47 protein-coding genes and 1 pseudogene (1 of these 48 running past the window's edge) are annotated in these 56,075 nt (G+C 71.4%); 22 read left to right on the top strand and 26 right to left on the bottom strand.

The genetic code is table 11. The features are described 5' to 3' along the window. Window positions 1–423: the 5' portion of a hypothetical protein gene (locus tag PPSIR1_RS06525; RefSeq protein ID WP_006970211.1), read on the bottom strand. It extends 279 nt beyond the left edge of the window; 423 of the gene's 702 nt are visible here — the first part of the coding sequence; the start codon lies at window positions 421–423; the stop codon falls past the left edge of the window. A gap of 155 nt (window positions 424–578) precedes the next feature. Here PPSIR1_RS06525 and PPSIR1_RS06520 point away from each other — a divergent pair, with 155 nt between their 5' ends. Continuing rightward, window positions 579–971: a hypothetical protein gene (locus PPSIR1_RS06520; protein ID WP_006970210.1), complete on the top strand. Its 393-nt coding sequence runs from the start codon at window positions 579–581 to the stop codon at window positions 969–971. Between the two features lie 13 nt (window positions 972–984). Here PPSIR1_RS06520 and hutI read toward each other — a convergent pair whose 3' ends face one another. Both hutI and hutU read right to left on the bottom strand, forming a co-directional pair. Further along, entirely contained in the window at window positions 985–2,235 is a 1,251-nt protein-coding gene (gene hutI, locus PPSIR1_RS06515) for an imidazolonepropionase (protein WP_006970209.1), read from the bottom strand. A gap of 2 nt (window positions 2,236–2,237) precedes the next feature. Further along, on the bottom strand, window positions 2,238–3,953 hold the full coding sequence (gene hutU / locus PPSIR1_RS06510; protein WP_006970208.1) for a urocanate hydratase: 1,716 nt from the start codon (window positions 3,951–3,953) through the stop codon (window positions 2,238–2,240). Window positions 3,954–4,067: 114 nt separating this feature from the next. Here hutU and PPSIR1_RS06505 point away from each other — a divergent pair, with 114 nt between their 5' ends. Further along, entirely contained in the window at window positions 4,068–4,916 is an 849-nt protein-coding gene (locus PPSIR1_RS06505; RefSeq protein ID WP_006970207.1) for a fatty acid desaturase, read from the top strand. A gap of 563 nt (window positions 4,917–5,479) precedes the next feature. Here PPSIR1_RS06505 and PPSIR1_RS06500 read toward each other — a convergent pair. The 3 genes from PPSIR1_RS06500 to PPSIR1_RS06490 are packed head-to-tail and all read right to left on the bottom strand — an operon-like array spanning window position 5,480 to window position 8,692. Beyond that, entirely contained in the window at window positions 5,480–6,940 is a 1,461-nt protein-coding gene (locus tag PPSIR1_RS06500) for a hypothetical protein (RefSeq protein ID WP_232296440.1), read from the bottom strand. Window positions 6,941–6,945: 5 nt separating this feature from the next. Next, a complete protein-coding gene (locus PPSIR1_RS41970) occupies window positions 6,946–8,457 on the bottom strand; it encodes a sensor histidine kinase (protein ID WP_006970205.1) in 1,512 nt (503 codons plus the stop codon). Window positions 8,458–8,476: 19 nt separating this feature from the next. Further along, window positions 8,477–8,692, bottom strand: a complete 216-nt coding sequence (locus PPSIR1_RS06490; protein WP_006970204.1) for a hypothetical protein — start codon at window positions 8,690–8,692, stop codon at window positions 8,477–8,479. Between the two features lie 245 nt (window positions 8,693–8,937). Here PPSIR1_RS06490 and PPSIR1_RS06485 point away from each other — a divergent pair, with 245 nt between their 5' ends. Both PPSIR1_RS06485 and PPSIR1_RS06480 read left to right on the top strand, forming a co-directional pair. After that, window positions 8,938–9,561 carry a class I SAM-dependent methyltransferase gene (locus PPSIR1_RS06485; protein ID WP_006970203.1) on the top strand — a complete coding sequence of 208 codons (624 nt, stop codon included), beginning with the start codon at window positions 8,938–8,940 and terminating at the stop codon, window positions 9,559–9,561. Continuing rightward, window positions 9,561–11,189, top strand: coding sequence for a hypothetical protein (locus PPSIR1_RS06480; protein WP_006970202.1), 1,629 nt, complete (start codon window positions 9,561–9,563; stop codon window positions 11,187–11,189). Before PPSIR1_RS06485 ends, PPSIR1_RS06480 begins: the two co-directional genes overlap by 1 nt. 442 nt (window positions 11,190–11,631) lie before the next feature. Here the strand turns inward: PPSIR1_RS06480 and PPSIR1_RS49170 are convergent, their stop codons facing one another. Beyond that, entirely contained in the window at window positions 11,632–12,774 is a 1,143-nt protein-coding gene (locus PPSIR1_RS49170; protein WP_006970201.1) for a hypothetical protein, read from the bottom strand. Between the two features lie 108 nt (window positions 12,775–12,882). Next, window positions 12,883–13,473, bottom strand: coding sequence for a 5' nucleotidase, NT5C type (locus PPSIR1_RS06470; protein WP_006970200.1), 591 nt, complete (start codon window positions 13,471–13,473; stop codon window positions 12,883–12,885). A gap of 103 nt (window positions 13,474–13,576) precedes the next feature. Here PPSIR1_RS06470 and PPSIR1_RS06465 point away from each other — a divergent pair, with 103 nt between their 5' ends. Together PPSIR1_RS06465 and PPSIR1_RS06460 are read left to right on the top strand one after the other, a co-directional pair. Next, complete coding sequence (locus PPSIR1_RS06465) at window positions 13,577–14,680, top strand: penicillin-insensitive murein endopeptidase (protein WP_198154472.1); 1,104 nt, start codon at window positions 13,577–13,579, stop codon at window positions 14,678–14,680. Window positions 14,681–14,755: 75 nt separating this feature from the next. Continuing rightward, window positions 14,756–15,439: a CDP-alcohol phosphatidyltransferase family protein gene (locus PPSIR1_RS06460; protein ID WP_006970198.1), complete on the top strand. Its 684-nt coding sequence runs from the start codon at window positions 14,756–14,758 to the stop codon at window positions 15,437–15,439. A gap of 322 nt (window positions 15,440–15,761) precedes the next feature. On the opposite strand, the gene PPSIR1_RS06455 is transcribed toward PPSIR1_RS06460, so the two are convergent. Further along, a complete protein-coding gene (locus PPSIR1_RS06455) occupies window positions 15,762–16,556 on the bottom strand; it encodes a BtpA family protein (RefSeq protein ID WP_006970197.1) in 795 nt (264 codons plus the stop codon). Between the two features lie 372 nt (window positions 16,557–16,928). On the opposite strand from PPSIR1_RS06455, the gene PPSIR1_RS06450 reads away from it, so the two are divergent. Together PPSIR1_RS06450 and PPSIR1_RS06445 are read left to right on the top strand one after the other, a co-directional pair. Beyond that, window positions 16,929–17,396 (top strand): hypothetical protein, encoded by a 468-nt coding sequence (locus PPSIR1_RS06450; RefSeq protein WP_006970196.1) that lies wholly within the window; start codon window positions 16,929–16,931, stop codon window positions 17,394–17,396. After that, window positions 17,377–18,426: an HTTM domain-containing protein gene (locus tag PPSIR1_RS06445; RefSeq protein WP_006970195.1), complete on the top strand. Its 1,050-nt coding sequence runs from the start codon at window positions 17,377–17,379 to the stop codon at window positions 18,424–18,426. Before PPSIR1_RS06450 ends, PPSIR1_RS06445 begins: the two co-directional genes overlap by 20 nt. On the opposite strand, the gene PPSIR1_RS06440 is transcribed toward PPSIR1_RS06445, so the two are convergent. Then, window positions 18,419–20,686, bottom strand: coding sequence for a bifunctional SulP family inorganic anion transporter/carbonic anhydrase (locus PPSIR1_RS06440; protein WP_006970194.1), 2,268 nt, complete (start codon window positions 20,684–20,686; stop codon window positions 18,419–18,421). The two genes, PPSIR1_RS06445 and PPSIR1_RS06440, sit on opposite strands and share 8 nt — an antisense overlap. A 450-nt stretch (window positions 20,687–21,136) precedes the next feature. Here PPSIR1_RS06440 and PPSIR1_RS06435 point away from each other — a divergent pair, with 450 nt between their 5' ends. Next, window positions 21,137–22,534 (top strand): cytochrome P450, encoded by a 1,398-nt coding sequence (locus PPSIR1_RS06435; protein ID WP_006970193.1) that lies wholly within the window; start codon window positions 21,137–21,139, stop codon window positions 22,532–22,534. Between the two features lie 66 nt (window positions 22,535–22,600). On the opposite strand, the gene PPSIR1_RS06430 is transcribed toward PPSIR1_RS06435, so the two are convergent. Both PPSIR1_RS06430 and PPSIR1_RS06425 read right to left on the bottom strand, forming a co-directional pair. Beyond that, entirely contained in the window at window positions 22,601–23,920 is a 1,320-nt protein-coding gene (locus PPSIR1_RS06430) for a trypsin-like serine protease (protein ID WP_006970192.1), read from the bottom strand. 194 nt (window positions 23,921–24,114) lie between these two features. Then, window positions 24,115–25,227, bottom strand: a complete 1,113-nt coding sequence (locus tag PPSIR1_RS06425) for an aspartate/ornithine carbamoyltransferase family protein (protein WP_006970191.1) — start codon at window positions 25,225–25,227, stop codon at window positions 24,115–24,117. A gap of 300 nt (window positions 25,228–25,527) precedes the next feature. Here PPSIR1_RS06425 and PPSIR1_RS06420 point away from each other — a divergent pair, with 300 nt between their 5' ends. The 3 genes from PPSIR1_RS06420 to PPSIR1_RS06410 all read left to right on the top strand — a co-directional run bounded on the left by PPSIR1_RS06420 (window position 25,528) and on the right by PPSIR1_RS06410 (window position 30,474). Then, complete coding sequence (locus PPSIR1_RS06420) at window positions 25,528–27,717, top strand: putative bifunctional diguanylate cyclase/phosphodiesterase (RefSeq protein WP_157595256.1); 2,190 nt, start codon at window positions 25,528–25,530, stop codon at window positions 27,715–27,717. A 47-nt stretch (window positions 27,718–27,764) separates the two neighbouring features. Beyond that, window positions 27,765–28,445: a M14 family metallopeptidase gene (locus tag PPSIR1_RS06415; RefSeq protein ID WP_006970189.1), complete on the top strand. Its 681-nt coding sequence runs from the start codon at window positions 27,765–27,767 to the stop codon at window positions 28,443–28,445. A gap of 193 nt (window positions 28,446–28,638) precedes the next feature. Then, the gene (locus tag PPSIR1_RS06410; protein WP_006970188.1) at window positions 28,639–30,474 is read left to right on the top strand and encodes a hypothetical protein; all 1,836 of its coding nucleotides are present in this window, start codon (window positions 28,639–28,641) and stop codon (window positions 30,472–30,474) included. A gap of 72 nt (window positions 30,475–30,546) precedes the next feature. Here PPSIR1_RS06410 and PPSIR1_RS06405 read toward each other — a convergent pair whose 3' ends face one another. The 3 genes from PPSIR1_RS06405 to PPSIR1_RS06395 all read right to left on the bottom strand — a co-directional run bounded on the left by PPSIR1_RS06405 (window position 30,547) and on the right by PPSIR1_RS06395 (window position 33,931). After that, the gene (locus PPSIR1_RS06405; protein ID WP_157595255.1) at window positions 30,547–32,217 is read right to left on the bottom strand and encodes a hypothetical protein; all 1,671 of its coding nucleotides are present in this window, start codon (window positions 32,215–32,217) and stop codon (window positions 30,547–30,549) included. A 29-nt stretch (window positions 32,218–32,246) separates the two neighbouring features. After that, a complete protein-coding gene (locus tag PPSIR1_RS06400) occupies window positions 32,247–33,152 on the bottom strand; it encodes a hypothetical protein (protein ID WP_006970186.1) in 906 nt (301 codons plus the stop codon). Between the two features lie 326 nt (window positions 33,153–33,478). Then, window positions 33,479–33,931, bottom strand: a complete 453-nt coding sequence (locus PPSIR1_RS06395; protein ID WP_157595254.1) for a hypothetical protein — start codon at window positions 33,929–33,931, stop codon at window positions 33,479–33,481. Between the two features lie 248 nt (window positions 33,932–34,179). On the opposite strand from PPSIR1_RS06395, the gene PPSIR1_RS06390 reads away from it, so the two are divergent. From PPSIR1_RS06390 to PPSIR1_RS06380, 3 genes are read left to right on the top strand one after another with little or no spacing between them, the layout of a single operon-like run. After that, window positions 34,180–34,872, top strand: coding sequence for an Ig-like domain-containing protein (locus PPSIR1_RS06390; protein WP_006970184.1), 693 nt, complete (start codon window positions 34,180–34,182; stop codon window positions 34,870–34,872). A gap of 31 nt (window positions 34,873–34,903) precedes the next feature. After that, window positions 34,904–36,511, top strand: coding sequence for a DUF1592 domain-containing protein (locus PPSIR1_RS06385; RefSeq protein ID WP_006970183.1), 1,608 nt, complete (start codon window positions 34,904–34,906; stop codon window positions 36,509–36,511). Beyond that, window positions 36,508–37,878, top strand: a complete 1,371-nt coding sequence (locus PPSIR1_RS06380; protein WP_006970182.1) for a DUF1552 domain-containing protein — start codon at window positions 36,508–36,510, stop codon at window positions 37,876–37,878. Before PPSIR1_RS06385 ends, PPSIR1_RS06380 begins: the two co-directional genes overlap by 4 nt. Here the strand turns inward: PPSIR1_RS06380 and PPSIR1_RS06375 are convergent. Then, entirely contained in the window at window positions 37,867–38,511 is a 645-nt protein-coding gene (locus tag PPSIR1_RS06375) for an RNA polymerase sigma factor (protein WP_006970181.1), read from the bottom strand. The two genes, PPSIR1_RS06380 and PPSIR1_RS06375, sit on opposite strands and share 12 nt — an antisense overlap. A gap of 119 nt (window positions 38,512–38,630) precedes the next feature. Here PPSIR1_RS06375 and PPSIR1_RS06370 point away from each other — a divergent pair, with 119 nt between their 5' ends. From PPSIR1_RS06370 to PPSIR1_RS06360, 3 genes are all read left to right on the top strand, one after another. Beyond that, window positions 38,631–39,236 (top strand): hypothetical protein, encoded by a 606-nt coding sequence (locus PPSIR1_RS06370; RefSeq protein ID WP_006970180.1) that lies wholly within the window; start codon window positions 38,631–38,633, stop codon window positions 39,234–39,236. A 132-nt stretch (window positions 39,237–39,368) separates the two neighbouring features. Beyond that, window positions 39,369–42,404 (top strand): serine/threonine-protein kinase, encoded by a 3,036-nt coding sequence (locus PPSIR1_RS06365; protein ID WP_157595253.1) that lies wholly within the window; start codon window positions 39,369–39,371, stop codon window positions 42,402–42,404. Window positions 42,405–42,469: 65 nt separating this feature from the next. After that, a complete protein-coding gene (locus PPSIR1_RS06360; protein WP_006970178.1) occupies window positions 42,470–43,114 on the top strand; it encodes an RNA polymerase sigma factor in 645 nt (214 codons plus the stop codon). Here the strand turns inward: PPSIR1_RS06360 and PPSIR1_RS06355 are convergent. After that, window positions 43,111–43,401, bottom strand: coding sequence for an acyl carrier protein (locus PPSIR1_RS06355; protein WP_006970177.1), 291 nt, complete (start codon window positions 43,399–43,401; stop codon window positions 43,111–43,113). The two genes, PPSIR1_RS06360 and PPSIR1_RS06355, sit on opposite strands and share 4 nt — an antisense overlap. Window positions 43,402–43,533: 132 nt before the next feature. On the opposite strand from PPSIR1_RS06355, the gene PPSIR1_RS06350 reads away from it, so the two are divergent. Continuing rightward, window positions 43,534–44,652 carry a hypothetical protein gene (locus tag PPSIR1_RS06350; RefSeq protein WP_006970176.1) on the top strand — a complete coding sequence of 373 codons (1,119 nt, stop codon included), beginning with the start codon at window positions 43,534–43,536 and terminating at the stop codon, window positions 44,650–44,652. Between the two features lie 21 nt (window positions 44,653–44,673). Continuing rightward, window positions 44,674–45,549 carry a S1C family serine protease gene (locus PPSIR1_RS41965; protein WP_006970175.1) on the top strand — a complete coding sequence of 292 codons (876 nt, stop codon included), beginning with the start codon at window positions 44,674–44,676 and terminating at the stop codon, window positions 45,547–45,549. Window positions 45,550–45,559: 10 nt separating this feature from the next. Here PPSIR1_RS41965 and PPSIR1_RS41960 read toward each other — a convergent pair whose 3' ends face one another. The 3 genes from PPSIR1_RS41960 to PPSIR1_RS06330 all read right to left on the bottom strand — a co-directional run bounded on the left by PPSIR1_RS41960 (window position 45,560) and on the right by PPSIR1_RS06330 (window position 48,081). Next, window positions 45,560–45,892, bottom strand: coding sequence for a hypothetical protein (locus PPSIR1_RS41960; RefSeq protein WP_157595252.1), 333 nt, complete (start codon window positions 45,890–45,892; stop codon window positions 45,560–45,562). A 100-nt stretch (window positions 45,893–45,992) separates the two neighbouring features. After that, window positions 45,993–47,213, bottom strand: coding sequence for an acyl-CoA dehydrogenase family protein (locus PPSIR1_RS06335; RefSeq protein WP_006970173.1), 1,221 nt, complete (start codon window positions 47,211–47,213; stop codon window positions 45,993–45,995). 7 nt (window positions 47,214–47,220) lie between these two features. Continuing rightward, the gene (locus PPSIR1_RS06330) at window positions 47,221–48,081 is read right to left on the bottom strand and encodes an enoyl-CoA hydratase family protein (protein WP_006970172.1); all 861 of its coding nucleotides are present in this window, start codon (window positions 48,079–48,081) and stop codon (window positions 47,221–47,223) included. A gap of 111 nt (window positions 48,082–48,192) precedes the next feature. Between PPSIR1_RS06330 and PPSIR1_RS06325 the strand changes: the two genes are divergently transcribed. Next, window positions 48,193–48,786 carry an RNA polymerase sigma factor gene (locus PPSIR1_RS06325; protein ID WP_006970171.1) on the top strand — a complete coding sequence of 198 codons (594 nt, stop codon included), beginning with the start codon at window positions 48,193–48,195 and terminating at the stop codon, window positions 48,784–48,786. Window positions 48,787–48,979: 193 nt separating this feature from the next. On the opposite strand, the gene PPSIR1_RS06320 is transcribed toward PPSIR1_RS06325, so the two are convergent. Then, window positions 48,980–49,462 carry a hypothetical protein gene (locus PPSIR1_RS06320; RefSeq protein ID WP_157595251.1) on the bottom strand — a complete coding sequence of 161 codons (483 nt, stop codon included), beginning with the start codon at window positions 49,460–49,462 and terminating at the stop codon, window positions 48,980–48,982. A 14-nt stretch (window positions 49,463–49,476) separates the two neighbouring features. Next, window positions 49,477–52,350: a serine/threonine-protein kinase gene (locus PPSIR1_RS06315; RefSeq protein WP_006970169.1), complete on the bottom strand. Its 2,874-nt coding sequence runs from the start codon at window positions 52,348–52,350 to the stop codon at window positions 49,477–49,479. Window positions 52,351–52,569: 219 nt separating this feature from the next. On the opposite strand from PPSIR1_RS06315, the gene PPSIR1_RS06310 reads away from it, so the two are divergent. Then, on the top strand, window positions 52,570–53,475 hold the full coding sequence (locus PPSIR1_RS06310) for a right-handed parallel beta-helix repeat-containing protein (RefSeq protein WP_006970168.1): 906 nt from the start codon (window positions 52,570–52,572) through the stop codon (window positions 53,473–53,475). Here PPSIR1_RS06310 and PPSIR1_RS06305 read toward each other — a convergent pair. The 4 genes and pseudogenes from PPSIR1_RS06305 to metG form a co-directional block, all read right to left on the bottom strand. Beyond that, the gene (locus PPSIR1_RS06305; protein ID WP_006970167.1) at window positions 53,468–53,875 is read right to left on the bottom strand and encodes a RidA family protein; all 408 of its coding nucleotides are present in this window, start codon (window positions 53,873–53,875) and stop codon (window positions 53,468–53,470) included. The two genes, PPSIR1_RS06310 and PPSIR1_RS06305, sit on opposite strands and share 8 nt — an antisense overlap. 56 nt (window positions 53,876–53,931) lie before the next feature. Further along, window positions 53,932–54,792 carry a hypothetical protein gene (locus PPSIR1_RS06300; protein WP_006970166.1) on the bottom strand — a complete coding sequence of 287 codons (861 nt, stop codon included), beginning with the start codon at window positions 54,790–54,792 and terminating at the stop codon, window positions 53,932–53,934. Window positions 54,793–54,823: 31 nt separating this feature from the next. Next, the gene (locus PPSIR1_RS06295) at window positions 54,824–55,729 is read right to left on the bottom strand and encodes a class I SAM-dependent methyltransferase (RefSeq protein ID WP_157595250.1); all 906 of its coding nucleotides are present in this window, start codon (window positions 55,727–55,729) and stop codon (window positions 54,824–54,826) included. Between the two features lie 106 nt (window positions 55,730–55,835). After that, window positions 55,836–56,075 (bottom strand): annotated as a pseudogene (gene metG / locus PPSIR1_RS06290) (methionine--tRNA ligase); the annotation flags it as partial.

The raw sequence follows: 56,075 nt of genomic DNA, 5'->3' as shown, positions 1-56,075 counted from the left end.
CACCAGCTCGAGCTCGACGGATCCGTCCGCGTCTTCCACCGCCCCCGGCACCGGCATGACCGAGACGCTCACGTGGCGCCCAAACCAGCTCAGGCCGACGCCGCCGTGGACCTCTCCGACGCAGCCCACGCTGCGGTTGACGAGGACCGCGGCGTGCTCGATGCGGCCTGCGTCGAGGAAGCCGCGAAAGCGCCAGCGCCGAAAGGCGAGCACGCGCAGGCCCAGGCTCCGGGCCTCGGCGCGCCGGTTCGCGTCGAGGTCGACGAGGGCCCGGCTGACCAGGGCAGGATCGAGGCCCGCCTCGCGGACGACCTGGCTCAGCTCGGCCTGGGTCAGCCCGTCGCCTTCGGCGACCGAGAGCTCCGCGACCCGGCTCAGGACCAGGGCGACTTCCTCGCTCGAGTAGCGGCGCTCGTCGGCCATGGGGGAGTCAGTATGGTCCACCTCGGCGGCGTCGGGGGACGGGTCGTGCGCGAGTTCGAGGGCGCGGCTGGGCACGGGCCTGCCAACTCGGGCAGCTCGGCTTCATTCCAGGTCGGAGGATGGACAGGTCCCGGGTCGAGAGGCACGCTGCAGGGGTGAGCGATCCAAAACACGCCGCCAGCCGGCTGTGGCCTGCGCTCGAGGGCCTGGCCCGCGGCATCCCGCCCGAGCGCGCGACCCTTCCGGTCGTCCGGATCCGCCTCGACGGCGGGACGGTCTTCGAGGTGTTCCGCGCCGACCCCGTGGAGGCGGCGATGGTCGCCTGGCGCGTGCGGGGCTTTTGCGAGGGTGAAGGCGCGAGCGATCGCCTCGCGGTGATCCTCGGGACCCTCGACGGGCGCGCCATGGTCACCGAGCGCGTGAGCGGCGAGTCCGACCAGCCGGCGGTCGCCGGGCTGGTCGTGGGGGTCGAGCCCGGCGAGCGCAGCCTCGCGGATCTCTCGACGGTGATCGCCGAGGCGATTCGAGCGCAGATGGACGAGAGCTGACTATTCTCAGCCGTTAGCCGACCACGCGCTCGCCGCGAGAGTAGACCGCCCCGATGAGGGGTGAGCCCGCGTGGTAGACGAGATCGCGGTAGTCGTCGGTCTCGAGCACGAGCAGGTCCGCGCTCATGCCCTCGACCAGGCGCCCGACCTCGCCGGCCAGGCCCAGGGAGGCCGCGGCGTTGTGCGTCGCCGCGACCACGGCCTCGGCGGGGGCGAGCTTGTTGCCGTAGCAGGCCAGGGCCAGGACCATCGAGAGGTTCTCGAAGGCGCACGAGCCCGGGTTGCAGTCGGTCGCGATGGCCACGGGCACGCCGTCCTCGACGAGGGCCCGGCCGTCGGCGAAGGGCTTGCCCAGGACCATGGAGGTCCCGGGCAGCATGGTCGCGACCACGCCGGCCTCGCGCAGCATCGCCCGCTCCTCGCCGCTCAGGTAGAGCAGGTGATCGGCCGAGGCCGCGCCGAACTCCGCGGCCAGCTCGGCCCCGCCGGTGTGCCCGAACTCGTTGGCGTGCACGCGCAGCGACAGGCCCAGGCCGTGGGCGGCGTCGAGGACCATGGCCCCCTCGGTCTTGGTGAAGGCCCCGCGATCGCAAAACACGTCGGCGTAGTCGGCCAGGCCGGCCTCGACCACGGCGGGGAGGATGACGGTGCAGACCTCGTCGATGAATTTCGCCCGCGCGGCTCGGGAGCCCCGGGCCTCCTGGGGGATGGCGTGGGCGGCCAGGCAGGTCGCCTTGACGCGAAAGCCGGCCTCGTCGCGCAGGCGCCGGGCGACCCGCAGCTGGCGCAGCTCGGACTCGAGGTCCAGGCCGTAGCCGCTCTTGATCTCGAAGGTCGTGGCCCCGCACGCGCGCATCCGGGTGATCCGGCGCAGGCTCTGGGCGTAGAGCTCGTCCTCGCTGGTCGCCCGGGTCTGGCGGACGCTCGACAGGATGCCCCCGCCGGCGGCGAAGATGGCCTCGTAGTCGGCCCCGCCCAGGCGCAGCTCGAGCTCGTCGCGGCGGTGCCCGGCCCACACCAGGTGGGTGTGCGGGTCGACGAGGGCCGGCATCAACACCTTGCCGGCGCAGTCGAGGGTCTCGACGCCGGGAAAGCGCGCGGCGTCGAACTCGGCGTGGGGGCCGACCCAGGCGATGCGCTCGCCCTCGACGACCACGGTGGCGTGCTCGAGCATGGCCAGCTCGGCCATGGCGGCCCCGGCCCGCGGGGCCTGGTCGCCGGCGAGGGTCAGCACCTGCGCGGCCTTGGTCAGCGCGACGGCCATGGTCAACCCGCGTCTCCGGACGGCGCGGGCGGCCCGTCGGGCACGGCCGCGGTGTGCACGGTGACCCCGGGGATCTTCACGTCCGTGCCCTGGACGAAGCGGTTCGCCTCCTCGTAGCCCGCGTCGACGTGGCGGACCACGCCCATGCCCGGGTCCGAGGTCAGCACCCGCTCGAGCCGGCGCTGGGCGGCCTCGCTGCCGTCGGCGACCACGACCATGCCGGCGTGGATGCTGTAGCCCATGCCCACGCCGCCGCCGTGGTGGACCGAGACCCAGCTGGCCCCGCACGCGGTGTTGATCATCGCGTTGAGGATCGGCCAGTCGGCGATGGCGTCGGAGCCGTCCTTCATGGCCTCGGTCTCGCGGTTGGGCGAGGCCACGGAGCCGCAGTCGAGGTGATCGCGGCCGATGACCACCGGGGCTTTGAGCTCGCCGCTCTTGACCATCTCGTTGAAGCGCAGCCCGGCCTTGACCCGCTCGCCGTAGCCGAGCCAGCAGATCCGCGCGGGCAGGCCCTGCCACGCGACCTGCTCCCCGGCCATGGTGATCCACTTGCGCAGGTGCTCGTTGTCGGGGAAGAGCTCGAGGATCGCCCTGTCCGTGGCGTAGATGTCCTCGGGGTCGCCGGACAGCGCCGCCCAGCGGAACGGGCCCTTGCCCTCGCAAAACAGCGGGCGGATGTACTCGGGGATGAAGCCCTTGATCTCGAAGGCGTCCTCGACCCCGGCCTCGACGGCGAAGGCCCGGATGTTGTTGCCGTAGTCGAAGGCGACGGCGCCCGCTTTTTGCATCGCGCGCATGGCCGCGACGTGCTTGGCCATGGCGGCCTTGGACCGCTGGATGTAGCCCTCGGGGTCGGACTCGCGCAGGGCCGCGGCCTCGGCGAGGTCGAGCCCGTCGGGCACGTAGCCGACCAGGGGGTCGTGGGCGCTGGTCTGATCCGTGACCACGTCGGGGGTGACACCGCGACGCACGAGCTCGGGCAGGACCTCGGCGCAGTTGCCCTCGAGCCCGACGCTGAGCGCCTCGCCCTTGGCCGTGGCCGCCTCGATCCACGCGAGGGCCTCGTCGAGGTCCCTGGTCGCCTTCATCAGGTAGCGGTGGTCGAGGCGCCGCTGGATGCGGTCCGGGTCGACCTCGACGCACAAGATCGCGCCGCCGGCCATGGTCGCGGCCAGGGGCTGGGCGCCGCCCATGCCCCCGAGGCCGCCGGTGAGCACGAACTTGCCCGACAGGTCGCCGCCGAAGTGGGTGCGCCCGCAGGCCGCGAAGGTCTCGTAGGTGCCCTGCAAGATCCCCTGGGTGCCGATGTAGATCCAGCTGCCCGCGGTCATCTGCCCGAACATGGTCAGGCCCATGGCCTCGAGGCGGTGGTGCTCCTCCCAGGTCGCCCACTTGGGGACCAGCAGCGAGTTCGCCAGCAGCACCCGGGGGGCGTCGGCGTGGCTGCGGAAGATGCCCACGGGGCGACCGGACTGGACCAGCAGGGTCTCGTCGTCGCCCAGATCGCGGAGCGAGGCGACGATGCGGTGGTAGTCGGGCCACGAGCGCGCGGCCTTGCCCGTGCCGCCGTAGACCACCAGCTTCTCCGGGGCTTCGGCCACCTCGTTGTCGAGGTTGTTCATCAGCATGCGCAGGGCGGCCTCCTGGACCCAGCCCTTGCACGAGATCTCGGTGCCGCGGGGGGCACGAATGTTCGGGCGCGCGTCGGTCGACATTGGCGAGACGCTACCAAAATAAAACCCGGCTGCTCACCTGGTCTCGGGGCCGCCCCGGGTGTCCAAACCCCGTGAAAAAGCGCGCGCAGCCCCCTTGCTACTCTCCGTGGTCCGATGCGTCTGCGCCCATCGATCGACGCGCTCTTGCGCCGCCATGGCTCGCCGGCCCTGACCCACGGCCTGCTGCTCGGCATGCTCGCCGCCCACTTCGCGCTGCTCGTCTACGCGCCGCTTTGGCTCGCCTTTGTGCCCGGGGTCTTGCTCGTCCACCGCGTCGGCATCCTCGGCCACGAGTACATCCACGGGATCCCCCTGAAGCAGACCCGCCACTGTCTCGCCGTGGTGACGGCGCTCGACGGCGTGATGACGCTGTTCGGCGTCTACGAGCTCTACCGCGGCATGCACCTGGCCCACCACCGCTGGCTCAACCAAGCGGGCGACCCGGCCATGGAGCACACCGAGCGCGAGCGCGCCCGCGGCCTCCGGGCCTTGCTCGGCGCGGGCGAGGTCGGCAAGACCCTCGGCCAGCTCTCGCTGGCGTTGCGTGGTCAGCACTCGCACGCCCGCGCGCGCCGAATTGTCTTTGGCGCGCTGGCCTCGCTGGCCTGGATCGGCGCGTGGGCCTACCTCGGCCGCCTCGACGTCCCGCTGCACAACGCGCTCATCGTGGTCGTCACGGCCGCCGTGCCCTCGAGCTTGCGCGCGGCGATCGAGCACAACGCGGAGCCCACCAGCCCCGCCTTCGCCAACGAGTACGAGGTGCTGATCTCGCTGCTCAACCTCAACCGGCACGTCCACCACCACCTCGAGCCCGGCCGCCCCTGGTACGCGCTCGAGTTCAAGACCGACCGACCCCTCCCGTGGACGTGCTACTTCACGCACTGGTACCGCGTGCACGTCACCCGCGAGTTCACCACGATGCAGCCGCCGCGCCGCTCCGAGCCTCGCAGCCTCGACGAGTGACACCACGGGGCTCGGCGGTCGAGCAGCGCGTGCGTGGCCTCGACGCCTTGCCCCCGAGCGAGGCGCCGCCCGCCCTCAGATCAGATCAGCGCCTGTGCATGAATCCACAGCCCCTGACTATTCTAGCCGTCGTGGACGACGCCACGCCCTCCCTGCCCCACGTCCTCGACTCAGGGGCTGTCAACGAACCCACGGCCCCTGACTATTTTAGCCGTCGTGGACGACGCCACGCCCTCCCTGCCCCACGTCCTCGACTCAGGGGCTGTCAACGAACCCACGCCCCCGCTCGCGGGGGCGACCACATGCCCTCTCAATGGCACGAACTCCATTGCCCACCAAGCCAAAGCGGAGGAGCGGACAGCGACGAAGCGCCCCCGGTCCTCAGATGCCCGTGGGGGCAAAGTAGAACTCAGGGGCTGTCAAGGAATCCACGCCCCCCCTCGCGGGGGCGACCACATGCCCTCTCAATGGCACGAACTCCATTGCCCACCAAGCCAAAGCGGAGGAGCGGACAGCGACGAAGCGCCCCCGGTCCTCAGATGCCCGTGGGGGCAAAGTAGAACTCAGCCCAGGAACATCCGCAGCACCGCGCCGCGGGTCAGGATGTTCGACATCAGCAGCGCCTTGCCGTCCGGCGCCTGGAACATGTCGAGGTTGCTCGTGAACGGGTCGTCCTCGTCGACCATGCCGCCGTCGAGCATGCGCCGGGCCAGGCTCAGGACCAGCCAGCCCTTGACCGAGTCGTCCGTGGGCACGCGGATGAAAAAGCCCGCGTAGTCGTAGACCACCGCGGCCATCATCATGCCCTCGGGGTCGGGCAGCAGCTTGGCCATGGCGCCCAGGCTGCCCATCATGTCCTCCATCGCCGAGGGCGCGACCACGGTCATGAACGCGACGTCGGCGGGGACCTGCATCAGCAGCGCGCGCATCGCCTCGCTGACCCGGTCCTGGCCGTGGGCGCGGGCGTGGAGCAGGCCGGGGACGAGGGCCTCGGGGGCGAGGATGAGCTCGTTGCGATCGAAGCTGACGATCTGGACCTTGGCGCCCTCGTACTCGGCGCCCGCGAGGGTCCACAGGCGCAGCTTGTCGCGCATGATCGAGGTCATCGCCGCCGGATCCCGGCCGGGGATCTCGGGGGTCGGCTCGAGGATCAGCCGGCCGGCCTCGGTGGACGCGGCGAGCTTGGCCTCGAGCTCGTCGACGCGGAGCACGGCGACGGACTGGGTCGCGTCCTCGTGGTGACGCGCGCCGAGGAAGGCCGAGAAGCCGCGCAGGTCGGTGACGTCGAGGGCCGCGGCGAGCTGGCAAAAGCCCGCGTCGTAGATCGAGGGCGCCTCGTCCTCGTCGCCGTCCTCGTCGTTGCCCCGAGAAAAGCGCTGCTCCCGGCGGGCCTTGGCCTTCTCGTAGGCCTCGCGCTCCTCCTCGCTCATCGCCGCGAGCTTGGCCGCGCGCCGCTCCTCCCGGCGGGCCTTGGCCGCCTCCGAGAGCTGCTCGCGCCGGGCCTCGTCGCAGGTGAACATCATGTCCTTGGCGTCCGCGGGCAGGTCCGCGTGCAGGCGGCTGGCCTCGAGGCGGGTGACGTCGACCATGAACATCGAGGTCACCGACTCGGGCACGAAGCGGCTGCCGTAGGGCACGACCCCCGCGCTGCCGAAGTCCATGCCCACGTCCCAAAACTCGCGCAGCAGCAAGGTCGCGCGCTCTTGCTGGTCGTCGCGGCGGTAGAGCTCGACGAGGCGGAAGATGGCGTCGCCGACCAGGTCGCGGCGCGGCTCGGCCATGGCGCTCTTGGTGCTCAGCTCGACGAGCTGCTCGAAGTAGTCGATGGCGCACTCGTCCCGCTCGACCACGTCCATGCAGTCGCGCCCGTGGCGATAGAGGCGCTCGGCCTCGCTCTCCCCCGGCCGGACCACGGAGGCGCGCTGGACCTCGTCGGCCTGCCAGCGCGCTTGCTGGGTCCAACAACCGCCGAGTGACAGCGAAGCGACCGCCAGGGCCGCCAGAGAGAGTCGGGGTCGCGGCATGGAGCTCATGTAGCAGCTTCGGCGGGCAGGCGCAGGCGAAAGCGGGCCCCGGGCAGAGAGGCGGGGCGGGGGGCCCCCTCGACATGACTCAGGCTCCCGCCCATGCGCTCGGCGAGGCCCTGGGAGATCGCCAGACCCAGGCCCGTGCCCTGCCCGGCGCTGCGGGTGGTGAAGAAGGGCTCGAACAGGCGCTCGACGACCTCGGGGGGGACGCCGGGGCCGTTGTCGACGACCTCGATGTCGACCCAGCGCCGCGCCTCGCCGTCATGCTCGGTCTCGGCCTTCCGGACCTCGATGCGCACCTCGGGGGCGTCGGCGTGCTCGCGCACCGCGTGGGCGCCGTTGAGCACGAGGTTGATCAAGATCTGCTCGACGAGGCTCGGATCGGCGAACACCGCCAGCTCCGCGTCGCCCTCGTCGAGCGCGAGGCGGACCCCGGCGCAGCGCGGGTCGGCGCGCAGCAGGGCGAACACCTCGCGGGCCTGGGTCCACGGCGAGAAGCGCTGGGACTCGACCGCCGCGGGCTTCGAGTAGTCGAGGAGCTGGGCGACGATGCCCTGGATGCGCTGGGTCTGGGCGCCGACGCGCGTGAGCAGGTCGCGGGCCTCCTCGGACAGCTCGGGCTCGCCGAGCAGCAGCTCGGTGTAGCCGACCACCGCCGCCAGCGGGTTGCCGACCTCGTGGGCCACGCCCGCGGCCAGGCGCCCGACCGCGGCCATCCGCTCGGAGCGCTGGAGCTCGCGGCTCTGCTCGGCCAGCGCCCGCTCCTTGGTGCGCAGCGAGGCGGTCATGACGTTGAAGCGCTCGGCCAGCTCGCGCAGCTCGGCGGGGCCGTCGGTCGGGGCCTCGACCTCGAGGGAGCCGCCCGCGACCTCGGCCACCGCCCGCTCCAGGCTGCGCATCGGCCGGAGCACCTGGACCTCGAGCAGCAGCCCGCCGAGGACCAGCAGCAGGCAGCCGACCCCGCCCGCGACGATCAGGGTGTTGCGCCAGTCCAGGGTCCGCGTCCACGGGGAGTGCTCGGCGACCATGCGCAGCACCACCCGCTCGCCGCCGAGGGTCGGCACGGGCTCGTCGAGGACCAGCAGGTTCCACTTGCCCAGCAGGCTGTCGTCGACCTGCGGCGCCGACAAGCTCGGGTCGAGGGGCGGCAGCGCGTCGAAGTCGGTGTGCACGCCCACGCCGACGATGCGCTCGAACTCCCCGTCGCCGCGCTCGCGGTGGAGCACGTAGCTGACCCCGAGCAGCCCGGCCGAGTTGCCCAGCAGCTCCTCGACCTCGCCGCGCTCGAAGTCCCCGCCCCGGAAGTTGCGACCGGTGAGCACGGCGAGCTGGCGGGCGTGGCTCTGGAGGCGCTCGACCTCCTGCTGGTCGTGGCGGCGGCCGCCGAGGAGCTCCGCCGCGAAGGACAGCGAGACCGCGGCCATGACCAGGATGATCGCGAGCACGGCGATGAGCTCGACGCGGAGGCTCGAGCGCGGGGGATTCGTGCCTGCCTTCGCCTTCGACCGCGCCATGTCCAACCAGTCGAGCCCGTCAGCGCTGGAGGATCTTCAGCTTCGCCGAGCGCACGCCTCGGGTCGGCCCCTGGGGCGCGCTGCGGACCAGCGCCGGCGCCTGCTCGCAGCTCGAGCAGCCCGAGACCTCCCGCTGCTTCCCGATCCGCAGCCAGCCGAACACCAGCCAGGCCGCCGCGCCCGCGAGGGTCAGCGCGGTCGCGAATTCGTGGAACCACTCGGGCAGCGCGAGCACGAAGGCGAGCCTAGCAGGACCCGACGGCCGAGCTCGTCAACTCGCTGATTTTGGCAGACAGCGCGCATGCTCGGCGACTTGCGGCGTGTTCGCTAGAGGCGAGGTTCCACGGCCGTGCCCCTCGCCAGCCGACCCTCCCCCATCCTGGGGGCTCGCGGGAGCCGGCGCGCCCCGGGCCCAAGTCCAAGTACACTCCCCGCCATGGCCGCCCGCCGGTTTGGCGGGAGCCCGAGGCAACGCCAGCCATGGGCCTGTACGAACGCCGCATCTGCCCCCACGTGACCGAGCTCGCCCTGCGCGGCGGCTGGGCCCACAAATTGCGCCGCCAGCTGCTCGCCCCCGTCGCCGGCCGCGTGCTCGAGATCGGCTTCGGGACCGGGCTCAACCTCCAGCACTACACCGACGCGGTCACCGAGCTGGCCATCCTCGACCCCGGCGAAGGCATGCACCGCCTCGCCCGCGAGCGCATCGCCGCCAGCCCCCTCGCCATCGAGGCCCACCGCCTCGGCGCCGAGTCCCTGCCCTTCCCCGACGCGCGCTTCGACGCCGTGGTCTGCACCTTCACGCTGTGCACCGTGGCCGATCCGAGCGCCGTCGCCCGCGAGCTCCACCGCGTGCTCGTGCCCTCGGGCAGCCTCCACCTCGTCGAGCACGTCGGCTCCTCGAGCCCGAGGCTGCGCCGCTGGCAAGACCGCCTCAACCCCGTGCAAAAGCTCGTCGCCTGCGGCTGCAACCTCAACCGCGAGGTCGAGCCGCTCCTCGAGGCGGCCGGCTTCGGTTCGCTCGCGCTCGAGCGCCTGAGCGAGCCGAGGATGCCGCCCCTGCTCCGCGAGCTCGTCCGCGGCACGGCCCACAAAGGAGCGGCCTGATGGCCGATCTACGCTTCGAGGTCGGCGCCCTCGTCATGTGCAACTTTGGGCCGAGCGGCTGGAAGCTCGGGCGGGTCATCGCGCTGCGCTACCGCGAACGGGGCTGGCCAGCCGAGATGGACGCGCCCTACCAAGTCGCGCTCGAGGCCGACCACGCCCTCATCTACGTCCCGGAGGACGACGCCCGCTACTGCCGCGAGGCCAGCCCCGAGGAGCTGAGGATCGCCCGCCGCCTGGACGCCCTCGCGGCGCTGCCGGGCCCAGCGGGAACGGAGCTCGAGTCGAGCGCCCATGCAGCCCCCGCGTCGCTCGGCTGCGCGGGCGTCCCGACCCACGCTGGCAGCCCGGGCTACCGCGACGGGCGCTGCCACGGCTGCCACTGCTGCCCCCCGAGCTGGTCCAGCGTCGAGCTCTACAGCGAGCACTACCGCTGCGCGGCCCGCAATGGACTCCGGGTCACGCGGCGCGCGGTCGACCTCGGCACGGTCCGCGTCGGGGGCTCGGTCCACCACCGCGCCGGCGAGGACGCCCCCAACGAGGGCTTCATGCAGTGCCCCACGCTGGTCCGCCTCCCCCCGGGCCTGCGCTTTACCGACGACGGCTCCCTCGTTGGCGCGGTGCGCTTCGACCCCCACCGAGGGCCGACCTACGGGGTCGAGTTCGTCGCGGTCAGCACGGCCGCCTGGGACGACCCCGAGGTCGGCCTCGTGCGCCTGGAGCTTCGCCTCGCCGTCGAGGGCAACGAGGCCCCCGACACCTTCGACGTCGACGCCTTCGCGCAGGCGCAGCAGCGAGCCCGCGCCGCGGCCGATCGCAGCCTCGATGCGCTCAGCGACACCTGGGAGCGGTGGGAGCGGGGAGCCCTGGGCAACCGCGACACCTGCGAGCAGATGTGCGCCGAGCTCGGCCAGCTGCGGGCGCTGCTCGAGCGACACCCTCGCCTCGACGGCGGCCGGTGGTGGGGCCTGCTCGGCGGCTTTCACATGAACGTGCACAAGCTCCTCGAGAACACCCTGTTCGAGTGCGAGCTCTACCTCGGCCACGCGCTCACCTTTGGGGACCCCGAGGTCCGGGCCCTCGCCGAGGCGAACCTCGCGGGCTGCTACCAAAAGCGCCTGCTCGAGGCGGCGCGTTTTGTGTGGATGGACGGGGTCGAGCAGATGCTCCGGGGCGAGTGGGCCGCGGCTGCGCGGCGGCTGAGCCTCGCCGCCGCCAAGGTCGACGGGTGGGGCTGGGCGGTGAACTTTGGCGACATCTGGCTCAGCGAGGCGGCCGCGCGGCTCGTACACGGAGCGCGGCTCGGAGCCCCCGAGGGCGCGCGATGGATCACCGAGGCCGCCCAGCTTCAGGCCAAGGCTGCCGCGCGGGCCGACGAAGCGGAGGTCTTTGGGCCCGGAGGCCACCCCTGGGCCGCCGAGCTCGGCGAAGCCCTCGCCACCTACCGCGATCTCCAGGATAGCGGCGCCGGCACGGCTGGCTGGCTCGAAGCCCTCGAGTCGCGGACCACCTATTGGTGCGCCCAGATCCTCGGCGGGGCGTCCCCCTTCCCGCCCCAGCCGAGGCCTCGGCGCGAGGACGCGGCCGCACTGACTCGGCGCCTGAACGACCTCGTCAGAGCCTGTGAATGAATCCACAGGCTCTGTCTGTTTTGGCCTTCGTGGACGACGCCACGCCCTCCCTGCCCCACATCCTCGACTCAGAGGGTCGGCCAAAACGAGTTTGGCCAACCCTCTGTCTGCTTTAGCCGTCGTGGACGACGCCACGCCCTCCCTGCCCCACGTCCTCGACTCACTCTTCGCTGGGCAGCGCGCTGACCTGCTGGGCGCAGCGCGTCGCCATCGCCGAGTCGGCCTGCTGCGCGCAATAGGCGTAGGCCCCGGCGGCCGCCTCGCGCTACCGAGCGGTCAGTTTCGTACCAGAGACTGTCAACGACAATCCACGCCCCCGCTCGCGGGGGCGACCACATGCCCTCTCAATGGCACGAGCTCCATTGCCCACCAAGCCAAAGCGGAGGAGCGGACAGCGACGAAGCGCCCCCGGTCCCAAACGGCTGTGGGGGCAAAGGAGAATTCACTGCGGCGGGAAGCCCCAGCTGCACCACCCGCAGCCCAGCTGCTCCCAGGAGTTGCAGGTGTTGACCTCATCGCCCACGTCGAGGCCCTCGACGAAGGCGTCGATGAGCGCGGGGTCGAGCTGCTCGTTGTCGTGGAGCTCGAGGTCGTTGGACACGGTGGTCAAGCTCGGCGCCCCGTCGAGGCTGACGAGCGTGGGGTTGGCCGAGATCTCCAGAGAGCTCGCCGCCGTCAGCGAGTCGAGGCCGCTGAGATCGCTGAGGCTGTCCAGGCCCACGGGCACCGCGTCGTACTCGGACCACTGGCAGCCGCCGATGGTCATCTTCCCGCCGACCTCGACGAGGGCGTTCAAGCCCTGCAAGGAGGCGAGCGCGGGGTTGCCCTGGAGGTGGAAGTTGTGGCCCGTGCTCTCGAGGGCGCTGAGGCCCCACAGCGAGACCAGGTTGTCGTGGTAGCTCAGCTCGAGGGTCGAGCCGACGGTGTGGAGGTGCTCGAGGCCGTCGACGGTCTCGAAGGCGTTGTAGCGGAGGAAGAACAGGCCGCCGATGTGCTCGAGGCAGCCGATGGCGCTGAGGTTGGGGAGCGCCTCGGCGTCGGCGTTGTGGTAGATGAGCACGTCGCCGTCGACGGTCTGGAGGTGCTCGAGCACGCTCAGGATCGACCCGTCATCGATCGAGCGGATGCGCAGCTCCCCGGTGATGTGGGTGAGGCAGGCGGGCAGGTCGACGGGCTCGGCGTCTTCGAGGATCAGGTCGCCGTCGAGGGTCCAGGGGTCGGCGCAGGGCTCACACACTTTTGGGTCTGCCGGCCCCGGGAGCGGGTCGCCGGTCTCGGACTCTGTCGACTCCGACTCTGACTCCGTCGACTCCGACTCCGACTCCGATTCCGACTCCGTGTCCGTCGACTCCGACTCCGTGTCCGTCGACTCCTCCGTGTCCGTCGACTCCGTGTCCGTCGACTCCGACTCCGTCGACTCCGACTCCGTCGACTCCGACTCCGTCGACTCCTCCGTGTCCGTGTCCGTCGACTCCTCCGTGTCCGTGTCCGTCGACTCCTCCGTGCCCGCGACCTCGTCCCCGGCTCCCTCCCCCGGGTCGATCAGGGACCGGCCACACGCCGTCCCCAGCAGGGCCAAGACCACCACGCTCCCTCTCCGCCAGTCCAAGTGCATGAATTGGAGTTAGCAGGCCCCGCTCCCAACTCCAAGGCTTTCGGGGCCAGCGCGGCGTTTAAAGTTTCTCGGGAAGGATCAGCCCGCGACGGACATGGCGGACTGGAGCTCGGGCACGACGACGGCCAACGGGTCGGTTCGATGGGCCCGACGGCGGTTCCCGACACTGGGGAACAAGATCGCCTTGCCGCCATGGGCCTCGAAGGCCGCACAGTTGCGCGGGCTGTCGTCGATGAGCACGGCGCCGGGTCGCGCGACGGCGTGCTTGGGCGGGCCGATGAGGTAGTCCTCGAAGCCCTCCCCCCGCGCGCCGCGGCCGAGGTAGCGACCGAAGTGGCGCTGCATCCACTGCAGCTTGCCCATGGCGCTCGTCGGGTGGCGGCTGGGCTTGGTCAGCAGCACCGTCGGCCCGACGGCCTGGCACGCGTCGAACAGCTCGAAGGCCCAGGGGTAGGGCTCGAGGCTCGACCAAAACTCCGCGCCAGCGTCGTTGATCATCCCCCAGGCCTCGGCCGCGCTCACGGGGAAGTTGGGGATCTCAAACAGGTTCCAGACCTCCGGAGCCTCGACGGCCCAGCGTGCGTAGATGGCCTCGGGCTCGAGGCCCAGCCGCGTGAGCACGGCGCCGGTCCAGTTGGCGAGGACCTCGTCGACGTCCAGAAAGATCATGGAGCGGCGGAGCCTACTCGGCCCTGCGCCCCATCACCACCACCCCCCCCGCCAGCCTCGTAAAAAATTTGGTCCCTGGACCGACCTGGCGGAGGGTCCGAGCATGCGCGGGTCTCGACGGCGCCTGTTTGCGGCGCTCACGCTGGCTGGTCTCGCTCTGGGCACGACCCTGAGCGCGGCGCCGGCCGTGCACGCCGCCAAGGACACCAAGGCCAAGACGAAGGCCCCGGCCAAGACCCACGAGGTCCAGCCCGGCGACAACCTGTGGAAGCTCGCCCGCGAGCACGGCTGCACCGTGGCCGATCTGCGCGAGGCCAACGGGATGACGCCCGAAGACGCGCTGGTCATCGGGCGCGACATCGACGTGGGGGCGTGCATCGCCAAGGGCAAGGCCGCCCGCGCCAAGCTGGGTGCTGCGGTCGGCTCGGGCGGCGACCAGCGCCGCTACAAAGTCGCGAGCGGCGACACCCTCAGCCGCATCGCCCGCAAGCACCACACCAGCGTCGAGGAGCTGCGCGCCCTCAACGACCTCGAGGGCAGCTTGATCCGCGTGGGCCAGGTGCTGGTGGTCCCCGGCCGCGAGCCCCGGACCATCCGCCTGCTCACGGGCCAGAGCCGCGGGCGCCCGACCCACGGCTGGCTCCACGACCCGAGCCGCCTGCCCCACTCGAGCCACTACCTGCGCCGCCGACCCGAGCGGACCTACGCGAGCGCCCACCTCGTCGACCACACCCTCAACGCCATCGACCGGGCCCGCGACCAGCACCCGGGCCTGCACCGCCTGGCGATCGGCGACCTGTCCGACGAGGACGGCGGGCCCCTGTCCGGCCACCACTCGCACCAGTCCGGGCGGGACATCGACATCGGCTTTTACTACCGCCAGCGCCCGGCCAACTACCCCAAGGAGTTCGCGCGCGCGACCAAGGACAACCTCGACGCCGACGCGACCTGGGCCCTGGTCGAGGCCCTCGTGCGCACCTCCGGCAAGGACGGCGGGGTCGAGAAGATCTTCCTCGACTACGAGGTCCAGGGCTGGCTCTACGCCGCCGCCCGCAAGGACGGGTGGTCGAAGAAGCGGCTCCGCGAGGTCTTTCAGTACCCCGACGGGCGCTACGCCAAGCACGGCATGATCCGCCACGAGCCCAAGCACGACGACCACCTCCACGTCCGGTTTCGCTGCGTGGACGCGGACGAGAGCTGCAAATAGCCCTGCGCAGCGCTTTGCGCAGGTTCAGGCCCACGTTTGGGTGATCTCGACGGCGGCCCCCGACTCTACTGGGGCATGACCGAGCCGAGCCCCGCGCTGTCCGCCTCGAGCCCCCTCGCCCCCGCCCGGACCCGCAGCGGCGCGGGCGACGACAGGGGTCCTGGGGTCCTCGCAGCGCAGATCCCCACGGCCCTCGTCGCCTTCCGCCTCGCCGCCGCGCCCATGCTCGCCTGGGACGCCTGGGACGGCGCCGCCTCGACCCTGTTCGTGCCCCTGTTCTTCGCCGCGTTCGCGTCCGACGTGCTCGACGGTATCGTCGCCCGGCGCATCGGCGTGAGCACGGCCGAGCTGCGCATGGCCGACTCCATCGCCGACATCAGCCTCTACGGCACCATCTGCGCGTGCGTGGCCTGGATCCACCCCGGCCTGGTCGAGGCCTGCGCCCTGCCCATCGCCGGGTTCTTCCTGAGCTACGCCCTGTGGTGGGTCGTCAACTTGCTGCGCTACGGCAAGCCGTCGAGCTACCACACCTACCTGGCCAAGACCTGGAACGTGAGCTTGTGCGTGGCCACGCTCATCATCTTCCTGGGCGGCTCGAGCTTTGCGATCGCCCTGGCGATCGGGGTCGCGGCGGGCCTGGGCGTGCTCCGCAACCTCGAGGAGATCACGATGAGCGCGATCCTCCCGGAGTGGACCCACGACGTGCCCAGCCTCGCCCACGCGCTGCGCCTGCGGCGGGAGCAGCGGGGGGAAGCCTGACACCGTTGGTTCCCCCCGCCCCCGAGGCTCTCAGCCCTCCGTGAGTCGCCATCTCCCCCGGCGTCATCCAGTGGACGCCGTCGGAGGGCGCGGCCTCGAGGGTGAACCAGTGAACGGCCCCGTCGACGCCGATGTCGGCGTAGTAGTCGAGGTAGAGGCTGTGGTCCGGGTGGTCCATGGGCAGCTCGACGAGTGCACGCCCAACATGGCGCCCTCGGGAGCGACGCGCTGGGAGCCAGCGAGGAAGAAGTCGACGCCGCCAGAGGCGATCAGGCCCGCGCTCGAGCGCTGCAGCAAACACGCTGGTCGAGCGCAGCTCCGCTCACCCCGCGTGCTTGCAAGCCTCGACCATGGCCGACACCCGGGCGCGATCGACCGGGTTGTGCACGCGGCCGTCGACCTTGAGCCAGCTGCCCACGATGGCCCCGTCGGCCAGGGACATGAGGGCGTCGGCGCTGTCGGGGTTCAGGCCCGAGCCGATCAACACCGGCCGCCCCTCGGCCGCGCCCCGGACCCGCTCGAGCAGCTCCGGATCGACGGGCTGACCGGTGCCCGTGCCCGTGACGATGACCGCGTCGGCCATGCCCCGGAGCACGCAGTCGCGGGTCGCGACCTCGGGCTCGAGGGGCGCGAGGGGGGCGGCGTGCTTGACGAGGACGTCGGCCGCGATCGCGACCGAGTCGGCGACGCCGAGGGCCTGGCGGTAGCGCAGGCTCGCGGCGGCCTCCCCCTCGATCAGCCCCTGGTCGGTCACGTAGGCCCCGCAGTGGACGTTGACGCGGACGAAGTCGAGGCCGCAGGCGGCCGCGATGCCCAGGGCCGTGATCGCGTCGTTGCGCAGGCAGTTGACGCCCACGGGCACGTCGAGGCCCTTGCACATCAGGCACACCCGCGTGAGCGCGGCGGCCTGGTGCGCGGGGACCCGGTCCCCCTCGCAGCCCTTGGCGAAGGGCGCGGAGCCAAAGTTCTCGACGATCAGCCCGTCCACGCCGCCGGCGACGAGGGCCTCGGCGTCGGCCTTCGCCCGGGCGTAGGCCGGAGCAAAGTCAGGCGTCGCGCAGCCCGGGTCGCCCGGCAAGGGGAGCAGGTGAACCACGCCGATGAGCCCGCGGAGCATGGCGCAACGCTGCCACAGTCGGACCGCGATGAACCACCGCGAAGCTGCGAGGCCGTGCCAAGGCCCCGCGAGCACCCGCGCAGAGCCTTCGTGGTCTCGCTCACCGCCGCGGGCTGGGGACGCCCCCAGACCGTTGCTAGCAGTCGCCCACCCCGGCCGCGCCGGGACCCATGATCCACGAGAGCGCCTCTCTCGGTAGGCCGGGATTGTCTCGGCGCGGGCCACAGTGCGTCACCGGCGTGCGAGACCGCGAAGCCAAAACGAAGCTGTACCCGGTGTACTGCGGGCTTTTGGCGACAAAGGGCTCGCGCGTTGGGGGCGTGCTGTGGCTCGTGTCGAGGAAATCCCCGGCCTGCTGCTAGGGTCTAGGGCGTGACCCTCGCTCGCCTGCGCAAGTGGACGCCGACGCTCCTGCTCGCCGCGCTCTTCGTCCAGTTCGCCCTGGCCTACGTCTACATGGGCGCCCAAGCGCGCGAGCCCTGGCCGGCCCTGATCTTCCCGGGCTTCGGCCTGGTCTCCGAGCCCGGCGCGGCCATCGAGGTCGTGCGCTTCGAGGCCCGGATCGAGCTCGACAACGGCGAGACCCTCACGCCGACGACGGCCGCCTTGCTCCCCGAGGTCCCCCAGTCGATGCACGTCGCGCTCACGCGTCAGCTGCGAGCGCTGCCGGACTACTCCCCGGAGCTGCACGCCTGGTTGTTCGACGCGGCTAGACGACTCGCCGCCGACGAGCCCGTCGAGGCGATCGAGCTGCGCTGGGTCCGAGAGCGGCGCGCCACCGACGGGAGCGTGGAGGACGAGCGCGTGGAGGAGGTGCGGCGTGTCCTGGCCGCTGGCTGAGCGCGAGTGGCTCGAGGGCTACGCCTTCGACCCGCGCGATCTGGCCATCGCCCGGGTGTTCTTCGCGCTCTATCTGGTCACGATCGCCGACCTGCCCGGGCTGCGCTTCATCAGCGAGCTCCCGGCGGACCTGTGGGACCCGCCCCCGGGGCCGCTGCGCCTGCTCGCGGGCCCGCCGAGCGCCGCCTTCGTCAAAACCTCGCTCGCGGCCATCGAGGCCCTCGCCGCGCTCGTCGCCGTGGGCTGGCGGACCCGCGCGACCTCCGTGGCCCTCGGCCTGACGATCGCCCTCGCCTACGGCCTGACCTTCGCCACGGGCAAGATCAACCACAACCTGGTGCTGTGGCTGACGCCCCTGATGCTCTCGGGGCAGTGGGGCCGGGCCTGGTCCGTCGACGCCCTCGCCGGGCGAGGCTCGGCGCGGACCGACCCCCTGCCCATCGCCTGCTTCGCCCTCATGCTCGGCTTTTGCATGTTCTCCGCAGGCGTGCCCAAGCTGGTCGGCGGGTGGTTCGACCCGCGGACCTCCGCGACCTACGGGCACCTGGTCCACAACGCCGTCGCGGCCGAGCGCATGGGCTACCTGGCCCCCCTCGCCATCGGCGTGCGCAGCCCGCTGGTGTGGGAGCTCAGCGACTGGCTGACCGCCCTGTGGGAGCTGAGCTTTTTGTTCGCCGTCGCCTCGCCCCGGGCGCTGCGCGCCTTCATCGGCGCCGCGGTGGTGTTCCACTGCGCGGTGCTGCTGATGTTCAACATCGATTTTTCGGCCAACCTCGTGGCTTACGCCGTGTTCGTGCCCTGGATGCTCGGGCCGCGCGAGGAGCCCCAGCCCGACCCCCGGCGCGCGCGGATCTGGCTGGCCGTCGGAGCCGTCGCCGCGCTGCTGCTGGTGCTCGCGCCCGCGCCGACGCGGCTGCTCCCACGGGCGGCGCTGGACCCGCGCCTGCCCGGCGCGTTCGCGCTGCTCGTGGGCCTCGCCTGCCTCGGCTTCGTCGTGCTCCGCGGCCTGCGCGGCCGCGCGGCTACATGAGCGAGGCCATCGAGGTCTCGCCGCTCTCGAAGCCGACGGCCTCGTGGACCAGGAACTCGACGGCGTCGGTCTCGACGTCGTGGATGGCCCCGACGATGCCCAGGCGCCCGTCGTCGGCGAGCTTGGCCAGGGTCGCGCTGTCGGCCGCGATGCGCTGCACCATGCGGACCACCGAGCGGCGCATGGCCGCGTCGAGGGCCTTGGCGCGCGCCCCCTCTTCCAGGCCCTCGAGGGCCGCGGGCTCGAGCGCGCCGGTCTCGCGCAGGTCCGCCAGGAGCTCGCCCAGTCGCGCGCCCCCGGCCTCGCCCTCGACCGCGGACTCGAACACCCGGCTGCCGGTGTGGCCCAGGACCACGATCAGGCGCACGCCCTCGACCACGCCGACGTACTCGAGGCTGCCGAGCACGCCCGGCGAGACGGCCGCGCCGACCACGGACACGTCGAGGACGTCGTGCGGGGGCATGTCGAACAGCAGCTCGGCCGGGACGCCGTCGTCGACGCAGCTGAGCACCGCGACCAGCGGCGTCGGCTCGCCCGCGCCGGTCATCAGCGGCGTGTACTCGCGGTTGATGGCCTTGCCCGAGGCGAAGCGCTGGTGCCCCGCCCAGATCATGTCGAAGACCTGAGCCACCGTGCTGTCGCCGCGCAGCTCCCGGGCCGAGTAGTCGACGACGATGGTGTCCTCGCCGGTGTCGTCGTACTCGTCGGCGAAGCCGACCATGGTCAGCTCGATGTTGCGGGCCGGGGCCTGCACGTCGCGGAAGTCCTCGAGCAGGGCGAGCACGTCGGGGTCGATGTACTCGGTGTGCCGGGCGTCGAGCATCGCCGCGCTGTCCCGGGGGATGTCGGCGAGGACCTTCTCGATGGCCACCTGGTTGAGGAAGGTGACCTGGTCCGGGAGCTCGATGTGCAGGACCTCGCCGGCGAGGTGCTGCTCGACGATGCGGCGCACGGGCCGGCGGAACTGGCGGTAGAGGATGAACAGCAGGGCCACGGCCATGCCGATGCCCAGGCCCTCGAGCAGCTTGTAGAGCACGATCGCCGAGACCGTGACCATGAAGGGCACGAACTGGTCCCAGCCCGCGCTCCACATCTTCTTGATCACCTCGGGGCTGACGAGCTTGAAGCCCGTGTACAGCAGGATCGCGGCCAGGCACGAGAGCGGGATGCGGTTGAGCAGCCCGGCCATGAACAGGACCATGCCGACGAGGAAGAAGCCGTGGATGATCGCCGAGCGCTTGGTCGTCGCGCCGGTCTGGATGTTGACCGAGCCGCGGATGATCCCCGAGGTGATCGGGATGCCGCCGATCATCCCGGCGATGATGTTGCCGGCGCCCTGGGCCATGAGCTCGCGGTTGGGCGGAGACTTGCGCTGGGCTGGATCGAGGCGATCGACGGCCTCGAGGTTGAGCAAGGTCGCCAGCGAGGCGACGGCGGCGATGGTCGCCGCGGCGATCCACACGTCGCCGTTGAGGATCGAGCTGAAGTTGGGGAAGCGCAGCAGCTTGGCGAAGCCCGTGATCCCGCCGGCGTCGGGCACCTCGACGAGGTGGCTGCCGGTGACCATCCACGGGTCGCCGAGGGTGTTGAACACCGTGCTCATGATCAGCCCGATGGTCACGACGACCAGGGGCGCGGGCATGCCCGACTTCTTGAGCGGCTCCCAGCGGGCGAACAGGACCAGCAAGATCAGCGAGACAAAGCCGATCGTGGTCGCGCCCAGGTGCCAGTCCATCGGGTGCAAGAACACGTCGATGAGGGTCTCGAGGGTGGTCTGCTCGTCAGCCTGCTCGAAGGCCAGGTCGCCCTCGGGGTCCGAGTCGTGGCCGACCATGTGCGGGATCTGCTTGAGGATCAGGACCACGCCGATCGCCGCCAGCAGCCCCTTGATGACGCTAGTCGGCACGAAGGCCGAGAGCGTGCCCGCCTGGATCACGCCCAGGAGCAGCTGCATCACGCCCGCGAGGACCACCGCGACCAGGAAGGTCTCGAAGCTGCCGAGGATCGCCAACTGCGCCACGACCGTGGTCGCCAGAGCCGCCGCGGGGCCGCTGACGCTGGTGTGGGAGCCGCTCAGCGGGCCGATGATCAGGCCGCCGATGATGCCGCTGATGATGCCGCTGATGAGCGGCGCGTTGGATGCCAGGGCGATGCCGAGGCACAGGGGCAACGCGACCAGGAATACGACGATGCCCGCCAGGAAGTCCTTGCCGAGGTTGGGCTCGATGGTGTTCGACTTTGGAGTGGCTGGCTCTTGCATGGGAGTCAGGGAGAGCGGTGTCGGGTAGCGAGGCCAGGCCCAAAGGCGCGTTCACGCCACGCCAAGCCAGTCTGGCGCTCGCCATCAGGTGTCGTTCGAACACAGCCACGTCCGCATCTGCGACCGCTCGAGGGTCGAGTTGCAGGGCGGATGAACGACGACGCGCACTTCCCGGCCGGATTAGCACGGCCGTCAGGCTCGCCCCAGCCAAAACCTACGCTTGGCCCCATTGGGTGTAGAGATAGGGAATTCGCCCACTTTTGGAAACCATGGCGCGGAAGCTCGGTCGCAGTGCTCGACTCCGAACCTTTCCAAAACGATCGTGCGTCGGCTCTCACGTAAGGGTTGGCAAAAGCGGGGAGGCCCGTGATCCACGCCACGAGCGTCCCCCAAGCGCATCGCCATCACTTCTTTCGCCTGTGCGGACCTGGCTAGGGTCCCGGCGAGCCCATGCGACGCACCGTCTTCTCCGCCCCGAGCGCCCCGACCCCCACCCACGCCGACGGCGACGGGATGCCGCCGCGCCTCGAGGGTGGGCTGCCCTTCCTCGGCCACTCCCTCGAGTTCCGCACCAACCCGGTGAGCTTGATGGCCCGGGCCCGCGAGCGCCACGGCGACGTGGTGACCCTGACCATGCCCGGCGCCAACGCGGTGGTGATGACCGGGACCCGGGCCCAGGAGAAGTTCTTTCGGCTCAGCGACGAGGACGTCAGCCAGGCCGAGGCCTACCGCCTGATGACCCCGATCTTCGGGGAGGGCATCGCCTACGACGCGCCCCCGCCGATCATGAAGGAGCAGCTGAGCTTCTTCCACGACGCCCTCCGCGAGGCCCGGATGCGCACCTACGCCCAGGGCTTCATCGACGAGGCCGAGCAGTACTTCTCGTCCTGGGACGACTTCGGCTGTGTCGACATGTACGACGTCGGCAACGAGCTGACCATCTACACCTCGAGCCGCTCGCTGCTCGGCGTCGAGTTCCGCAACCAGCTGTCCGGCGAGTTCGCCAAGCTCTACCAGGACATGGAGGGGGGCCTCAGCGCCCTGGCCTTCCTCGCCCCCAACCTGCCCACGCCGGCCTTCCGCAAGCGCGACAAGGCCCGGGCGCGCATGGTCGAGTTGATCACCGACATCGTCGAGGACCGCCGCCGCCGCAACATCTCCGGCGACGACATGCTCCAGGCGCTGATGGACGCGACCTACAAGGACGGGCGCAAGCTCAGCGAGAACGAGATCACCGGCCTGCTGCTGACCATCATGTTCGCCGGCCACCACACCAGCGGCGTGACCTTCTCGTGGATGGGCATCCTCTTGGCCCAGCACCCCGAGTGGGTCGCCGAGCTTCGCCAGGAGCAGGCCGAGGTCCGGGGCGACCGCGCCGAGCTGACCCTCGAGGACCTGCGCGCCATGCCCAAGCTCGAGGCGACCATCAAGGAGGTCCTGCGCATGTACCCGCCGATCATCGTGGTCATGCGCAAGGTCGTGAACGACTTCGAGTTCGGCGGCTACCGCATCCCCCACGGCACCATGCTGTTCGCCTCGCCCGCGGTCTCCCACTACATCCCCGAGCTCTTCCCCGAGCCCACCCGCTTCGACCCGACCCGCTTCCTCGCCCCGACCAGCGCCGACAAGAAGCACCCCATGGGCTGGCTGCCCTTCGGCGCCGGCCGGCACCGCTGCATGGGCATCATGTTCGCGCAGCTGCAGCTGCGCGCGCTGTGGAGCCACCTGCTGCGCAACTTCGACTTCGAGACGGTCCAGGGCGAGGTCTACGAGCCCGACTACGCGCGCTTGCTGGTCGGGCCTCGGCACCCTTGCCGGCTGCGTTACCGCCGTCGGTCGATGGCCTGAAACGCGAGTTGGGCTGCCCGAAAACCCTTCGGACAGCCCAACGCGGCTCACGTGCTCGTTTAGTCGTCAGCGGCGGCGACGCAGACCGAGCAGGCCCAGGCCGAGGACGAGCAGCCCGGTGCCCAGGGGCGCGGCCGGGCCGGCGTCGGCGCTCGAGCAGGCGCAGCCCTCCCCGCCGTCGATGTTGCCGTCGCCGGTGCCGTCGTCCTCGGGGATCTCGGGCAGCTCGTCGGCGACCGCGATGCCCACGGCCGCGGACTCGGTGATGTTGCCGTTCCAGTCCTCGGCGATGGCGACGAGCACGTAGCTGCCCATGGGGAACTGGGCGTTGTTGAACTCGTAGGGCGCGTGGGCGTCGGTGGCGATCACGCTGTCGTTGACCGAGAGGCGGACCTCCTTGACCCCGTGGCCCTCGTCGGCGGCCTCGACGGTGATGTCGAAGGTGGCCGGGTCGGCGTCGTAGCTCGTGCCGTTCTCGGGCGTGATGATCGCGACGGTCGGCGGGACGTCGTCGGGGTCGGCGTTGAAGGCCTCGCCGCAGGTCGCGGCGGGCTCGGAGGTCGGCGTGGCGCACCAGTCGGACCACGAGGGCTCCGTGCTCCACGGGTCGAGGGCGAAGCCCTGGCAGGCCGGGGTCGGGTTCCAGGTCCCGTCGACGTCGTGGCAGGGCGTCACGTCGACGCCGGACATCTCCTCGATCCACGGGATCGCCGAGTGCAGGGTGACGTAGGTGTCGGCCCCCTGCTCGCAGGGCGGGCCGCCCGAGACGATGCCGAAGTTGTGCCAGCTGCCGTCGGGGTACTGCACGTAGGCCGGGCCGCCCGAGTCACCGGAGCAGGCCGCGTTGCCGATGGTGCCCACGGCGACGGTGGTCGACTCCTGAGACACCGGCGTTTGGATGATGCTCTCGCCCCAGCGCTTGGTGCCCGCGCCCGTGTCCCCCATGTTGTTGCCGAAGCCGACCATGAGCGCCGGGCGGCCGACGGTCAGGATCGAGATCTCGCAGCCGTAGACCGGCGGGGTGATGGGGATGTCGTAGACCGGCTGGGTCAGCTTGCAGTAGGCGTAGTCCTCTCCGTTGACGCCCCCGTTGTAGGCCGGGTTGTAGGCGCAGTGATCGACGAGCACCGAGCGCTTGGGCTGGACGCCGAACTCCGCGAAGGTGATCTCGGCCGGCGAGCCCATGTCGACGCAGTGGGCCGCCGTGCTGACGATCTCGGGGTGGATGAGGGTGCCGCTGCACAGGCTCCCGCTGTTTTGGAGCAGCACCGTCGTCGGCCACTGGCAGTTCTCTGCCGTCGTGCCGTTGGCGATCAGCGGCTCTTGATCCGGCGACTCGATGATCGGCTCACCGGCTTGGGCGAGAGCGCTGACACCGAACACCACGGCGGCAGTCGAGACCAGGAGAGGGAGACGTCGGACCCGAGAGAAAGCCATCAAGCCGAAGCTATCAAACCTACTCTCCGATGTCCCGCCGATCGCTCGCCGATCCTGGTCCAAATCACTCGAAGGAAAGCGATTACGGCACAGTCCCGGATGACCGAGACGCATCACGCGCTGTTCGGTCGTTGAGCTGTCTCTCACATGAGATCGAGGCGTTTGGCCCGAGCCCGAATCTCTTCGGCTGCACCGTGTATCGTGGCGAACAGTGCTGCGCGCATCCACATGCCGTTGCGGACCTGACGCCAAACGACGAAGCCCGGGTGCTCCTCCCACGAGTCCGGCAGCTCGTTGATGCGCGGGAGCGGATGCATGATCACGCAGTCCTCGCGGACGAGCAGGCGAAACTCGGTGCGCAGCACGTAGTCGTCACCAGCGCCGAGCTCCGAGGTCTTGGCGTCGGCCTTGGGCTGACCGGCCGTGCCCCCGTCCCACTCCTTTTGCAGCCGGGTCATGTAGATGGCGTCGAGGTCCCGGCCGCGCTCGCGCAGCGTGTTCTCGAGGGAGTGGCTGACCTCGACGGTGATCTCGTGGCGGCGCAGGTAGCCGAGCAGCTCGTCGTCGGGCTGGAAGTTCTGCGGCGAGACGAAGTGGACGCCGCCGGGGCGGAACTTGGTCAAGATCAGCGCCAGCGAGCGCGCCGCTCGGTTGCGGGCGACGTCGCCGACGATCGCGATCTGCTTGCCGTCGACGCCCCCGTGTTCATAGAAGCTGTAGCGCAGGGTGTAGAAGTCGAGCAGCGCCTGGGTCACGTGCTGGGACTTGCCGCTGCCCGCCGAGATCACGGGGATCGATCGCTGGCTGCGGTACAGAGCCCAGGCGGCCTGGGTCGCGAACTCGTCGTCGGGATGGCGCACGACGATGGTGTCGAAGAAGCTCGACAGGGTCCGGACGCTGTCCGCCACGGACTCGCCCTTGGCGAAGGACGAGGTCCGCATGTCCGAGACCAGCGAGCTCGTCGCCCCGAGCTTGTCCGCCGCCGCGATGAAGGACTGAGCCGTGCGCGTGCTCGGCTGGGCGAACAGGTTCATGACCCGGTGACCCCGGAGGATCGCGAGCAGGAACTCGCGGCCGTCCCGGTGGCGATCCAGCCGACGGATCGCCGTGGCCGTGTCGCACAGCCCCTCGAGCTCCTCGCGGCTGAACTGCTGGCTGAGTAGGACGAAGAAGGGTCGCCCATCCCGGTTCAGGAGCTGGCGCCTGCGCGCGCCATCTTGAATCGCCTCTCGGAATTCCTCGTAGCTGATGCCCATCGTTTTGACCGGCGAGAATGTAGGTCATTTTTGCTCGAATTGAGCGGTGGCCCCCCGTGACATGGCCGGGTTTTCTCGCCGATGCGCGAAGTCGATCGCTGGGGGCATTGCGCACCGTCTGAGCGGCGCTGGCATCCACCACCGCCCGTCATCGCGGAGGAGGAGATCTCCAAAAAGCCAATCGAAGGCTGTAATTCGAGGGTCCCCTCCCACCCATCGACGGGTCTTCGCTGCTAGACTCACGCGGTGACGTTCAGTGGTCGTGGATCGCGTCGGCCTCCCCGGGGAGCTGGCTCTGACGTGAGCCGATCGACGCAGCCCAGGGGCGGCCGCAACACGGGCCGCGTGCGGATCGCGGGGGTCTCGGGCACGGGCGAGTTCAAGCGCGTCGAGCTCGGTCACGACCTTCTGGTCACGGGCGAAGACCTGAGCTTGGAAGTGAGCTCGCTGCTGGTCGATCTGCGCCCGAAGATCACCACGCGCTACACGCCCCTCGACCAGATCCTCCAGCGCGCGACCGATGGCTCGCTGACCTCGATGACCAAGCCCGAGCTGGTGATGTTCGCGTGTGAGGTCCTCGACAACGAGGCGCTCATGGATCTGCGCCGCCTGCTGACGGGCTCGCGCCTGCCCGTGGTCGCCGTGCTGCCCGCGCACGCGAGCCAGCGCTCGGCGCTGCGCGCCCGCGTCCAGGAAGTCGGCGCCCTCGACTGCCTGCTGCGCGACGAGCTCAGCGAGCCCTTGTTGGAATCCGTGGTCGCCCAGGCCCGCAACCACAACGCCCTGCGAGGTCGGCTCACGGAGCTGCGCGACCGCTTCGCGCTGGCGATCCGGGGGGCCCGCGACGGGATGTGGGAGTGGGACATCGCGCGCTCGCGGGTGTTCTACTCCCAGCGCTGGCGCGAGCTCCTGGGCCTCGAGAACGTGCACATCGAGGCCAGCCTCGACACCTGGCTCGACCGCGTCCACCCCCAGGACATCCACCGCCTGCGCACGGACCTCCACAACCACATCCAGGGGCTGAGCCCGGTCCACGAGAACGAGCACCGGATCCGCGACGGCCACGGCCAGTGGCGGTGGGTGCTCTCGCGCGCGGTCATCCACCGCAACAACCACGGCAAGGCCCTGCGCGTGGCCGGCTCGCTCACGGACATCACCCAGTACCGCCAGCGCGAGAAGATGATCCGCGAGCAGAGCCGCCGGGATCAGCTGACCCAGCTGCCGGAAAAGCCCGTGCTGTTCGAGCGCCTGGCCCGGGCCGTGGAGCTGGCCCGCTCCCACGACGACTTCGAGTTCATCATGCTCCTGGTCGAGACCGACCGCCTGGCGCAGATCCGCGACAGCTTCGGCCTGGCCACGGCCAACGCCATGCTCGCGCTCATGGCCAAGCGCCTGCGCGCCTGCGTGCGCCCCGAGGACCTGCTGTTCCGCTTCTCGACCCACAAGTTCGCGATCTTGCTCGAGAACGTCGAGGACGCGAGCGTCGGCACCCACGTCGCCGACCGCATCCACCAGGCCCTGTCCGAGCCCTTCGACATCGAGGGCGAGCGCACCTTCACGACCGTCAGCATCGGCATGACCTCGAGCGCCAACGGCTACCGCCGCGTCGAGGAGGTCATCGCCGACGTCAGCGCGGCCACGGACACGGCCCGGGACCGCGGCCGCAACCGCCACGAGATCTACGACACGAGCATGCGCATCGAGGCGCGCACGCTCTTGGCCCTGGAGATGGCCCTGCGCCGGGCCATCGACGAGGACCAGCTCTCGCTGCACTTCCAGCCCATCGTCCGCGTCGACCCCGAGCACGGCGAGCGCGAGACCGTGGCCTTCGAGTCGCTGATGCGCTGGGACCACCCCGAGCGCGGCCCCGTCTCCCCCGGCGAGTTCATCCCCCTGGCCGAGGACACCGGGCTGATCATCCCCATGGGCCGCTGGGCGATCCGCGAGGCCGTGCGCCGGCTGCAGCGCTGGCGCCGGGAGTTCGGCATGCCCGACCTGGCCGTGAGCGTGAACCTCTCGGCCAAGCAGGTCGCCGACCCCAAGCTGCTCGAGACCGTCGACAACGCCCTGCAGGAGTCCGGCCTGCCCGGGCGCTGCCTCAAGCTCGAGCTGACCGAGTCCGTGATGCTCGACCGCGCCGACGAGGTCATGGCCCTGCTCCAGGACATCCGCGACCGCGGCATCGAGATCTGGATCGACGACTTCGGCACGGGCTACTCCTCGCTGAGCTACCTGCACCGCTTCCCCGTCGACGGGCTCAAGGTCGACCGCAGCTTCGTGTCCCAGCTCGACGGCAGCGAGGAGAGCGAGACCATGGTCCGCACGATCTTGAACCTCGCCTCGAACATGCAGCTGCGCGTAGTCGCCGAGGGCATCGAGACCGAGGTCCAGGCCGAGCAGCTCACGCGCCTGGGCTGCGGGCTGTTCCAGGGCTGGCTGTTCGCCCGATCGCTGCCGGTCGAGAAGGTGCGCGAACACCTCAAAGGGTGACAGGACTGGTTCTGGCCGACGTTCTGAGCGGCTATGCTCCCCCGACCATGCCCTTCGCTCCTGGCGTCCACTTCCTCGAGCCCACCATCCCGCTCTACGTCTACGAGGCCGACGAGCCCGGGCCGAGCGCGCTGATCCAAGCCGGCATCCACGGCGACGAGGTCGCGGGGGTCCACGCGCTGCAGGAGATGCTCGAGGACGGGCTCCGGCCGGCGCGGGGGCGGCTGCTGGTCTGCCCGGTCATGAACCCCCGGGCCTACCGCGCCCGCCAGCGCGCGGCCGTGGACGGCCTCGACCTCAACCGCATGTTCCCCGGCGACGCCGCGTCCGAGGACTGGGAGCGCCGGCTGGCCCGCAAGTTCATGGACCTGGTCGAGGACGAGCGCCCGGACCTGATGGCCACCTTGCACGAGTCGACCAAGCGCTACGACCCCGAGGCCGACCGGCCGACCTTTGGCCAGACCATCGTCTACGGCGTCGAGCCCCGGCCGCCGATCGTCGACCGCACCGTCGCGCGCCTCAACGCGCACTTCACCACGGCGCAAGAGCGCTGGGACCCGCACTACTTCCCGGTCTCGACCTCCTCGACGGAGGTGATCGTCGACGCCGTCGGCTGCGTGGGCCTGTGCATCGAGACCTGGATGGGCTTCGAGGAGCGCCACCGGATCACCATGCAAAAGAAGGTCGTCGAGCTGCTGCTCGACGACCTCGGCGTGCGGCCGCTGTGAACGCTCGCCCCCGAGCTGGCCTGAAGGTCTGGACGAAGGCCTCGCCCAAAGTGGTGCGGACTTCCAACTCGCCCCTCCATGCGGTGGCACCGGGCCGAGTCGGGACCTGCACGATCGCGTTTCGGGTGAGCAATGCGCGCGCGAGCTGGAGCCATTCTTGATAGCGTTCGACGGACCGACCCCGAGGACCCCGATGCGCCGAACGACCCGACCCTCCCTGCTCCCCTCGACCCTCCCGCTCTCGATCCTCGCGCTGTGCCTGGGCCTGGCCATGCCCGGCTGCAAGGGTAAGGAAGGCGGCGAGACTGGAGCCGAAGGCGGCGAGGCCAAGGCCGACGGCGGCGAGGCCAAGGCCGACGGCGGCGAAGCCAAGGCCGACGGCGGCGAGGCCAAGACGGACGGCGGCGAAGCCAAGGCCGAGGGCGGCGAGGCCGAGCCCGAGCCCGAGCCCCCCGCCGCGCCCATCAACCGCGCCGAGGCGGCTGCCCCCGTCAAGGGCAAGGGCGCCAAGGGCCTGGGCTTCCAGGTCAACGAGCTGACCCACCTGTTCGCCCTCGCCGGCCAGGCCCAGGCGCCCGAGTGGGCCGCCGCGCCTGCGGCCGACGCCGGCCCGGATCTGACCCGCGACGACGACCTCGACACCGCCATGACCTGCGAGCACGGCGGAGACAAACCTTGCGCGCTCGGCCTGAGCCTGCCCAAGAAGGCCAAGGTCGAGGCCCTGCGCCTGTACTCGGCCGCCGGCCCGCGCTACCGCGACTACACGGCCAACCCGCGCATCGCCAAGGTCCGGGTGCACACCGACGCCGGCTTCGTCGAGGCCACCTTGCCCGACGGGGCCAACCACGCCTACGTCAAGTTCGACAGCCCGATCGAGACCCAGAGCCTCGCCGTCGAGGTCGTCGACGTGCACGCGGGCAAGAAGACCAAGACCGTGCGCTTCGCCGAGCTCGAGGTCTACGGCACCGACGGCGACCCCCGCCCGGCCCTCGAGCTCAACCCCGAGCAGGCCTGGACCAGCTGGGAGACCGGGGCCTGGAGCGGCGACGGGGACTACACCATCCGCCAGGTCTTCATCCGCTACGCCGTGCCCGGCTCCCCCGTGGGCGAGGAGGGCCCGGCGACCAAGCGCCTGTCCCGGGCGACCGCCGTGTTCGGCAAGGACGGCGACAACTACGTGCTCTTCGAGCGCATGCACGGCACGGACTGCACGGAGCACGAGGGCAACTACATCCTCTTCGATCGCCGCAACCGCATGCTCTACGCCCTCGGCGATCTGGGCGGCGCGGGGGCCGAGGTCTACCGCCACACCAGCGGCAACGGCTTCGCCGTAGGCTGGGTCGAGGACGGCCGGTTCACCGTCAAGGGCATCGTCGAGGTGGCCGGCAAGCTCGAGTGGAAGCGCCCGCCCAAGACCGCCCCCGACGACCCCGCGGCGCAGCTGAGCAAGTGGGGCTTCGAGACCAAGCCCCTCGGGCGCGGCGACACCCTGCTCGCGCCCCCCGTCGGCTGCCACCGCGGCGGCGCCGGCCAGCTCGAGCCCCTGCAGGCGGCGACCAGCGTCAGCTCCGACGCCAACCTCGACCCCTCGCAGTGGCTGATCTGCGAGACCGGCGGCTCGACCTTGTTCGCCCAGGGCGTGTGCGGCGAGACCTCCCTCGCCTACCTCGTCGCCGACGGCAAGGCCGCCGGCGACTTCGAGGGCAAGGCCGGCGAGAGCCGGGGCTTTCGGATCCGCAAGGCCGGCAACGCCTACCTGGTCGAGCTGTCGAACGGCAACGGCGAGAGCTCGAGCCTGTACTGGGCCGAGGCCGGCACCTTCGCCCAGCTCGAGAAGCAAGGCGCGCTGAGCGTGCGCCCGGCCGCTGGTTGTGCGGAGTGCAAGGACGCCTGGGTCGACCCCGAGGGCAGCGGCGACCCGAACGAGGGCGAGGCCGTGGACGAAGGCATGGACGGCGAGGCCATGGACGAGGGCGACACCGACGACGGCGACGAGGGCATGGACGACGAGGGCGAGCAGGCCGACTGAGGGCCTCCTCGAACCACGCAAAGAGCCAGCAGCCCTCGCTGCTGGCTCTCTTCTTTGGGAATCCGAGCCCGCTCAGGGCATCATCGGGATGTCCGTCGACGTCCAGATCCGCAGCTCGGGGCTGTTGTCGGTCGCGTAGAACAGGTCCGGCGTCGAGTCCATGTCGAAGCTGGCCACGCCGACCTGTCCCTGGGGCTCCCCGCTCGAGCCGAGCACCAGAGGCTCGTCGATGTCGCCCGAGCCGACGCCGTCACCAAATACGACGCGGACCTGCGAGGGGTTGCGGGCGACGTAGGCGAAGTCCGTGTTGCCGTCGCAGTTGACGTCGTGGAGGTTGAGCCCCGAGGTCTCGCCGCCGCCCGCGAGCATCTCCGGCCCCATCATGAAGCCGTTGCCCATCATGTTGCCCCAGGTCTGGATGACGCCGCCGAAGCTGAGCACGGCGAAGTCCTCGAAGGGGTCGTCGTCGATGTTGCCCACGGCGATGGATTGGGCCGGGACCATCATGGGGTAGGAGTCGATCAAAGTCCACGCCGGCACCCCCTCGAAGTCGGGGCTCAGGTGGTAGAGGACCGCGTCGCTGCCCGCCAAGCCGCTGATGAGTAGCTCGAGGACGCCGTCGTCGTTGGCGTCGATGAGGGCGGTGTCGTGGAATTCGCTGAGCTCGACGCTGGTCGACACGCCCGTGACGGTCTCGAAGTAGCCGAGGCTCAGCGGCGGGTTGTTGGGGTTGCCGATGTAGGCGACCACGGTCATCGTCTCCGTCCCGTCGGGGCGCACGGTGACCAGGTCCGGGCGGTTGTCCCCGGACAGGTCGCCGACCTCGATGGCCTGCAGCTCCCCGAGGGGCGTCGGGTCGTAGAAGTTGGCGCCGTAGAGCTGGGGCGCGTCGTCGTCGACGGCCTGGAAGGAGTAGACGCCGACCCCGTCGGTCTCCGACGAGCCGTAGGCCGCGATGATGACGTCCTCGGTGCCGTTGAGGTCCAGGTCCGCCGTCTTGACGTCGACGACGTTGCGATCGCCAAAGGCCAGGGCCGCGCCCTCCTCCCCCACGAACTCGGTCATGTTCAGCCCGCCCATGGTGAACTGGTAGAGGCGCACAACCACGCCGCCCTTGGAGCCGACGATCGCGTCGGTGGCGTTGTCGCCCACGAACTGCCCAACGATCACGCCCAGGGGGTTGTCGAGGCCGGTCTGGGTCGGGCCGTCGAAGTACTCGAACTCGGTGCCCGGCGTGCCCTCGCACAAGTTCGGGCCCTCCTCGCTGGTCTCCGTGGTCTCCTCGGCGGTCTCCTCCTCGGTCGTGCCCTCGGCGGTTCCGGTCTCCGTGTCCTCCTCGTCGCACTCGAGCTCGTCGCTGCCGTCCTCGCAGTCCTCGACGCCGTTGCACAGGAAGGAGATCGGGAGCGCCAGGTCCTCGTCACACAGGAAGAATTCGCCCTCGCCGTCGCACAGGTCCCAGTCCTCGTCGGAGCCGTCGGGGCAGTCGATGATCCCGTTGCAGATGTCGTCGGCGGGCAGCATCTCGTCGCCGCAGGCGAACTCGCCCCCGCACAGGCCGTCGATGCAGCTCAGCTCGACGCCGCACTGCACGTCGGCGGTGCACGGCAGGCCCGCCGCGCTCTCTCCGACAAAGCAGGCGCCGAGGCTCACCCCCGACGCGGCCGCGAAGGCCAGGGCGGACAGGCGAAACACGCGGAGCCTGGACGGCTCGCGCAGCGAGGAAAGGATGGTCGAAGGCATGGGCATGATCGGCGCCTGGTCAGACGAAGTTAGAAGCGACCCGTGAGGGACAAGCCTGCGCTGCCCGAGCCGAAGGTGGGGAGGACGAGGGCCTGCGGGCGAGTGTTGGCCGCCTTGTTGCGCTTGACCCCGACGGCGATGAGCGCGGCGCCGACGGGCACGAACACGCCGCCGATGACCAGCCCGGTGAACGCGAGGGCGTTGCCGGCCTCGCCCCCGCGAAAGCGCTCCTCGCGAGCTTGCAGGTCGAGGGGGTCGAGGTCGTCGATGTCGTTGGCGTTGGAGCCGATCAGCGCCCCCACCAGGCCGACGCCACCAAAGGCGACGCCCAGACCCAGCACCGCGCCGCCGGTGATGATCAGCGGCCGCCCCGGGTTGGTCGGCGCGGGCGGAGGCGGCTCGACGGGCTCCTCCTTCGGCGGCGGCTCGGCCGGACCCTCGGTCTTGGCCTCGTGGGCGTCGAGGGCCGCCTCGAGCTCGGCGATCTTGGCGTCGACCTTTTTGTACTCCTCGTCGCGCGCGGCCTCGTCGGCGTAGAGCACCGCGATGCCGCCGCGGAAGCCCTGCAGCAACTGCAGGGCCTTCTTGAGGTGGATGGGGTCCTCGTAGAGCTCGTAGGCCTTCACGTGGGCCTGGGCCACGTTGTAGAGCAGCACCGCCTTGATGCCGGCGTTCTCGGGGACCGACTCGACCAGGGCGTAGGCCTCGGTCCACAGCTCGATGGCGCCGGTGTAGTCGGCGGTCTCGTACTTGGCCTGGCCGCGGCGGAACAGCGCCTCGGCCTCGCTGGTCTCGCTCTTCTCGGGCGCCGCGGCCTCTCCCTGCGCGGGGGCGGCGGCGGCTCGAGGGGCAAAGCCCGCCAGGCTCAGGGCCGCGCAGGTCAGCGCGGCGACGCTGCGGCGGCGGGTGGAACGAAAGAGCTCGTGCGCAAGCATGGCAGTTCGAGGACAGTCTATCAGTTCCTAGACCCTCCACGGACGCAGTGCCAGTAGCCCGAAAGGGGCGTTGCGGCGTCTGCAGAGTCCGCAGATCACGGCGCCGAGGGCCCTGCGGAGTCCGCAGATCCGATCGCTCCAAACTCGCGAACTCGGCGTCTGAACTCGGCGGCCCCGCAACCACCGCGCCGACCGAGGGCAAAGCCCTGGGGAGGGAGACTCGACTCGATCCGGGCCCGCGCATCAACCGGCGGCCGCGCCCCAAAAGCGAGACACCCCGACCAGTCGCCTGGCGGGGTGTCGCGGGAGGGGCGGAGCAAAGGAGCTCAGACGCCGGTGGCGGTCGCCTTGAGCGGGACCTTCTTCATGGTGCACGAGTCGGCATTGCACACGCTGAACTTGATCTCGCCGCTCACCTTGTGGTCGCCGGCCTTCTTGGGCGTGACCTTCACCTCGTAGACGATGGTGTGCTTGTCGGTGACCCGACCAGCGACGGTCTCGGCCTCGAGCTTGGCCTTGCCGTCCACCGCGAGGTCCTTGATCTTGTTGGGGTAGGCGTCGTTGGCCTTGTAGCCCTCGGCCGCCGTGACGGTCACGGTGATGGTGCCGGACTTGTTGACCTTGCTGCGCGCGTTGTCGACCTTGACGCTGTAGGAGTCGTCCCCGACGGTCGCGGCCGTGGTCGGCTCGGAGGCCAGGGCCGTGCTGGCCACGCAAACGGCCAGAGTCGTGGTGAAGGCGGCAGAGAGGGCGAGGAGCTTGCGAAGTTTTCCGGTCATGGCCACAGGTGCCTCGATGGGCGCGCTCACCCTACCACAGTAAATGACCGGATTTAGCGCTCAGACCCCCCTGAGCGGGGTGAGTTGGCTGTTTGGCGGGCTTTGAATCGATCCTGGAGGCGGTCGTCTGGACCCCCGGAGGTTCGCCGGCGCGCAGTTCGCACCCTGGCTGGAGCCTCAAAAAACCTGCGTCTGGCACCGCGTCTCCGGTGATCGACTCGCTCCGCTGGCGGCACACCCGGGTTGTCATGCGCTTGCCTTTCGCTTCCCGCGTTCGTTTCTTCGCCGCTCTGGCCCTCGCCGTCCCCGCCGCCATGGCGATCAGCGTCGCTGCCCAGGCCGAGACCACGGGCGAAGAGCCCTCCATGGTCTACATCCTCTCGCCCAGCGAGGGCGAACACTTCCCCGACGCTCCCGCGACCATCGACGTCGAGCTCTCCGTGTGGAGCAGCTGGGTCGACGAGGGCATCGACGAGGTCGAGCTCTACATCGACGGTGCGCTCATCGCGACCCAGAGCTGCTCCTCGGGCTGCACCTTCGAGGGCATCGTCGTCGAAGAGGGCGAGCACCTCATCCACGTCGACGGCGGCGCGGACACGGACTCGAACACCATCTACGTCGGCGGTGAGCCCCCGGAGATGGAGACCGGTGAAGAGGATACGACCGGCGGTGAAGAGGACACGACCGGCGGCGAAGAAGAGGAGTCCGGCGCCGAGGACACGACCGGCGGCGAAGAGGAAGAGTCCGGCGGCGAAGGCGAAGAGGAGTCCGCCGGCGGCGAGGATGAGTACGGTGAAGACACCGGCGGCGCCGCCAACGACGAGATGGGCGACCCCGCCAGCCGGGGCTGCAGCGCCAACGGCGAGGTCCCGGCGCCGTGGATCGCCCTCGGCTTCGCCTGCTTGCTGCTGATCCCGGCCTGGCGCCGCGGTGAGGGCTGAGCGCTCCACCTTGGAGTAGGCTGACCCAGCCATGCTGGCGCCGCGCAGCCTCGACGTGGGAGCACCCCTGCTCCTCGCCCTCGCCTGCGCGAGCGTGGCCTGCTCCGAGCCCCAGCCCCCCGCCCAGCCGGGGCTGCACCTGCACCGGCTCAACGCGACCCAGTACGCCAACAGCCTCGAGGCCGTGCTCGGCGTACGCTCGGGCGTCGCCGAGCACCTGCCCGCCGACGCCCCAAGCCAGGGCTTCGACACGGCCAGCGCCGCGCTGACCACCAGCCCGCTGCTGCTCGAGTTCTACGCCCAAGCGACCACCGAAGCCCTCGACCTGAGCCTGGTCGAGGGCGCGCTCGCGAGCGCCCTCGATGGCTGCGACCCCGGAGAGAGCGAGGCGGCCTGCGCCCGCGCGGTGATCCGCGGACGGACCACCGTGGCCTGGCGACACCCGCCCAGCGACGCTGAGCTCGAGCGCCTGCTCGCCGTCTACGCCGAAGCTCGGGCCCTCGGAGAGCCCCTCGGCTCGGCGATCGCCGCGGCCCTGCGCGCGGCCTTGCTCTCGCCCCACTTCGTATTTCGCGTCGAAGCGACCGCGCCCGCCGGCGCCCCCGCGGACTTCGTCGAGGGCTACGAGCTCGCCAGCCGCGTCGCCTACTTTCTGTGGAGCGCCCCGCCCGACGCCGAGCTCCTCGCCCTCGCCGAGCAGGGCGCCCTGTCCGAGCCGAGCACCTACGAGGCCCAGGTCCGGCGCATGCTCGCCGACCCCCGAGCTTCCGCCCTGGCCAGCGACTTCGCCGGGCAGTGGCTCGCCTTTCGCTACCTCGACGACGTGTTCAAGGACGTCGGCCGCTACCCCGACTTCGACCAGCAGCTGCGCGCGTCCATGGCCGAGGAGCCCCGCCTTTTGTTCGACGCCCTGCTCGCCGAAGACGGCGACCTGCGCGAGCTGCTGCTCAGCGAGGACAGCTACGTCGACGCCCACCTCGCCGCGCTCTATGGCCTCGAGCACCCCAGCCAGGGCGGCGACGTCGAGCCCGAGGCCTTCGTACCCGTCGCCAACGGCCCCGAGCGCCGCGGGGTGCTGACCCAAGCCGGGCTGCTGTCCGTGCTCGCCTACCCCTTCACCACCTCGCCGGCCCGGCGCGGGAGCTGGGTGCTGAGCAACCTGCTGTGCACCGAGCTCGGGCCGCCGCCGCCAGGGGTCGACGTGCCCGTGGACGTGAGCGCGTCGACCAAGCGCGAGGCCTTCGCGGCGCACCGGGCCAACCCCGCGTGCGCCGGCTGCCACGAGCCCATCGACGCCATCGGCCTGGCCTTCGAGAGCTACGACGCGATCGGGGCCTTTCACCTCAGCGACGGCGGCCAGCGCATCGACAGCTCGGGCGCCCTGCCCTCGGGGGTGAGCTTCGGCGATCCCGTCGAGATGGCCAGCGCCATCGCCGAGGACCCCAGCTTCGTCCCCTGCGTGGTCCAGCAGACCCTGACCTACGCCACCGGCCGGGCCCTCGACGCCGACGACCGCGCCGAGATCGACGCCCTCGCCTCCACCCTCGAGAGCCGCGGCCACGGCCTGCGCGAGCTCTTCGTGCTCGTGGCGACCAGCGAGGCCTTCCGAGCGCGGATCCCCGAGGAGGCGAGCCCGTGAAGTCGCGGCGGACCTTCCTGGGCGGCGCGGCCGTGGCCCTGGCCCTGCCCTGGCTCGAGTCCCTGGCCCCTCGGCGCGCCCGGGCGGGGCACGGCGACGACGCGCCCCAGCGCTTCATCGCCTACTTCGCCCCCAACGGCATGCTCGGGCCGCTGTGGAAGCCCCAGCAGACCGGGCCGGACTTCGCCCTCTCGCCGACCCTCGCCGGGCTCGCGGGCCTCGAAGATCAGATCACCGTGATCTCCGGCCTCGACAACCTCGCCTCCGACCCCAACATGCCCGGCCACCACGCCGCCGGCACGGCGGGCTTTTTGACCGCCGCCCTCGCCCGCCACAGCCAGACCGACATTCACCTGGCCCAGAGCCTCGACCAGCTGTTCGCCGATCACCTCGCCGGGCGCACGCCGCTGCACTCGCTGCAGCTGGGCCTCGAGGGCGGCGACGCGGGCACGGGGCACTGCGACAACGGCTTCGCCTGCGCCTACTCGCGCTGCGTCTCCTGGGCCGGGCCGCGCACGCCCCTGACCAAGGTCGTCTCGCCGCGCATGGCCTTCGACCTGTTGTTCGCCGGCTACGACCCCGAGGCCTCGGCGAGCGAGCGGGAGCGCCGGCGGGCCCTCGAGCTCAGCGCCCTCGACAGCGTGCAGGCCGACATCCACGCCCTCGAGCAGCGCCTGGGCCAGGCCGACCAGACCCGGCTCGAGGAGTACCTCGACTCGGTCCGCGCCCTCGAGCTGCGCATCGAAGCCCCGGCCGAGGCCCTCGCCGCGTGCAGCCTCGACGAGCTGCCCTTCGACCCCTCTGATCCGAGCGCCCTCGACCACGACCCGCCCACGGCCACGGAGCACGCCGAGCTCATGGCCGAGCTCACCGTCCTCGCCCTGCGCTGCGACCTGACCCGCGCCGTGTCCTTCATGCTCGGCAACTCGGCCTCCAACCGCAGCTACCCCGAGCTGGGCATCGTCGACGCCCACCACGACCTCTCCCACCATCAAAACGACTCCGACGACATCGACGATCTGCGAGCCATCGAGGCCTGGGAGGTCGAGCAACTCGCCTACCTGGCCGCGCGCCTGCGCGAGACCCCGGCCGGGGCCGAGGGCAACCTCCTCGACCACACCCTCATCCTGATGAGCTCGGAGCTGTCCAACGGCAACTCCCACACCCACGTCGATCTGCCGGTGGTGCTCGCGGGCTCGGGCGGGGGCGCGTTCGTGACGGGGCAGCACCTCGCCATGGATCCGGGCACGCAGTACGGGAGGCTGCTGCGGACGATCGGGACGGGGCTGGGGCTGGGCGCGGAGCTCGACGCGGACCCCGAGGCCTTCGGCGGCGACTCCACGCCGCTGCCGGGCTTACTCCTTTGAAGCGAGCTCGCGGACCTCGGCGGCCCAGGCCTCGAGCCCGCTGACCGTGCTCTCGATGAGCTGACCCGAGGCGCCGAGGGCCTCCATGGCCTTGGCCAGGCGCCGCCGCGCCGCGCCCATGCGCCCGCGCAGGGTCGAGGCGTTGATGCCCACGAAGTCGGCGATGGCCTGGGTGTCGAGGCGCTCCCAATAAAACAGCTCGAGGATGATCTGATCGTCGAGGGGCAGGTGGCGCAAGCCCTCGAGCAGCAGCCGGAGCTCGCGTCGCTTGGCCGCCAGGGTCGTCACGCCCGGGGCCAGGGTTGCGATGGAGTCGACGGCGAAGTCCGCCTCGTGGGCCCGCTCGCGGCCCAGGCTCCGCAGGCGCTCGCGCAGGACGTTGCGGGCGATGCCGAGGACGTAGGCGCGCATCGCCACGCCCTCGCGGATCCGATCGCGCCCTTCGATCAAGCGCAGGAAGGTCTGCTGCACGAGCTCCTCGGACTCGTCGACGAGCTTGGTGCGGAAGAATCGGATGACCGCGCCGCCGTGGCGCGCGAACAGCTCCTCGCCCGCGTCGACGTCCCGGTCACGCCAACGCGCGAGCAGCTGCGCGTCGCGCTCCCAGTCCTCGGCGTCGAGCTCTCCGCCCATGGCCAGCGGAGTATAGGCGAGGGTCAAAAATTTTTTGGGGAGCCGCGCAACCGGGGGTGCTCGGCCGGAACGTCTTCCTTGCCCGGCTGAGCTGACACGCGCCGGGCAAGGAAGACGACATGATGCGCACCCTCGATACCTCGGGGCACGGGACCCCTGCGTCCTTCGCCCGCCACACCCTCCTGACCGCCCTCACCCTTTTGGCCAGCGTGCTGCTGAGCGCGAGCGCCCCCGCGTCCGCGAACCCCGAGCAAAGCTGCGACCCGACGGCCCTGGCATGCACCCCCGAGTTCGACCCGGGCCAGACCTACCCCCTGCTCCCCGATCTGCCCGGGGCCGACGTCGAAGGCGAGGCCGGCGTCGTCGTGCACCTGCTGCCAGGCCGCGCCGTGATCGAGCAGGCCGGGGGTTTTTACGAGCTCGGCGGTCGCCCCCTCGAGCTCGCCTTCGGCGACCTGTCCATGGTCCGCGTGGTCATCGAGCTCCCCGGCTACCCCCTAGCCGACGGCAGCGAGGCCAGCGTGTTCGTGACCGAGGGCGACCCCACCGTCGGCTACGCCTGGCTCGAGACCCTGACCTCCGGCGGCGGGAGCGTGACCCGCGATCTCGTCCCCGAGGACCTCGAGCTCAGCTACGGCTTCGAGATCGGCGCCCCCGAGGCCGCCGGCCCGACGGTCCCCGACCTGGTCATCAAGCCCGTCCCGGACAAGCCCGAGCCCGAGTGAAAAAAATGTCCGTCGAACTCGGACAAACACGGCGCAGCTGCACCTGGCCCCTGAGCGCCCCAAATCGTGAGCTGTTCACGAGGCGCGAGCTCGGCGAAGATGTCCCCCTGCCCCGACCTCTCGGGCCCCCTGATGGCCACGCGCGAACACCACCCGAGCGGAGTCTCCTCCCCGCCTTCGAGCCAGGGCGCCCAGACCGAGCGCTCGGGGGCCTCGACGGAGCGCTCGGGAGCTCGGGCTGCGAACCTGGCGACCTTCGAGGCGGTCATGCGCGACGCGGCCGAAGACGAGGCGGAGGCCTTCGAGCACCGGCGGATCTTCGCGAGCGTGAGCCAGGCCCTGTTCGGGCGCGGGCGCCCCCTGAGCATCGACCGCTTCCGAGTCGAGCGCCGCCTGGGCGCCGGCGGCATGGGTGAGGTCTACCTGTGCACCGACCCCGAGCTCGACCGGGCCGTGGCCGTCAAGCGCGTGCTCGGCTCGGAGGACGCCCGCGAGCGCGAGCGCCTGCTCGCCGAGGCCCAGGCCCTCGCCCGCTTCTCCCACCCCAACGTGGTGCAGATCTACGAGGTCGGCGAGCACGAGGGGCGGACCTACCTGGCCATGGAGTACGTCGCGGGCCAGACCCTGGGGCGGTGGCTGAAGGCCGACCCGAGCCCCTCGTGGCGCGCCCGCCTGGACTGCCTGATCGCCGCCGGTCGGGGCCTCGCGGCCGCCCACGCCCAGGGCCTGGTCCACCGCGACTTCAAGCCGGACAACGTGCTGCTCGGGCAGGACGGGCGCCCTCGGGTCGCCGACTTTGGCCTGGCCCGCGCCAGCGCGACCCAAACGAGCGCGAACGCAGACGCGGCGCTCCCGGTGAAGGCCGAGGGCCTGTCCGAGCCGGGCCGGCTCGCGGGCACCGTGCCCTACATGCCCCTCGAGCAGCTGCGCGGCGAAGCCATCGACGCGCGCGCCGATCAGTTCGCGTTTTGCGTGGTCGCCTACGAGGCCCTCTACGGCGCCGCGCCCTTTCCCCGGCGCGCGGTCGCGGCCCGCCTCGCCGCCCTCGAGCGCGACTCGGTCCGCCCGCCTCGCGCCGGCGCGAGCATCCCCCACGGGATCTGGCGGGCCCTCCGGCGCGGCCTGGCCCGGGACGCCGAGGCGCGCTGGCCGACCATGGACGCGCTCCTCGACGCCCTCGAGCGCGCCAGCGTGCGCCGCCGCCGGGTCGGCCTGGCCGCGGTCTTGGCCGCTGGGCTCGCGGCCAGCGTGGCGATCGGCGTGTTCGCCAGCCGCCCGGGCGACGAGCTCGCGCGCTGCGAGCGAGCGGCCGGCAAGCTCGCCCACGACGTCGCGGGCGACGAGGCGCTGCGCGGGCTCGAGGCGCGCTACGCCGACTCCGAGCGGGCCCACAGCGCGGACAGCTGGACCAGGTTGTCCGCGCGGCTGGGCCAGTGGCGCGAGGCCTGGACCGCCGAGGGGGCGCAGCTGTGCCTCGATCGCAAGGACCAGGGCGTCGAGAGCCAGCTGCTCGCCGCGCGCGAGACCTGCCTGGCTCGCCAGCGCAGGCAGGTCGGCGTGTTGATCGAGGCCCTCGAGCAAGACAAGAAAGCGCGGCGCCTGACCGCGGCCGTCGGCGACCCCAACATCCTCCCCGACCCACACAGCTGCGCGGACCCCCACGCCCCGCCCAAGCCCCCCGAGGGCCAGGTCGCGGCCGTCGTCGCCGTCGAGCAGCAGCTCGACCGCGCCCGGATCCAGCGGCGCCTGGGCAACTACCGCCCCGCCTACGAGCTCGCCAGCGCCAGCGCGCGGGCGGCCGAGGCCACCGAGTACGCCCCGGTCATCGCCGAGGCCTTCGCCGAGCGGGCCAAGCTCGCCGACCGCCTGGCGCTGCCGGACGCCGAGGCCCAATACGACGCAGCCATCGACGCCGCCGACCGGGCAGACCTCGACGCCCTGGTGGCGATCCTCTGGGTCGAGCGCGCGCAGTTCGAGGTCTACGAGAGCGAGACCGCGGTGCCCGGCGGCGAGCACCCCGAGCACCCCGAGCCCGCCGAGCCCGACCTCGAGACCGCCCAGGCCCAGCTGCGCCGGGCCCAGATCGCCTTCGAGAAAGCCGGCACCCTCGACGCCCGCCACCGCGCGCGGCTGCGTCTGGTGGAGGCGCGGGTGGCCGAGCACGCCGACGACCTCGAGCTCGCCGAGGCTGGCTATCGCGAGGCCCTGGACGTCGACCCGCGCCCGGCCTACGCCTCGGGCCTGGGCCTGGTGCTCGAGCGGATCGGCCCCGACCGCCGCGCCGAGGCCCTCGCCATGCACGCGCGCGCGCTCGAGCTGGCCAGCGCCCAGTTTGGGCCCCAGCACCCCAAGACCACCCGCGAGCGCCACAACCTGGGCCTCGCCCTGCGCCGCCTCGGCGACACGCCAAAAGACCGCGCCCGCGCCAACGCCCTGCTCACCGAGGCCCTCGGAGCCTGGGTCGCCGACCCCAACAGCGGCGCCGTCGGCCTCGAGATGGAGCTGCTCATGCTCGCCGACCGCGGGCTCCAAGAGCGCGATCCGGCCACGGCGCGAGACGCCGCCCGGCTCCTCGCCCGCTCCGGACGAGGCGCGATCGCGCGGCAGATCGAGGCCCACGCGGAGGTCCTCGCGGGCGACCCTCGGGCAGCCATCGCCGCGGCCGAGGACGCGATCCGCCAGTTCGAGGCGGAGGACCCCGCGGACGCCCGCGCCGTGTCCATGCGCAGCTTGATCCTCGATCAGCGCCTCGCCGCGGCCAACGCCCAGCTCCCCGGCGAGCTCGTGCGCGGGGAGGTCGAGGCCCTCGCCGCGCACCCGGGCGCCCGGGCCCGAGACGTGTTCAACGCGCGCATGATCCTCGCCGAGCTCGAGCTGCGCACCGGCGAGCTCGATGCCGCGGCCGAGGTCCTCGAGGCGGCCGAGCGCGCGCTCATCGAGGCCTTCGCTACCCCACCCGCCGATCCGAGCGCGCACATGGGCGAGGGCAAGCTGCGCTGGCTCGTGCTCCGCCCCCTCGTGCAGCTGCGCCGCGCAGGCGCGAGCGCCCCCGACGATCTCCAGGCCCTCCAGGCCACCCTCGCCGCCTTGCCCTCGCGCGCGGACTTCGACCCCTGGCTCGACCAGCTGGGCGTCCAGGCGGCCGAGCGCGCGTCCCTCGGCTTGTGAGACCAAGCACGTCAAAATTCGGACGGACCAACGGACAAACACCGACGCCGCGCACTTGCCCGTCGATGGCCACCCCCGCCAACGCCCCCGCTGCGTCCCCGTGCCCCGACAAGGCCCTGCTCGAGGCCTGGCGCGCCGGTGACGTGGACGCTGGCGCGAGCCTGTTCGCCCGGCACTACAAGAGCGTCGCCCGCTTCTTCACCAACCGCCTCGGCCCGGACTGCGACGACCTGATCCAGGCGACCTTCCTCGGCTGCGTCGAGGGCTTCGAGCGCTTCCGCGGCGACGCCAGCTTCCGCACCCTGTTGTTCGCCATCGCCCGCAACAAGCTGCTCAAGCACCTGCGCAACCACGCCCGGGACCGCGCGCGCTTCGACCCGGCGAGCGTGTCGATCGCCGCCAGCTTGCCCAGCTCGGGCTCCGTGCTGGCCGCCCGGCGCGAGCGCCAGCTGCTGCTCCTCGCCCTCCAGCGCCTGCCCGTCGATACCCAGCTGATGCTCGAGCTCTACTACTGGGAGAACATGCGCGTGGCCGAGATCGCGGCGATCCTCGACCGGCCCAGCCCGACGATCCGCACGCGCATGGCCCGGGGTCGCCAGCAGCTCGCCCGCGAGCTCGAGGCGCTCAGCCACAGCCAGGCCGAGCTCGAGCACTCGCTGCGGGGCTTCGAGCGCTGGGCCGAGGCCCTGCACGCCGAGTTCGACCGCTAGTACCGCTCTCGACTGACGTCTCGGAGCAGCGCGATCGCCCCGCACAGGCCCGCGGGCGTCGGCAGCTCTGCGACCAGCGTCGGCGGCAAGCTCAGGTCGTAGCGCGCGCTCAGCCGGCGGGTCAGCGCTCTGGCCTGGCGCGCGTCTCCGCCGAGGTCGAAGAAGTCGTCCTCGGCGGACACGCTGGAGCGCCCGAGGGTGCGGGCAAAGACCGCGCGCAGCTCGAGCTCGGTGTACTCGTGGCTGGGCGCGCGGGGGTCGACGAAGCGGGGGGGCTCGGTGGGCATGCGTCCTCGACTTGGGCGTTCCCGAAGGCGAACGCGGGTTTCGTTCTAAGCCGTGGAAAAGTTCCCCGAGAGTTTTTTGGGTCCGCGTGAAACCGAGGCGAGCCCGCGGGAACAACCCCGGCGGAACCCGCCATGACCACGCCCCGCTCCCTCGTCGTCGCCACCTTGACCTCCGCCCTCGCGGTGAGCATCGCCGCCTCGCCGGCCCACGCGGCCGCGCCCGCGGGCGACTCCGAAGCCATCGCCGTCCCGGCCACGCAGCAGCCGAGCGCGAGCTGGGGGACCGCCCTCAACGCGCCCGCGATCCGCAGCTACCTGCGCAGCCAGGACGAGGAGTACATGGTCGTCGCGGCCGGCGAGGTCTCCGACGAGCTCGGCGAGGTCGCCCGCACCCTCAGCGCCCGCCTGCGCCAAAACTCGCGCACGGTCGTCGACAGCGACTGGCTCACGGGCGCCCAGGACGACGACGACGGGGCGATCGTCGCGGCCGTGGCCGAGGGCGCGGTGGTCCCCGACGCGATCATCATCGCCCGCCTGTTCGAGGACGACCTGGTCGTCAGCATCTACGACACCAAGGGCGAGGTCCTCGACGGCTTCATCCTCACCCGCGGCGAGTCCCTGCGGCCTCGGGCCGGCAGCGGCAGCACCGGGGGCGTGAGCGACGAGGCGGCCGAGGCCGTGTCCGAGGTCGTCGACGGGGCCGAGGACGACGAGGAGGCGCGCTCCGAGAACTACGAGCGCAACCACCTCCACTACCGCCAGACCGCCTACCTCAACCCCTACACCGGAGAGATCGGCGTGCGCGAGACCGACGAGCTGCTGCGCGGCAGCGCGGACCGACCGATCGGCGTCGAGGAGGCCCTGCGGCACATGGGCCACGCCGACCTCGCCGACACCTACAGCCGCCGCGGCAAGACCAAGGTCGGGCTGATCGTCGGCGGCTCGATCCTCGCCATCGGCCTGCCCGTCGCCGCGGCGATCATCGTGTTCAACGTCGACTACGACGTGACCGTCCCGCCCGCCGCCGCCGGGGCCCTGGCCGTCGGCGGCGTCGGCACGGTGATGCTGATCAGCGGCGTCGCCCTGCGCCGCGGCGTGACCAAGAACGACATGCGCAACTACGTCGCCGACTACAACGACACCCTCGACGGACCCCACGAGGGCGAGCCCCAGCCGATGCGCGCGCGCGTCCAGTTCGCCCCGGTCGCCGGCCGCAACGGCGGCGGGCTGATGCTCTCGGGCCAGTTCTGAGCCCACCCCAGGAGACCCGCCATGCGCCTCGCGACCGCCACCTTGCTCACCGCCGCCCTGCTCGTCCCCGCCTCGACGGCCGTCGGCGCGCCCGCCAGCAGCCCCGCTCCGGGCTCGGCCGAAGCCGGCGCCCAACACATCGCCGCCATCGAGGCCTGGCAGCGCCAGATGTTCGCCAAGGCCTCACCCTCGGTGGTGTTCATCTCCGACGGCGACTCCCTGGGCTCGGGCTTCTTCGTATCCGACGACGGCTGGATCCTGACCAACGCCCACGTCGTCCACGGCAAGAACCTGTGGGACGTGGTGCTCAGCGACGGCCAGCGCTACCGCGGCCGGGTCATGGAGCGGGCCAAGGACGACATCGACCTGGCGCTGATCAAGATCGACGCCGTCCGGACCCCCGCCATGCGCCTCGAGGCCGCGCCCGTCGAGGTGGGTTCCTGGATCGGCTCGGTCGGCCACGGCCTCGGCGGGGTGTGGACCTACAACACCGGCATGGTGTCCAACGTCTACCCCGCCGGGAAGCGCCGCTCGCTGTTCCAGACCAACGTGCCCCTGAACCCGGGCAACTCCGGCGGGCCGATGTTCACCCGCGAGGGCAGGGTCGTCGGGGTCGTGACCGCGGGCATCAACGGGGCCAACAACGTCAACTTCGGCATCCGCGTCGACATGGCCCTCGAGTACCTGCCCAAGCTCGGCCTGCACTGCGAGTGCTGGGTCATCGACACCAAGGGCAAGGACCCCGTGTTCCTCGACGGCGAGTCCGTGGGCTCGGGTCCGCGCGTGGTCATCCCGGCGCAGGACGGCGTCCACGAGCTCGCGGTGGTCCACAAGGGCAAGCGAAGCAAGCGCAAGCTCGCCTGGCCCCACGACCGCTACGTCGACCTGAGCAAGTAGTCGCTGCGGGCTAGGCCAGCATGCCGAACTCGCCCGACTCGCCCGGGCCGAGGCTGTCGAGCATGCCCGCGCTCACGGGCGGCGGGGCCTGGTTCGTCGGGCTCTCGAGCTCGCGCAGGGCGTCGGCGAAGCCGGAGTGCGCGGCGACCAGCTCCTCCACCAACGCGCGAAAGTCGTCGGTCCGATCGTTGGGATCGGCGATCAGCAGCGGCATGTACTCGGCGTAATCGAGGGCCTTGGCGACGAGGCTCAGCGAGTCTCCCTCGCTGACCAGCGCACGAATCTCGGCGAGCACAGCGGTGAGCGCCGCCTGGGCCCCCTTACCATTGGCACTGCGTACCATTGCGCCCCAGTGTAGCAGGGGAGGTCGGTCACCTCTGATTTTTCCTGGGACTTTTCGAGCCCCTCGACGCGAAAAGTCCGCGGGTTGGCTGCCCCAAGGATCAGAGCATTGCCCGTGCGATCACCAGCTTCTGAACTTCGGTGGTGCCCTCGTAGATGCGCAGTGCACGAATCTCGCGGTACAGGCGCTCAGGCACCTCGCCGACGAGCACGCCGCGCCCGCCGAAGTTCTGCACGCAGCGATCGATGGCCCGCTGGGCGTGCTCCGTGGCCATCATCTTGGCCATCGCCGGTTGGTCGGGCGTGGCGTCCCCGCGGTCTCGGGCGGCGGCGGCCCGGTAGACCATGAGCTGGGCGGCGACGTGATCGGCCGCGACGTCGGCGAGGGCGAAGCGCAGGCCCTGCTGCTTGGCGAGGGGTCGGCCAAACTGCACGCGGGTCTTCAGGTGCCGCACGGACTCGGCGATCGCGCGGTCGGCCAGACCCAGCGCCGCCGCGCCGACGGTCATCCGGAACTGGTCGAGGTTGCCCAGGGCGATGCGCAGGCCCTCGCCGACCTCGCCCAGGCGGTGCGCCGCCGGCACGCGCACGCCGTCGAAGTGCACGGTGCCGATGGGGTGCGGGGCGATGACCTGCATGGCCTCGACCGACAGCCCCTCCGCGGAGCCGCTGACCCAAAAGGCGCCGTAGCGCGGCTTGCCGTCCTCGCCCGCCTCGCCCTCGCGGGCGAACACCACGTAACTCGTGGCGACGCCGGCGTTGGAGATGAAGGTCTTGTGCCCGCGCAGGATCACCCCGCCGGGCGCGTTTGGATCGGCCTCGGCGACGGTCTGCATCCCCGACACGTCGGAGCCCGCCTCGGGCTCGGTCAGCGCGAAGGCGCAGATGTGCTCGCCCGTCGCGACCTTGGGCATGAGCGCCCCCTGGAGCTCGGGCGTGCCGGCGAGGACCACGGGGAACGAGCCCAAGCCCTGCATCACGAAGGCCGTGTCGAGGGCCCCGCTCTCTCGCGCCAGCCACTGCCGCGCCAGGCAGATCGCCGTGGCCGAGACGGCCTCGTACTCGCCCCCGAAGGCCCCGGGGACCATGAGCTTCAGCAGCCCGGCCTCGGCCAGGCGCGCGACGTAGGTCCGGGTCGCGCCGTGCTCGTCGGACTCGTCGACGGGGTCGTCGCGCAAGGCCGCGCAAAAGGCCTCGAGGCGGTCTTCGAGGGCGCGCCACTGCGGGGTCAGAGAAGGCTGGGCGTGGATCCCGTGGATGGTTGCGAGGTCCCGGTCGAGGATCCGCGCGGAGGTGAAGGCTGCGGGCCGCTTGGCGTTCATCGACCGCTCACTTCCAGTTGGGGTCGCGCTTGGCCAGCCACGCGTCGTTGGCCTCGCGGAAGTCGGGGTACTGCATGCAGATCGCCTGGGCCTGCGCCTCGGCCTCGATGGCGTCGGTGAAGCCCATGTCCATCTCCTGCTGCAGCATGGTCTTGGTCATGCGCGTGGCGAAGTGCGGCTTTTGGGCGATGGCCTTGGCCAGCTCGAAGGCGGCCGCGTCCACGGCCGCCGGCCCGCCCGCGTCCGGCGAGTCGTCGATGACCCGGTTGGCCAGGCCGATCTCGGCGCAGCGCTCGGCGTAGACCCGATCACCCAGCAGCAGGATCTCCGACGCGTGGCCCATGCCGACCACCCGCGGGAGCAGCCAGCTCGCGCCCATGTCCGCGCCCGACAACCCGACCTGCGGGAACAAGAACGCGAAGAAGCTCTTTTTGCCCATCACCCGCAGGTCGCTGGCCAGGGCCATGACCGCCCCCGCGCCTGCGGCCACCTTCTTGATCGAGGTGACGATCGGCGTCTTGCACCGGCGCATCGAGTGGATGAGCTCGCCGGTCATGCGGGTGAAGCGGAGCAGGCCGTCGAGGTCGCGCTCGAACAAGCGCGTGATGATGTCCTCGACGTCGCCGCCCGAGCAAAAGGCCTTGCCCTCGCCCTGGAGCACCAGCGCCCGCGCCCCCTCGGGGTCGAGGCTGCGGCGATCGATGACCGTGAAAAAGTCGGTCAGCTCGCGGTAGACCTGGAAGGTCAGCGCGTTGTAGCGGTCGGGGCGGTCGAGGGTGATGATGCCGACGCGGTCCCGCTCTTCGTAGCGGAAGCTCTCGGGCGTGGGCATCGGCAGGGGGCGAAAGTCGGGGTCGTGCTCGGTCATGGGCGCGTCGGGGTCACTGTATCGGGGCGTCCGCCTCCGGGGTCTGGGCTCGGGGCGCTCCCGGAGTGACATCCAACACTTGGGCGCCGCCGAGTTGCTATCCTGAGCGCCGTGGTGCCCGCGGACTCCGAGTTGCTCGAGCGCTGGCGAGGCGGCGAATCCAGGGCCGGCCAGGAGCTGTTCGCGCGCTACTTCGACGCGGTCTCGCGCTTTTTCGCCAACAAGGTCACCAGCGATTGCGAAGACCTCGTCCAGGACACCTTCATGGCCTGCCTCAAGGGCCGCGACGTCGTCCGCGACGACGACCGCTTTCGGTCCTACCTGTTCGGCGTCGCCTACAACATCCTGCGCGGCTACTACCGCAAGCGCTACCGCGGCCCGGACATCGACGCCCTCGAGTCCCAGGCCGGCTGCGACCTCGCGCCCGGGCCCAGCTCCATGCTGCACGCCAACGAACACGAGCGCCTGCTCCACGAGGCCCTGCGCGCGATCCCGCTGGAGTTTCAGGTCGCCCTCGAGCTCCACTACTGGCAAGAGCTGACCACCAGCCAGATCGCGGCGGCCCTCGACGTGCCCGCGGCGACGGTCAAGAGCCGGCTGCGGCGCGGGCGGGGGCACCTCGAGCGGGTCCTGACCGAGACCCTCCCGGACGCCCGCGCCCGCGACGGGATGTTGGCCGCCCTCGAGCGCGGCCGCAGGAGCTGAGCTCAGGGGGTCGGCCAAAACGAGTTTGGCCAACCCTCTGTCTATTTTAGCCGTCGTGGACGACGCCACGCCCTCCCTGCCCCACGTCCACGACTCAGAGGGTCGCGGACGACGCCACGCCCTCCCTGCCCCACGTCCACGACTCAGAGGGTCGCGGACGACGCCACGCCCTCCCCTGCCCCACGTCCGCGACTCAGCCGGTCCCGCGCTTTTTGGTCAGCTTGAGGTGCGGGTCGAAGATGTAGTTGACCTCCCCGACCTTCAAGAGGATGCGAAAGGCCGTGTGGATCCCACCCTCGGGCTGCTCCGTGGCCGCCGCGATCTTGCTGACCTTCGTCTCCCAGACATTGTCCCGCGTGCTCAGGTTGGGCACGGACGCCCAGCGGGTGCCGCCCACCGGTCGGAACTCCATGTAGAGCTCGCCTCGGGTCCCCGACCCGTTCCACAGGGTGATGAAGGGATCCGAGCCCTCGGGGAACTCCGACTGCAGCCCGCCGTCTTCGAGGAGCGCCTCCCAGGCCGAGGCGCCCTCGTCATCCCAGCTCCAGTGGTTGCTGTACTCGACCCGCAGCCCGCCGACGCCTCCAGCCACCGAGGGCGGGTAGAGCTCCCGGATGATGAAGCTGAGCTTGATGGTGTCTCGTTCGAGTTTGTGCTCCTGCTCTGTCTCGTTCATCGTCTCTCTCTCCTTCACTCGGTCCACAGCGCGGACGCCTCGATGGCAGCCCGGCGTTCGGCCCCGCTCGCTCCCAGCTCCACCGCCAGGGCGCGCGCGTCCTTGGCCAGCGCTCGCGCGCGCTCGGGGTCGCTGGGCGCCAAGGCTCGCGCGAGCGCCCACTGAATCCCCGAGAGGTTGTCGATGTCCCCGGGCTCGGCGAGGCGAAGCTCCAGGGCGCGCTCGAGGGTCGCCGCCGCAGGTCCCAGCGCGCCGCGCTCGAGCGCGACCTCCCCGAGGCCGCGCAGCACGTAGCCGAGCTCGCTCGCGTCCTCGCCGAGCTCGGCGGTGAGCACCCCCATGGCCCCCGAGAAGGCCGCCTCGGCGTCGTCGAGGCGCCCGAGCTCGAGCAGGCACTCGCCGCGGTTGCTGTCGAGCATCGCCGTCCACACCGGGTCGGCGTCGGGCAGGGCCGCGCGCAGCTCGATGGCGGCCTCATAGCCGCGCAGGGCCGCGGCGTAATCCCCTCGAAAGTGCTCGACGCTCGCGCTCAGCCCGGCCAGATCGGCGCGCCGCGTCTGGGCGCCGAGGTCGTCGATGGCGAGGGTGTCGAGGGCCGCCTGCGCGGCGGCGACGTGGGCCGCGGCTGCGTCGAGCTCACCGTCGAGCAGGTCCAGCTGCAGCATCGCCGTGTGCACGTCGGCCACGTCGACGGCGGGCGTTCGGGCGCTCGTCGCAAAGATCGCAGCGGCCCGCTCGTAGTCCGCCGCCGCGGCGTCGTCGTCCCCGCGCTCGGCGTGGACGAGGGCGCGGTTGTAGAGCACCTGGCCCGTCGGGTAGCCGTCCCCAAACACCCCCTCGGCGACCGCGAGGGCCTCGGCGTAGGCTTCGAGGGCCTCGTCGTTGCGCCCGAGCGCAGCCAGGGCTCCGCCGAGGCCAAAGGCCGCCCGCATCACCTTTGGACCCTCGGGCGCCGATGCGCTGCGCGCGAGCTCGAGGGCCTCCCGGGCCAACGCCGCGGCCTCCTCGAAGTCGTGGCCCAGCTCGGCGGTGGCGCTCTGCCAGCGCCGCAGTCGAGCCATGCGCCCGGGCTCCTCGCCGATGCGCGCGAGCTTGCTGGTCGCCGCCAGAGACCACGCCTCGGCGACCGCGCCCTGCTCGGCGTGGACGTGGACCGCGGTCAGATCCACGAGCAGGTCGTGCACGAGGGGGTCATCCCCGGCGCGCTCGGCATGCTCGAGGGCTGCGACCAGGGCCTCGTCCGCGTCCCCGAGCTGCTCCATGGCCATCGAGGCCCGAGCGCGCACGCGCTCGAGCTCGGCGCGCACTTGAGGCCACGCCAGGCCCTCGGCGGACACCCGCGCCTCCTCGGCCAGGGCCAGCGCCGCGTCGCGCCGGCCCGTATCGAGGGCCGCCCAGGCCGCGTCGACGCCCTCGCGCACCTTTGCCACGCGCGCGCGCAGCTCGGGCGGCGGGAGCTCGGCGCCGGTCAGGAGTCGGTCGACCTGGGCGCAGTCGTCGAGGGCAGGGAGCGCCGCGACGGCCTCGCTGGCGTACTCGAGGGTCGACGCGTCGGCCCGGGTCAGCGCGTCGACGAGCGCCCCCATCCGGCCCATGCGGCGATCGAGGCAGTCCTCGGCCCGCGCGTGCGCCTCGGCTCCGATGAGCTCGTCTCGCTCGGCCTCGCACAGCTGCGCCCGCTGCTCGATCCACCCGCTGGCGTAGTCGTCGAGGCCGCCCTCGACGTAGGCCCGGACCCCGGCAGGCGCGGCCTCGAGGCCCGAACGCAGCGCCCCGCGTCGGTCCTCGGTCCACGCGGGGGCGGTCGCCGAGCGCAGCTCGACGCAGGGATCTGGGTCAGGCCAGGCGGCCACGGCAGCCGCCGCCGTCAGCACCCCGAGCGCTCCGCTGGCCGCCATCGCGCGACGGCGGCGGCCCAGCCCGGCCTCGAGCGCCGCGATCAGCTCGACCAGGCTCGGGTAGCGGTCCGCGGGGGCGCAGGCGAGCCCACGCCGCAGGAGCTTTTGAAGCCATCGGGGCGCCCCGGCCCGCGCTTCGAGGGGCTGAAAGCGACCCGCCCGGATCGCCTCGAGCCTCGCCTTCGCCGTGTGGCCGCCGTAGGGCCGACGGCCATGGACGGCTTCGTAGAGCGACACGCACAGGGCGAACTGATCGGCGGCCGGGCCCGCGACCTGGCCCTCGAGCTGCTCCGGCGCCATGTAGGCGGGCGTCCCGAGCACGGCCCCCGTGCGCGTCATCGGCTGGTCGATCGCGCTGTGAGTCGACGCCTCGTCCGTCGCCAGCGCCTCGTCGGCCTCGGTGCGCTCGAGGGACGCGCCGAGCCCTGCCCGGGCCAGACCAAAGTCCAACACCTTCACGGTGCCCTGGCGATCGAGGATGCAGTTCGCCGGCTTGAAGTCGCGGTGGACCAGGTCGCGCTCGTGGGCCGCGAGCAGGCCCCGGGCCGCCTGCAGGTAGACCTCGACGCACGCGCGCCAGGTCCTGGGCTCGCGCTGCCAGGCGTCGAGCACCTCGCCCTCGACGAACTCCATGGCCAGGTAGAGCTGCGCCTCGGCCTCGCCGGCCTCGCCGACCTCGTAGATCTGGACCACGTTGGGGTGAGACAGGCGCGCGAGGGCCTGGGCCTCCCGGCGCAGGCGCTGCTCGAGGCTGGCGCTCGCCCGACCGCTGCGCAGCAGCTTGATGGCCACCCGCCGCTGCAGCTCGTCGTCGTAGCCCGCGAGCACCGAGCCCATCCCCCCTTGGCCAACGCGCCCCGTGATGCGGTAGCGACCGATGGCCTGTGCGGGGGCCGGTTGGCCAAAGAGCGCCGCTTCGATGCGCGCCCGCGCCCGCGGGCCGAGGGGGCTCGGCTGGCCGATCGAGGTCTCCGCGTCCTCCAGCGCCATGCCCACGATGGTAGCCGCGCTCGTGAGCCATGGCGGCCGGGTCGTGCATGCGGTGTGTGGGTACATGGGGGAGCCCTTCCTCCCTGCCGTGGTCCGAGCCCCACCTCCGGATCCCCACGACACGAAATTTGTTTTTTTCTCGATCTCGGGATCCGGGCGGCGGCGCCTGGCAACGGCGGAAGTGAAGCCGGACGCACCCAGCCGGCCCGAGACACGACGATGAACAAGCTCAACTTCCGCTCCCCCGCCCTCCGCCTCCCCCGTGCGCGTTCCCGCGCTCGCCTCCTCGGCCTCGGCCTCGCCTCCCTCGTGAGCCTGCTCGGCGCCCGCCAGGCCCAGGCCGCGACCGCGACCGTGTGCGCCTCGGGCTGCGACTACACCAGCATCCAGACCGCCGTGACCGCGGCCGCCCCCGGCGACACCCTCGAGCTCGAGAACGGCGAGACCTTCGTGGAGTCCGTCACCGTCGACAAGGACCTGAGGATCCGCGGCCGCTGGAACGCCCCCGTGGTCCTCGACGGCGACGGAGCCGACGCGACCTTGACCGTGCTCACCGGCGCCACCGTGACCGTCGACCACGTGGCGATCACCGGCGCCGACGGGACCGCGGGCGTCGTCGTCAACACGGGCGCCGTGCTCAAGCTGCGCCACTCCGTGGTGACCTCCAACGTCGCAACCTACGGCGGCGTGCTCAACATGGGCACCCTGATGCTGCGCTGGAACACCCTCGTCAGCCTCAACCACTCGACGAGCGACTTCGCCGGCGGGATCAACAACTTCGCCGGCACCGTCCGCGTCACCCCCACGCCCAATGACTCCGGGCTGTTTGCGACGATCCAGGGCAACACGGGCTACGACGGCGGCGGCCTGGCCAACCACTCGGGCACCGTCGAGCTCGAGCGCGTCGAGTTCTCCCACAACTCGGCCTACCTCGGCGGCGGCTTCCACAACGGCTTCGGCCAGGCGACCCTCGACGACTGCCTGTTCCTCAACAACGACGCCACCTCGATCGGCGGCGGGTGGTCCAACCACAACCTCGGCGGCACGGTCACCCTCGGCGCGCCGACCTACGCCGGCAACAGCACCGGCACCGGCGCCTACACAGACTTCTACGACGTCAACTAGCCGGCAACACGGCCAGGGCCTGGATCTCGACCTTGGCTCGGTCCTCGAGCAGCTCGTTGACGCCGATCAGCGCCATGGTCGGGAAGTGCTTGCCGACTAGCTCCTTGTAGGCCGCGCCGACCTCGGACAGGGCCGCGATGTACTCGCGCTTGTCGGTGACGTAGATGGTCAGCGAGATGATGTGCTCGGCCTTCCCGCCCGCGGCCTCGACCACGGCGACGACGTTGCTCAGGGCCTGACGAAACTGCGGGGCGAACTCGTCGTCGGAGGCGAACTGCTCCTGGCCGTCCCAGCCGATCTGGCCGGCGACGGCGAGCATCTCCCCCTGGGCGGCCATGCCGTTGGCGTAGCCGCGGGGGCGCTTCCAGCCTTCGGGTTGAATCGTGCGAGGCTTCGACATCGCGTCGAGTGTCGCATCCTCGGCGGCCCAGGGCGCCGCCTTCGACCGGCGCTAAATCACTCGAGGGCGCCGAGCTGCTCGAGCGCCGCCGCCGTTTCGGGCAGGTCCATGCGCTGGGCCAGATCGTAGGGTCGCTCCTCGGAGAACTCCGGCGTCGTGGTCAGCGACCAGCCCGCGCCCGCGTAGAGCCCGACGAGCTCGGCCTTGATCGCGTCGTCGTGGTGGCCATCGACAGTGGTCCAGATCAGGTGCTCGCTGTCGGGGCACGAGTCCGGGCCCACGCCGTGCTCGAGGGCGACGCGGGCGAACTGCAGCCCCGTCCCACCGAGAGCGCAGTGGCGGTGCTCCTCGGGGCTGGTCGCGTCGCGCAGGTCGGCCCCGGCTTCGAGCAGCAGCTTCAGCGCCTCATGGTTGTCGTACTGCGCCGCCCGACCCACGGCCGCGTCGAGCTGTTCGGGCGTCGCGCCCTTTTCGAGCTCCCGGCGCACGTCGTCGAGGTCGCCGTCGGTGGCGTAGTAGGCGAGCATGCTGCCGTAGGTGCTGACCAGGGCCATGATCTGCAGGCCGCGGCCCGCCACGACCAGGAGCGTCACGGCGCCCACGACGATCCCGACGCGGACCAGCGGCTTGCCCTTGGCCGCGCGAAATTTCTCGGCCACGAAGCGACCAAAGAGGGTCAGCGCGATGAACAACACCCCGACCGCGCCCAGGCCCGCGCACACCTCGTAGTTGTTCGGGACGTCCATGTCCGCCCCCGAGACGTCGAGCACCAGCTCGAGGTCGAGGGCGGTGTTGACCACGCCGAGGAGCGCGATGAGCAGGCAGCCGACGCCCACGGCGATGACGATGAAGGCGAAGATGCCCAGCTCGCGCTTGGGGGACTCCGGCGTTGACGACGGTGCGGGCGTCTCGCTCATCCCGCTACGATGCGACAGCGCGGGCCCAGCTTCAATCGACGGATCCGTCGACCGGCCCGGCGAGCCCGACCCAGCCGTGCCAGATCGTCGTGGGCGAGCGCAGCTCCGCTAACCGCGGCGCATCCTCGGCGAGCACCCGCGGGTTGAGCTCCTCCCCGCCCTCGAAGCCCGCCTCGGCAAAGGCCCGCGCGACGGCGTCGAGATCGGCGTAGGGCGTGCGCGTCCCCTGCCCTCGGGTCACGACCCGAATCGCTGCGCGCAGCACCGCCGCCATGGCGCCGACCTTGCGCTCTCGATCCGCGCGCTGCAGGTCCGTGAGGTAGTGGCCCTCGACCCCGGCACGGCGAAAGCCCGCGGCGAGGTTGGTCCACAGCCAGGCCCGCTCGCCGAGGTCGAAGTAGTCGACGAGGCCCTCGCTGACGACCACGGGGCGCGCTCGACCCTCGAACAGGCGCGCGAGCTCGTCGCCAAAGCTCGGGTCGAGGATGTCCGAAGCGCGCAGCTCGAGGCGCCCATTCGCCAGGGCCGCGCCGATGCGCCCGCGGACCTCCGGGCGCCGGTCGGCGTCGGCGAGCATCCGGCGCTTGCGAGCGACTTGCCCGGGCAGGTCGACCTCGACGAAGTCCACCCCGCGGTCGAGGACCCAGGTGACCCCGCGCCGGGACAGGCCCGCGCCGAGCTCGACGATCAGATCGGGCTCGAGGCGGGCGAGCTGGGCCTCGAGCATGCGGTGGCGAAACTCGAGGTAGTCGAGGAGGGTGGGCGCGCCCATGGCCCGGACCACGCCGTTGGTCGCCGCGGCGAAGCTCCAGTACAGCGCCGCGCCCTCGCGGGTCGCGAACAGCTCGGCGTAGGGCATGCCCAGCTGCTTCCACCCGTAGGCGGTGGCCAGCGCCGTGGGGCTGACCTTGTCGTAGGCGTCGGCTGAGCGGGCCACCGCGCCGAGCATAGCCCAGCGCGGTCGAGGGCCGACCAAGGGCTGAACGAACAACGGCACCCAGACCACAGCCGGGGTGCCGTCGAGCGACGAAGCTGCGCCGCGCTCAGCTGATCTTGTCGCCCGGCAGCGAGCGCGGGTCGAGCTCGAGCACGGTCACCGCGTCGTCGCCCTGGCCCGAGGCCATGACCATGCCCTCGCTGACCCCAAAGCGCATCTTGCGGGGCTTGAGGTTGGCGAACACGACCACGTGCTTGCCGACGAGCTCCTCCGGGGCGTAGCTGCGCGCGATGCCCGAGAAGATGTTGCGCTGCCCCAAGGGCCCCAGATCGACGGTCAGCTGCAG

This window comes from Plesiocystis pacifica SIR-1, assembly GCF_000170895.1.
Lineage (GTDB): Bacteria > Myxococcota_A > Polyangia > Nannocystales > Nannocystaceae > Plesiocystis > Plesiocystis pacifica.
Note: the sequence above shows the minus strand (reverse complement) of the source record. Positions and strands in the feature narration are given on the sequence as shown.

Excerpts from the sequence above, each read along its gene's own strand:
- PPSIR1_RS06440 (WP_006970194.1), bottom strand. The coding sequence starts at position 20,686 with ATGCAAGAGCCAGCCACTCCAAAGTCGAACACCATCGAGCCCAACCTC.
- PPSIR1_RS06395 (WP_157595254.1), bottom strand. The coding sequence starts at position 33,931 with ATGACCGGAAAACTTCGCAAGCTCCTCGCCCTCTCTGCCGCCTTCACC.
- hutU (WP_006970208.1), bottom strand. The coding sequence starts at position 3,953 with ATGTCGACCGACGCGCGCCCGAACATTCGTGCCCCCCGCGGCACCGAG.
- PPSIR1_RS06370 (WP_006970180.1), top strand. The coding sequence starts at position 38,631 with ATGATGCGCACCCTCGATACCTCGGGGCACGGGACCCCTGCGTCCTTC.
- PPSIR1_RS06315 (WP_006970169.1), bottom strand. The coding sequence starts at position 52,350 with ATGGCGCTGGAGGACGCGGAGACCTCGATCGGCCAGCCGAGCCCCCTC.
- PPSIR1_RS06360 (WP_006970178.1), top strand. The coding sequence starts at position 42,470 with ATGGCCACCCCCGCCAACGCCCCCGCTGCGTCCCCGTGCCCCGACAAG.
- PPSIR1_RS06300 (WP_006970166.1), bottom strand. The coding sequence starts at position 54,792 with ATGAGCGAGACGCCCGCACCGTCGTCAACGCCGGAGTCCCCCAAGCGC.
- PPSIR1_RS06500 (WP_232296440.1), bottom strand. The coding sequence starts at position 6,940 with ATGCCGCGACCCCGACTCTCTCTGGCGGCCCTGGCGGTCGCTTCGCTG.
- PPSIR1_RS06355 (WP_006970177.1), bottom strand. The coding sequence starts at position 43,401 with ATGCCCACCGAGCCCCCCCGCTTCGTCGACCCCCGCGCGCCCAGCCAC.
- PPSIR1_RS06465 (WP_198154472.1), top strand. The coding sequence starts at position 13,577 with ATGCGCGGGTCTCGACGGCGCCTGTTTGCGGCGCTCACGCTGGCTGGT.
- PPSIR1_RS06305 (WP_006970167.1), bottom strand. The coding sequence starts at position 53,875 with ATGTCGAAGCCTCGCACGATTCAACCCGAAGGCTGGAAGCGCCCCCGC.
- PPSIR1_RS06505 (WP_006970207.1), top strand. The coding sequence starts at position 4,068 with ATGCGTCTGCGCCCATCGATCGACGCGCTCTTGCGCCGCCATGGCTCG.
- hutI (WP_006970209.1), bottom strand. The coding sequence starts at position 2,235 with ATGGCCGTCGCGCTGACCAAGGCCGCGCAGGTGCTGACCCTCGCCGGC.
- PPSIR1_RS41970 (WP_006970205.1), bottom strand. The coding sequence starts at position 8,457 with ATGGCGCGGTCGAAGGCGAAGGCAGGCACGAATCCCCCGCGCTCGAGC.
- PPSIR1_RS06435 (WP_006970193.1), top strand. The coding sequence starts at position 21,137 with ATGCGACGCACCGTCTTCTCCGCCCCGAGCGCCCCGACCCCCACCCAC.
- PPSIR1_RS06350 (WP_006970176.1), top strand. The coding sequence starts at position 43,534 with ATGACCACGCCCCGCTCCCTCGTCGTCGCCACCTTGACCTCCGCCCTC.
- PPSIR1_RS06385 (WP_006970183.1), top strand. The coding sequence starts at position 34,904 with ATGCTGGCGCCGCGCAGCCTCGACGTGGGAGCACCCCTGCTCCTCGCC.
- PPSIR1_RS06365 (WP_157595253.1), top strand. The coding sequence starts at position 39,369 with ATGGCCACGCGCGAACACCACCCGAGCGGAGTCTCCTCCCCGCCTTCG.
- PPSIR1_RS06410 (WP_006970188.1), top strand. The coding sequence starts at position 28,639 with ATGCGCCGAACGACCCGACCCTCCCTGCTCCCCTCGACCCTCCCGCTC.
- PPSIR1_RS41960 (WP_157595252.1), bottom strand. The coding sequence starts at position 45,892 with ATGGTACGCAGTGCCAATGGTAAGGGGGCCCAGGCGGCGCTCACCGCT.
- PPSIR1_RS06460 (WP_006970198.1), top strand. The coding sequence starts at position 14,756 with ATGACCGAGCCGAGCCCCGCGCTGTCCGCCTCGAGCCCCCTCGCCCCC.
- PPSIR1_RS06405 (WP_157595255.1), bottom strand. The coding sequence starts at position 32,217 with ATGCCTTCGACCATCCTTTCCTCGCTGCGCGAGCCGTCCAGGCTCCGC.
- PPSIR1_RS06310 (WP_006970168.1), top strand. The coding sequence starts at position 52,570 with ATGAACAAGCTCAACTTCCGCTCCCCCGCCCTCCGCCTCCCCCGTGCG.
- PPSIR1_RS06415 (WP_006970189.1), top strand. The coding sequence starts at position 27,765 with ATGCCCTTCGCTCCTGGCGTCCACTTCCTCGAGCCCACCATCCCGCTC.
- PPSIR1_RS06425 (WP_006970191.1), bottom strand. The coding sequence starts at position 25,227 with ATGGGCATCAGCTACGAGGAATTCCGAGAGGCGATTCAAGATGGCGCG.
- PPSIR1_RS06480 (WP_006970202.1), top strand. The coding sequence starts at position 9,561 with ATGGCCGATCTACGCTTCGAGGTCGGCGCCCTCGTCATGTGCAACTTT.
- PPSIR1_RS06400 (WP_006970186.1), bottom strand. The coding sequence starts at position 33,152 with ATGCTTGCGCACGAGCTCTTTCGTTCCACCCGCCGCCGCAGCGTCGCC.
- PPSIR1_RS06320 (WP_157595251.1), bottom strand. The coding sequence starts at position 49,462 with ATGAACGAGACAGAGCAGGAGCACAAACTCGAACGAGACACCATCAAG.
- PPSIR1_RS41965 (WP_006970175.1), top strand. The coding sequence starts at position 44,674 with ATGCGCCTCGCGACCGCCACCTTGCTCACCGCCGCCCTGCTCGTCCCC.
- PPSIR1_RS06330 (WP_006970172.1), bottom strand. The coding sequence starts at position 48,081 with ATGACCGAGCACGACCCCGACTTTCGCCCCCTGCCGATGCCCACGCCC.
- PPSIR1_RS06470 (WP_006970200.1), bottom strand. The coding sequence starts at position 13,473 with ATGATCTTTCTGGACGTCGACGAGGTCCTCGCCAACTGGACCGGCGCC.
- PPSIR1_RS06455 (WP_006970197.1), bottom strand. The coding sequence starts at position 16,556 with ATGCTCCGCGGGCTCATCGGCGTGGTTCACCTGCTCCCCTTGCCGGGC.
- PPSIR1_RS06375 (WP_006970181.1), bottom strand. The coding sequence starts at position 38,511 with ATGGGCGGAGAGCTCGACGCCGAGGACTGGGAGCGCGACGCGCAGCTG.
- PPSIR1_RS06335 (WP_006970173.1), bottom strand. The coding sequence starts at position 47,213 with ATGAACGCCAAGCGGCCCGCAGCCTTCACCTCCGCGCGGATCCTCGAC.
- PPSIR1_RS06390 (WP_006970184.1), top strand. The coding sequence starts at position 34,180 with ATGCGCTTGCCTTTCGCTTCCCGCGTTCGTTTCTTCGCCGCTCTGGCC.
- PPSIR1_RS06485 (WP_006970203.1), top strand. The coding sequence starts at position 8,938 with ATGGGCCTGTACGAACGCCGCATCTGCCCCCACGTGACCGAGCTCGCC.